This window comes from Mesorhizobium sp. WSM4847 (genome assembly GCF_055811335.1).
Genome location: NZ_JBVVPY010000024.1, coordinates 57,672 through 98,573, shown reverse-complemented (window position 1 = coordinate 98,573; position 40,902 = coordinate 57,672). Strand labels below are relative to the sequence as shown.

The following is a 40,902-nucleotide window of genomic DNA, read 5'->3' as shown; positions in this document are numbered from 1 at the left end:
GCGGCGGGGCCCGCCCCCCCCCCCCGCCCCCGCCCCGCCCCCCTTCCCCCCCCCCCCCGCCCCCCCCCCGCCCGCCCGCCCCGCCCCCCCCCCCCCCGGGGGGGGGCCCCCCCCCCCCCCCCCCCCCCCCCCCCCCCCCCCCCGCGCCGCGGCAAGCAGCGGCGCGCTAGCATTGTAGTCGAGATAGGCGCGTCTTCCGGCCATTTTCGTTTCGATCGGTCCCTTCAAGAGCCATTCCGCGAGGATAGCGCGTTATTTCCTTGAAATTGCAAGGCAAGCCGTCCTATTTACGCGACTTGCGGCGTGGATGGCCGAACCACGACGTTTTGGCCACCCAGTTTTGAACAATTCTAAACTAGCTTCTAAGAAGACGCTCGCCCTGCGTCAAGGCCTGGGAAGACTGGGGCCAGAGGAAGAGTTGTTCCAAGCACCGCGCATTCTTATGCCATGTGGAGTATTTTATGCCTGAGGTCATTTTCACCGGTCCGGCCGGCCGCCTGGAGGGTCGCTACCAGCCTTCCAAGGAAAAGAGCGCGCCGATCGCCATCATCCTGCACCCGCACCCACAGTTCGGCGGCACGATGAACAACAAGATCGTCTACGACCTCTTCTACATGTTCCAGAAGCGGGATTTCACCACGCTGCGCTTCAATTTCCGCGGCATCGGCCGCAGCCAGGGCGAATTCGACCACGGCACCGGCGAATTGTCGGATGCGGCCGCGGCACTTGACTGGGTGCAGTCGCTGCATCCGGATTCCAAGAGCTGCTGGGTCGCCGGCTATTCGTTCGGCTCGTGGATCGGCATGCAGCTTCTGATGCGCCGGCCGGAGATCGAAGGCTTCATCTCGATCGCGCCGCAGCCCAACACCTATGATTTCTCGTTCCTGGCGCCCTGCCCGTCGTCCGGCCTCATCATCCATGGCGACGCCGACAAGGTCGCGCCGCCAAAGGACGTGCAGGGGCTGGTCGACAAGCTGCACACCCAAAAGGGCATCACCATCACCCAGAAGACCTTGCCCGGCGCCAACCATTTCTTCTCCAACGATGCGGACCTCTTGCTCCAGGAATGCGCGGACTATCTCGATCGCCGTCTGGCAGGCGAGTTGTCCGACCCGCGGCCGAAACGGTTGAGATAGGCCGAACAGCGAAGATATCTCCGGCATCTCGCGTCGGGCTCTGTCGCAGGATATGGCATTCGATTCGAAGCCGTGCGGCGCCGTTACAGCGGTCAGGTGGAAAAACCGGATTCCCCTTTTGCTGACCGCGCTTGGATGCTAAACGCCCCCGTTCACGCATGCCACGCCCGATCCGCTTCGGTTGGGCGCTTTCGGGAAAGAAAAAATGTCCGCCTTCAAATCCGATTTCCTGCGCGTAATGAGCGAGCGTGGTTTCATCCACCAGATTTCGGATGATGCCGGCCTCGACCAGCTTTTCGCCAGGGAAACGGTGACCGCCTATGTCGGCTACGATGCCACCGCGACCAGCCTGCATATCGGTAATCTGATATCCGCGACCATGCTCTACTGGCTGCAGGAGACCGGCCACCGGCCGATCGCACTGATGGGCGGCGGCACTTCGATGATCGGCGATCCTTCCTTCCGCGACGACCAGCGCAAGCTTTTGACGCCTGAGGCCATCGCCACCAACATCGAGGGCATCAAGCGCATCTTCGGCCGCATCCTGCGTTTCGGCGACGGTCCAAACGACGCGATCATGGTCAACAATGCCGACTGGCTGATGAAGCTCAACTATGTCGAGTTCCTGCGCGATGTCGGCCGGCATTTTTCGGTCAACCGCATGCTGACCTTCGACAGCGTCAAGCTGAGGCTCGAGCGCGAGCAATCGCTCTCCTTCCTCGAATTCAACTACATGATCCTACAGGGCTATGATTTCGTCGAGCTCAGCCGGCGCTATGGATGCCGCCTGCAGATGGGCGGATCGGACCAGTGGGGCAATATCATCAACGGCGTCGATCTCGGACACCGCATGGGCACGCCGCAGCTTTATGCCCTGACCACACCGCTGCTGATGACGTCGTCAGGCGCCAAGATGGGCAAATCGGCGAAGGGCGCGGTGTGGCTGAACGGCGACCTCTGCTCGCCCTATGATTTCTGGCAGTACTGGCGCAACACCGAGGACGCCGACGTCACGCGCTTCCTCAAGATTTTCACCCGCCTGCCGCTCAGCGAGATCGCGCGGCTCGCCGCGCTTGGCGGCTCCGAGATCAACGAGGCCAAGAAGGTCCTGGCCACGGAAACGACGGCCATCGTGCACGGCCGCGAGGCGGCCGAGCAAGCCGAGGAAACCGCGCGCAAGACGTTTGAAGAAGGCGCGCTGGCCGAAACGCTGCCGACCGTAGAGGTCGGCAAGGCCGATCTGGAAAGCGGCGTCGGCATATTGTCGCTGTTCGTTGCCGCCGGGCTTGCCGCGTCCAACGGCGAAGCGCGGCGACACATCCAGGGCGGCGCGGTGCGCCTCAACGACCAGTCCGTGTCCGACGATCGCCGGTTGGTGACACTTGAGGATCTAGGTCCGGAACAGGTCGTAAAGCTGTCGCTCGGCAAGAAAAAACACGTTCTGGTGCGGCCGGTCTGACCGGCGCTTGATCGATCTCGATGGAATCGGGATGGGGCTTCATTAGTCCTTTCCCGAAACCGGTTTCACATCTTGCTGCGCTGACCTTCGGTTCGGGATCACGGCCCAGGTAAAACCTAATCAGGTAGGTACTGAGAAGGGCCGAGATGGGTGAATATTGCCATTCGTCTCATCTATCGGAGCGAGCAGGTAGCCCCATAAGCCGACACCTTGGATACCGTGATCCTCGAGCGACTTGTCTCACCTCGATAGCGGACGAGATCATTGTTGACGGCGGCGAGCCCGGATTACGCCCGCGAAGCGGTCAGAAATCCAAATCCATATCGTGATGATGATGCTCGTGACCGGGAAGCTCCGGCGGCGGCGGGCCAGGCACTTCGGCCACCATCGCCTCCGTCATGATGAGGAGGCCTGCCACCGAGGCTGCGCCCTGGAGCGCCGTTCGCACCACCTTGGCTGGGTCGATGATGCCCTTTGACACCAGATCCGCGTACACGCCCGATTGGGCATCGTAGCCATAGGCGTTGTCGTCGTTTTCGAGGATCCCGGCGATGACGACCGAGCCTTCCAGGCCGGCATTGATCGCGATTTGCCGAGCCGGCCAGGTGATCGCCTTCCTGACGATCGCGATGCCGACCTGCTGGTCCTCGTTGCTGCCCTTGAGCTTCTTGAGCGCCCTGCCGGCGCGCAGTAAGGCGACCCCACCGCCGGGGAGAATGCCCTCTGCAACCGCGGCTCTTGTCGCGTTCATCGCGTCATCGATGCGATCCTTCTTCTCCCTGACCTCGACTTCGGTTGCACCGCCGACCCGGATAACGGCGACGCCACCGGCGAGCCTGGCCAGCCGCTCCTGGAGGTTCTCGCGGTCGAAATCGGAGGTGGTTTCAGCAAGCTCGAGCTTGATCTCGGCGATGCGGGCCTCGATGCTTTCCCGCTCGCCGGCGCCGCCGACGATCGTGGTGTTTGCCTTGTCGATCATCACCTTCTTGGTGCGCCCGAGCATATCGAGGGAAGCATGTTCGAGCTTGATGCCCAAATCCTCGGAGATCACCGTTCCGCCGGTCATCAGCGCGAGATCCTGCAGCATCGCCTTGCGGCGGTTTCCGTAGGCCGGCGCCTTCACGGCTGCAACCTTGAGAGCGCCGCGCAACTTGTTGACCACCAGCGCCGCCATCACCTCACTCTCGACATCCTCGGCGATGATGAGCAGCGGCTTGCCGGCCTGCACCACCTTCTCCAGCAGCGGCAGTATTTCGTTCAGACTGGACAGTTTCTTCTCGCTGACGAGGACATAGGCATCCTGCATCTCGACCCGCATCTTTGCGCGATTGGTGATGAAATGGGGCGAGATATAGCCGCGGTCGAACTGCATGCCCTCGACGAATTCGAGTTCGGTTTCGAGCGACGTCCCGTCCTCGACAGTGATCACGCCGTCATTGCCGACCCTCTTCATGGCGTCGGCGAGGCAGCGGCCGATCTCCCTGTCGCCGTTGGCCGAGATGGTCCCGACTTGCGCAATCTCGACGTTCGAGGTGACCTTCGTGGCGTTGTTTTTGAGTTCCGCGACGACGGCTTCGACCGCGAGATCGATGCCGCGTTTCAGGTCCATGGGATTCATCCCGGCGGCCACCGCCTTGGCGCCCTCCCGGGCGATCGCATGCGCGAGCACGACGGCGGTGGTCGTGCCGTCGCCGGCCTGATGGGAGGTTTTTGTTGCTATCTCGCGCACCATCTGGGCGCCCATGTTCTCGAACTTGTTGTCGAGTTCGATTTCCCTGGCGACGGTCACGCCGTCCTTCGTGACCCTTGGCGCGCCGTGCTCCCTGCCGATCGCGACGTTGCGCCCCCGCGGGCCAAGCGTGACGCTCACCGCATTCGCCAGGATGTCAATGCCGCGCAGCATTCTGTCGCGAGCTTCGAACGAGAACATGATTTCCTTGGCAGCCATTTCCTTGATCCTTAAGACCAAATCTTCGGGGAACGGCGACGTCTCATTCGGCCGCTCAGGCGAGATTGTCCCGTGGCAGCCCGAGCCGATTCCAGACATCGAACAAAGCTGCCGCGAGCCGATCAATCATGATGTCCTCATGACAGGGTGTCGGCGTGATGCGCAGCCGCTCAGTTCCCTTCGCCACAGTCGGATAATTGATCGGCTGGATATAGATGTCGTGATCGCTCAGCAGCAGGTCGCTCGCCGCTTTGCAATGCGCCGGATCGCCGACTGCCACCGGAACGATATGGGTGTCGCTCAGGATGACCGGCAGCGCAGCGGCACCCAGCGCCGCCTTGACCCGCCGGACGCGATCCTGCTGGCGCTTGCGCTCCCAGTGCGAGGTTTTCAGATGCCGGATCGCCGCTGTGGCCGCGGCGCAGATCGCCGGCGGCAACGCGGTGGTGAAGATGAAACCCGGAGCATAGGAACGAACCGCATCGATCAGCACAGCACTTCCCGTGATATAGCCGCCGAGGCAGCCGAAGGCCTTGGCGAGCGTGCCTTCGATCACATCGATCCGGTTCATGGCGCCGTCGCGCGCGGCGATGCCGGCGCCGCGAGGGCCGTACATGCCCACAGCATGGACCTCGTCGAGATAGGTCATTGCGCCGTAACGATCGGCGATTTCGCAAATGCGATTGATTGGCGCGACGTCGCCGTCCATGGAATAGAGACTTTCGAAGACGATGAGTTTTGGCCGATCCGGACCCGCTGCCTTCAACAATTCCTCGAGATGATCGACGTCGTTGTGGCGGAAGATGCTCTTCTGCGTACCGGACTGACGGATGCCTTCGATCATCGAATTGTGGTTGAGCGCATCGGACAGGATCAGACAATCGGGGATCAGCTTGGCGATGGTCGAGATGCCAGTCTGGTTCGAAACATAGCCGGACGTAAAGACCAGTGCCGCCTCCTTGCCGTGGAGATCGGCAAGCTCGCTCTCCAGCTCTAGGAGCGGATGGCTGGTGCCGGAGATATTGCGCGTCCCGCCGGCCCCCGTTCCCAGGCGGGTAGCAGTCTCCACCATGGCGGCGACCACTTTTGGGTGTTGTCCCATCCCGAGATAGTCGTTGGAGCACCAGATCACGACGTCCTTCGGTCCATGCGGGGAATGCCACACGGCATTGGGGAAGCGTCCGGCGACGCGCTCAAGGTCCGCGAACACACGGTAGCGCCGTTCCTCCCGCAGACGCGCGATCGCATCTGCAAAGAAACCGTCATAACTCGTATTGCCTGGCACCAAGATACGGCCTTGCCCATCGGCCATATCGCCCGCATCTCCGGTCATCGGAGGTCCAAATCGCCGCGGCGCAAGGACGTTCTTTACGCCGCCAGGTTTGCCGGTGTGCAACGCTGTGGGTTCCGCCATCGCCCGATTCCCCTGCTTGCATACGAATTATGTCGAAGCGCGATGCGCGCCGATCCCGCTCGCATAGTTCCTCACGACCCGCGTTCAGGAAGGTCGAAATTGAGCTGCAACATTCGCGCGATGTTTATCAGAATTGTCTCGCAGACCTTATCTTGATTAGGATCCAGATATTTGACAGTCCAGTTTGCCCCGTTCTCCTTGGTTTCGAGCCGCTGAATCACAAAATCAGTGACGTGCTCGCATCCCGGCTCCTTATGAAGATCCGCGAGGATCAATGCCTTAAGCTCCGAAGCCTCCTTTGTATGTCTTTGCATGGTCGCTCTCCTTCCGGATGACAACTTTCTATGGATCGCTCAACTGCTTAATCGTGATGTCCGTCATCCCAGGGCTGGTGTCATCGCACCAGTTCACCCAACCTAGCGGCAATGCCGCTGCTTGGTGTGTCAGAGTCTAGCCCCTCCACGAATTGCCCCTGTGGGTTCATGATGTAGATGTGGGTGCCGTGATCCATTAGGTAGTCGTCACCGCCCGCCTCGCCCCGGCGCGCCACACCATAAGCGCCATATGCCTCCGAAACCGTAGCGATCTGTTGCGGGCTGCCGGTCAGTCCCACGATGCGCGGATCGAACGCTGCGGTAAAGCTTCCCATCACCTCAGGCGTGTCGCGTTCGGGATCGACAGTGATGAAGAGCGGTTGCAGTTTTGCGGCGTCGGGTCCGAGTTCCTCAATCGCCGCGGCGATTGATGACAGCGTCGTCGGACAGATGTCGGGACAAGAAGTATAGCCGAAGAAAACCAGCAGCCATTTGCCGCGATAAGTCTCATCGGTGACCGTCGTTCCGTCCGGCGCCGTAAGCGTGAATGGGCCACCGACCGTCACAGGCGCCGTGTCGGCCCGCATGAGCGGTTGGCAGATCGACAGGGCCGCTGCGAATATTATGCAGAAGAGGGTATGCGAACCGTAGGCCCAGGGGCTGAGGAGTCCATGCCGCCGCTTCATCAAGTACCTCCGGCACTTCGAGAATGACGCACCAACCCCCGCGTGTGTTTGTGATTAACAAACTCGCCTAAACTATCTCACTTTATCATGTTTTGTTGCTGAATGGCTAGACATGGTTCTGATTTAGCTCTATTTTTAAAAGTTGCCCCTCATCTCGCTAGAAGGAGGAGGCTTTTATGACCATTCGCGAATTGATGAGCGGGCTGGCGGCGATCGCTTTCGTTGCGATGGTGTCCGCGCCTGCGCAAGCCTACGAAGTGGGTCCGGTCACGGGAGGCGGAACGATCGAGGGTACGATCGTCTACCGCGGCGACGTGCCGACAACAAAGATCATCCCCACCAAGGATATCGAGGTGTGCGGCGATCCCCGCGAGGAGCCGCTGATCGAAGTCGGCAGCGATCAGGCCGTGCTGAACGCGGCGGTGCAGCTGGTCGACGTGGCACAGGGAAAGGCCTGGCCGGAGCCCGGAAAGCCGCCTGAGCTCAACAACCTCAAATGTCGCTTTGAGCCCGCGGTTCAGATGATACCCGCCGGTTCGCTGGAGGTGGTCAACAGCGACCCAATGCTCCACAACACCCACGGGTATTATGGCAAGCGCACCGCCTTCAACCTGGCGCTGCCCAATAAGGGCCAGCGGATACCCGTCGAACTGAAGCGGGCCGGCACTGTCCGCGTCGACTGCGACGCGCATGGCTGGATGGAAGGCTGGGTCTATGTGGTAGACAATCCCTACTACGCTGTCACCGGCGCCGACGGCAAGTTCAGCATAACCGATGTTCCGCCTGGGGACTACAAGCTCGTGGCGATCCACCCCTTCACCGGGCCGATCGAGCAGACCGTAAAGGTAGAGGAGAATAAGGCCACCAGTCTGACGATTGAACTGAAAAAATAAGAAAATGGGCGACCCACTGATTCAATAGGGTCGCGCTCCTGCGAGAAGGCCGACGCTTTAAGAAACGGTCTGCACTGAGGAGGAACCCTGATGTCTGACGAGCTTGACCGCATTCGGCGCGAAATGCATGCGGTGCTGCAGCCGCCTGGAGTACGGCCCGACGACTCGCTCCAAATCACCCGCCGCACATTCATTCATAGATCGCTGCTGTTCGGCGCTGCTTCCGTCGGCCAGACGTTCGCGTGGTGGCCGCTGCTCAACACCATCGACGTCGCTCACGCCGCCGAAGCGCCGTTCAAGTTTGCCTGGATTTCGGACACCCATCTCTACGAGAGGTCCCTCAACACGCGCTTCGTCGACAAGGTGGTGCGCGCCGTACAAGAGGTCCAGGCCATGGATCCGCCGGCCGACTTCCTGATCTTCGGCGGCGACCTAGCCCAGCTCGGAAAGATCGAGGAACTTGAGCTTGGCGTTGAGCTCCTCAAGGATCTGAAGATCAAGAAGTACTACATCCCGGGCGAGCATGACTGGTATCTGGATATGGGCAAGAAGTGGGGCGAGTTGTTCGGCCAACCCAACTGGACCTTCGATCACAAAGGCGTGCGCTTCATCGGGCTCGATACGGTCAGCCGGGGACCGGACTACTGGACAGCGAAGAAGATGACGCCAGAGGAGCGCATGGGCCACATGGCTACCCTCGACGGCACGGTTGCCGGCGCGTGGGCCGGCGTCGGCCGCGAGCAACTCGACTGGATGCAGAAGACACTCGCCGACTGGGATAAGTCCAAACCGATCGTCATCTTCAGCCATAATCCGCTGTACGAGTACTACCCGCCCTGGAATTTCTGGGTGCGCGACTGGCGCGAAGTGAATGACGTGCTGAAGCCTTATAAAAAGGTCACCAACATCCATGGTCACGTGCACCAGGTGCTCTACAACGAGATCGGCAGCATGCGCTCGATCGGCATGCTGGCGACCTCCTGGCCATGGCCGTATGCCCCGGAAGGCGTCCCCAAGCTGACCAAGCCGATGATCCGGGTCGACCCCGGCGATCACTTCGATGGAGTCGGTTGGGAAACCGTCAACGTCAACGCCGACGACAAGGTCGACGTCGAGTACATCATGTGGGGCCGCAAGGAGGTGCTCGTCCAGTCGCCGGAGGACCACGACAAGAGCATTGAGGAGGTCTTACAGCCACGCATCGCCGACAGACAGTACCCGTGGGAAAATCCATAAAGGGGATGGCTATGATAAACACATCGACATTCCTCTGCATTCTGAGGCGTTCCACCGTCGCCGGAGCGGTCGTCGCAGCTGCCGTCGTCGTCGGCCCGGCCAGTGCCAACAAGGACCCGGTGACGCCAAAGCAGCTGAAGCTCTATCAAGAGGCGTTCATGGAGGAGGTCAGGAAGGGAGACCTCCTGTTCCACGGTGATGCGGCGATGGCGGAGCAGTTGGGCGTCAAGCTGTCGACCACCGGGTGGGCCTGCGCCATGTGCCATCCGATGGCCTCCGATACCCACCCGCATGCGTTCCCGAAGTTCCAGCAGTCGATGGCCAAATTCGCGACACTGCGCGACATGATCAACTGGTGCATCGAGAAACCGAACCAGGGCGAGAAGATCGATCCCGAATCGGAGGCGATGAAGGCGCTCGAGGCGTACATCACCTGGTCGAACACTGGTTCGGTGTTGGTGCCAGGCAAGTACTAGTCTCGTCGATAGCCGGGGCTCGGCTTCACGGGAGCGCGTCCGCCATCGGGGTGACACCTCGATGGGTGGGTTGAAGCAGTCGTGCGGCCCGGGAACCGCGCGGGGAGGTCTATGCGTTGGCAGAGACTGGGATGGAGCTGCGCGGCAAGTTCGCGAATGTGGACCTGGATGCGCTGGTCGACAACCGGGTCGTGCGGACCTGGCTTTATTTCGGCATGTTCTGGCTGATGGTAACGCCATCCGTCGGCGTCCTGATATCGAGCACCTTCAACTACCCCGACTATCTCGGATCGGGGAATCTCGAACTCACCTTCGGCCGGCTGCGCCCGGTCCACGTCAACGGTGTCATCTTCGGCGCTTTCTCGACGCTTTTCATCGGCCTTTGCTACTATCTCGTGCCGCGTCTGTCGGGGGTGCGGGTAATATGGTCGGAGTGGTCGGTTCTTCTCGCATGGGTCTGGAACGTCGCAACGCTTGCCGGTTTGGTCGGCTTGCTGTTCGGCGACAGTGACGGTTTGGAAGCCGGAGAGTTTCCGCTCTATGCGAAGGTCGCATTCTTCATCGTAGTGGCCGTTGCTACCGCGCAATTCCTGATCACGATCAGTCGAAGGCTCGAGCCGGCGATCTATGTCGCGCTATGGTACTTGATCGCCACTTTCGTGTGGACGACGATGAACTTCGTGCTTGGAAGCTTCATCCTGCCGTACACGATCTCGGGCATCAACAGCGCCGCCTTCCATGGCCTCTATCTCCACTACATCGTCGGGCTGTGGCTAACGCCCGCGGGCTACGTGATCATCTACTATTTCCTGCCGATCAGCGCGCGAAATCCGCTCTATGCCCATAAGCTCTCGCTGGTAGGCTTCTGGTCCCTGGCATTGTTTTACCCGTTCGTCGGCATCCACCATTACCTCTACAGCCCGATCGCGGACTGGGCCGAGACCTTGGCCGTCGTCACGTCGATGCTGCTGATCATTCCGGTGTGGACGGTACTGGTGAACTTCTTTGGCACCATGATGGGCAAGTGGCATGAGTTCGGCAGGAACTTGCCGGCGAAGTTCCTGATCATGGGCTCGCTCATGTATCTCGTCGGCTGCTTCCAGGGCTCGACCGAGGCGCTGCGGCAGCTGCAGCAGCCGACCCATTTCACCGATTTCGTGATCTCGCATTCGCATCTCACCGTGTTCGGCACCTTCGTCGTCTGGGCGATGGGGGGCCTCGTCTATACCTGGCCGCGGCTGTTCGGGCGCGAACTCTGGTCCTTCAAGCTCGGCAACTGGTCGTTCTGGCTGATCACCGTCGGCATCACGACCATGGGCCTGGTCCTCACAGCGGGCGGGCTGCAGCAGGGTTATCAATGGATGAATGGGGTCGAATGGCTCGACTCGCTCGTCTGGGTGAAGCCCTACTGGCTGGCGCGGACCCTGGCAGGGATCAGCATGGATATCGGTATGTCGCTGCTGGTGGTGAATCTGATGCTGACTGCACTGACCAGCCCGGCGGCTGAGGCGCGACGCGTCCGCGGGCCGGTGGAGGCGCCTATCCCGGCCCCGGCGGGAGGGCCCGCGCAGTGAACGTTCGCTTCTTCGCGCTGTTCGCCGGCGTCTTTTGCATCACCCTCGCGGTGATCACGCAGGGCGTGCTGCCCTTCGTGGAGCCGTCCTCGCGAACTACGCGCGTGACCTCGGTGGTGCGGACGGATTTCGGCCAGCTGAAATGGACGGTTTCAGAGGCGACTGACTACACCGAACAGCAGCGTCGCGGCCGCAACATTTACCTGCGCGAAGGCTGCTGGTACTGCCATTCGCAATTCGTGCGGCCGGTGACCGGCGAGATCCGCCGCTGGGGACCGGTCAGCGAGGCGGGCGAATACGCCTATGACGTGCCGCACCTGTTAGGCACACGCCGGATCGGGCCGGACCTGACGCGCGTCGGCCTGAAATACAGCGACGAATGGCACCTGGCGCACTTCTACAATCCGCGGATGCTGGTGCCGGACTCGATAATGGCGCCGTATCGCGGCCTCTTCCACGAGCCCGATGCAGCCGTCCGTATCGTTGACGACGGCGCTGGAAATCGGACCCTGGAAAGGACAGGGGTCACCGAAGGCCTGTTCGACTTCGACAGCCAGCAAGCCATCCAGCTGACGCCGAATGCGTACGGGTTGCTGTTCGTGCCGCTGAAGGCGCGCGAAAGAAAGCCGATCATCCTGACGCCGAATGACGAATACACAGGAGAAACCGTCAGCATCGCGGCGGAGACGGAATCGGTGGCGGCGCTCGTTTCCTACGTCCAGAAGCTCGGCACGAACCGGGGTAAATGGCGCGATCTTTTCGAGCCGCAAAGCCTGGAGGTCATGGATGCGACGATGCCGCGCTCCGAGGAATGGATTGCTTATGGGAAGGAAGTCTATGAGCGCCGCTGCATCGGTTGCCACGGTGCCAAAGGCGACGGCAACGGGCCGGCCGCCACCTTTATGTTTAACCAGCGGCCCAGGGACTTCACGTCCGCAGTCTTCAAGTTCAGGTTGACAAAGGAGCCCCTGCCCACGGACGGCGACATGCTGCGCACCATTACTCGCGGCATCCGCGGCACGGCAATGCCCCCTTGGTACGAACTGCCGCTCAACGATCGGCTGGCGGTGATCCAATACATCAAATATGAGCTAGCGGTTGACCGTTCCGATCCCGCCAGTCCTTACGCTTTCTTCGTCGAGGAACCGCCTGGCCCACCGTTGTATATCGGGCGCCCGCCGACCCCGTCCCAGACGATGCTGGACCGAGGTAAGGAGATTTGGCAGGTGGCGAAGTGCTGGGAGTGCCACGGCCAAGGCGGCAAGGGCGACGGCGAGAAGGCTGCCGGCCTCAAGGATGATCTCGGGTTCGCCGCCGTGCCGGCCGACCTCACCAGCGGCCAGTTCAAGTCTGGCCCGGCCGTCGAAGACATCTTCCGGACGATAACTACCGGCCTCAGCGGCACGCCGATGCCGTCCTATCGGGACTCTTTTCCGGACGAGGACCGGTGGGCGCTTTCCTATTTCGTGGTGGCGCTTTCCGCCTATAAAGACCCGCTCTCGCTGCAGCCGCTGTCGATCAAGCAGGAGGCCCGCGCGGCGCTGAACGATCTGGAACTGGTCGCTGACAAGCCTGAGCGAGCCTATGTGCCCGATCCGTCGGTGCCGGCGTCCGGCCCGCCAGCGCCGCCTGGCGAGGAACAGGCACCCGCCGGAGGTTAGTGCATGCTCGGTTTTGAAGTCACCGGACCCTATGTCGGCGCCATGATGATGAGCCTGGCGGCCCTGTTCTTGTTCATCTGGGGCGTCCTATCCGGCGCGTTGAGCGGCACCGACAAAGCCGCCAACGGCTTTTTTGAAAGGGAGATGGAGAATGAGCGATCTGCAGAGCAGCGATCCGGAGAGCCCGAGGCACCCGGAACTGGATGTACGTCAAAGCTCGCACCCTGAACTAGAGGACTATGCCGGCGGCCTGATACAGGCGCGTGTGGGCTTCATTCCGCTATGGCTTCTCGTCGTCTACGTGCTGCTGTTCGCCTGGGGGCTGTATTACATGTATGTTTACTGGGGCGGGCTCGGCCCCGGCCGTCTGTTCTAAGAAGACTGTCGCAAGAGCTGGTAAGGCAGGAGTGATGGAGATGTTGGTAGCCAAAATTCTCCTTGGGGTCGCCACATTGAACCTCCTTTTCCTGGCCTTCGAGGTGGCGGTAAACGTGCTTCGTCTTTATTTCGGCTGACATAGGAGCAGCGGATGCTACAGGACACGGTTTTCAAGCTCGCTGACGCCGGCTTGCCACAGATGCTCGGCTTCCTCATCTATGGCGGCTGCACCGTCGGCTTTATCATCTTTCTTGTCTATCTTGTGCGGCAATAGCGACGCGGACGCGGCGCTGCGAAAACGCCAATGATCTACTACCTCGTGATCTTCGCCGCTGGATTTGCAGGCAGCTTTCATTGCATCGGCATGTGCGGCGGCTTTGCCTGCGCGCTGGGCCGCGATCAGCGAGGCGGAGGCGCAACCGTCCTTCGCCACCTGCTCTATAATACCGGCCGATTGACAACCTATTGCTTTCTGGGCGGGCTCGCGGGTGCGATCGGTCAGGTCATCTGCACCACGCAAGGTCTAACGGCGGCGCCGCTCTTGAACGGCTCCCTCGACACCGCCCAACGAATTCTCGCGATCGTCGCTGGCCTGCTCATGATTGCCATGGCGTTGCAGTTCTTCGGCTTGCTGCAGGTCTTCCATCGTCTTGCGATCGGATTTGGCGGCAGCACATTTGCATTGTCTCTGCGCGGTTTGTTGACCGCCCGGAGCAGCGCAGCACCGCTTGCCTTTGGCGTTTTCAACGGCTTCCTGCCATGTCCCCTGGTCTATGCCTTCGCCGCCCAGGCGGCGAGCACCGCCGGAGCGCTTCCCGGGCTTCTCGTCATGGCATGGTTCGGACTGGGAACCTTCCCTGCGATGTTGATGATGGGCGGCGTTGGCCGGATACTAGGGCCAGCCTGGCGGCGGCGCGGCGTGCGGCTGGCTGGCGGCTTTATTCTTTTGCTCGGTCTCATCACGCTCGGCCGTGGTCTCCTGCCTTCCGACGCGCATATCGGCCTTGCCTGGCTGGGCGGACATCCTGCATGACTGCGCATGGCGATATCCTCTGTAGCCATTGTTCGCTGCCCCTCGGCCTGCGCCCGATGGAGCGCAGGCTCAACGGTGAGGCTTGCGCATTCTGCTGCTACGGCTGTTGCATCGCCTTTCAGGTGAAGAGCGGCAGACACGAAGAGTGGGAAGCCGCCTGGCTTCTGATCCAGCTCGGCGTGGGAGGCTTTCTCTCCATGAATATCATGATGTTCAGCCTCCTCCTCTATTCGGACGCGTTCACCGGCGTCGATGCGGGCGTGCTGCCGTGGATCCACGTTTTGCTCTGGATCTTCGCGACGCCGGCGGTGGTGATTCTCGGCGGACCCTATCTGCGCGAAATGTGGCTCAATGGTATTCAGGGACGAGTGACGTCGTCGGCACTCATCGTGCTTGGCGTCGCTGCCGCTTACCTCTATTCGGCATTTGCCGTGTTCGAGGGCAGCACGCATGTCTATTTCGACACCGCCGTGATGGTGCTGATGCTGTTCACCGTTGGCCGCTATCTCGAGGCTGTTGGCCGCGCCAGGGCGGCGCGCGACCTCGAACCTCTTCTGGCCGCAGAAGCCGAGAGCGCGACCGTGATCGATGGCGCGGCAGAGATCCGCCGTCCGGTGCGGGAGGTGTCGGCCGGCATGCTGGTGCGGGTCCGGCCAGGCGAGCGCATTCCGGTCGACGGCGTGGTTGTCGAAGGGGAATCGAACACCGATGAAGCCGTGATTACCGGAGAAAGTCGGCAAGTGACCAAGGGCGCCGGCTCCAAGGTGATTGCCGGCAGTATCAATATCGACGGCCCGCTCCTGATCCAAAGCAGCGGTGACGGAACTGCAACCCGCTGGGCGCGGATTTGCCGGTCGGTGCGCGAAGCGCTGGGCCGTCGCAGTCCAACCCAGCGTCTTGCCGATCGCGTCGTTGGCGTGTCCGTGCCGCTCGTCCTCGCCCTCGGCGGGCTGACGATCGTTTACTGGGCGCAGTCATTGCCGTTCGATCGGGCGTTGCTGATTGGCCTCTCGGTACTGGTGGTTGCCTGTCCTTGTGCCGTCGGCCTCGCTGCTCCGATGGCGACATCACTCGGCATCGGCCGGTTGGCACGGCACGGCTGCCTTGTCCGCGACCCCGGCGTGCTTGAGACCCTCGCGCGTGTCCGGTTGCTCGCCTTCGACAAGACCGGCACTCTGACGGCGGGCAAAGCGCGTCTCGTCGGCGTCGACTGCCAGGAGGTCGGCATCGACGAAGTGCTGGCGCGCGCCGCCGGTCTGGAGCGACTTTCCGAGCATGGTCTGGCGCGGGCCATCGCGGCAGCCGCCGCTCAGCGCGGCATCACGCCGCTCGTCACCCGCGATGTCCGGACGGTTCCCGGCCGTGGCGTCCGCGGCAGCGCCGAAGGCCGGCCCGTAGCGGCAGGGAACGGCAGATTGATGAATGATCTGGGCTGGCCGCTTCCCCCGTCGCTGACTGAGCGTGCGCGGTCGCTGGAGGCGAGCGGTTATTCGGTGGTCTATGTCGGTTGGGGCGAGCAGGTTCACGCCGTGCTGTCGCTCGATGATTCACCGCTTCCCGAGGCGCATGCCGCGATCGCGGCCCTGCGTGAGCGCGGGCTCGACGCCACGCTGTTGACCGGCGACTTGGCGCAAGCGGCGGAGCGGATCGCGGCTCTGGTCGGGATCAAGGACGTCCAAGCGGGCCTTTCGCCGGAGGCCAAACGGCTGGCCCTGGATCGGCTCCGCCATGACCACGGTTCGGTGGCGATGGTCGGCGATGGACTGAATGACGGGCCGGTCCTGGCCGCCGCAGATGTCGGTATTGCCGTCGGCTCCGCCACCGATCTCGCCCGCGAGACTGCAGCGCTCGTGCTGCCTGCGGACGGATTGTGGATGCTGCCCTGGATCGTCGACGTGGCCCGTGCGGTCCGCAGGACCATCTTGACCAACCTTATGTGGGCGTTCGGCTACAACCTCGTCGCCCTGACGTTCGCAACATTCGGACTTCTGCAGCCAATCCTTGCGGCGGCGGTCATGGCCGGCTCGAGCATTCTCGTGGTGGTGAATTCGCTGCGGCTGGAGCGGCTGCCCGATCCTGTTCCAGCGCTGATCCCGGAGCAACGATCCGGCACCAAGTCGCAGCGTACCCACGATGGCGCCGGCATTTCCGCAATGGCCGGCCCGGCCGTCGAGCGGAGTTGAGTTTCGTTTCAGCCAAACACGTCGTGCGTGAAGGCGTCATACCAGCCTTCCGCCGCGCGCGCAGCCTGCCGGCGGACCTCGGAGCTTTCCTCGACCTTGCTGACGAAGCTGATGACGCTCTTGAGCTTCCCGTCGACGGGCTTGAAGCTGATGGCGTTGCTGAACGCATCGTCGGGGGCGAGATAGGTGTAGCAGGTGTTGAACAAATGCGCCGGGAAACGCGCTGATCCAGTGAGATCGGCCGCGATGGCAAAGGCGCAGGCTTTGGCCTGGCTGTTGGCGCAGAAGGCGGATTTCGGCATATCCCCGCCGATGATCGCGTCACCGACCAGATGGACGCCGGGCTGCAGCGCCGATTCGAAGGTGACCGGATCGACCGGACACCAGCCCGACCGATTGGCGAGCCCCGCCTGCTGCGCCAAGCGCCCGGCCATTTGCGCCGGGATGACATTGGCCACCGCGGCCTTGAATGTAGCTCCCGCGGTGATCACCGACCGGGTCTTCGCGTCGATTGCCGTGACCCCGCCGGTGAACTGAGCCGGTAGCCATTCGATCATTCCCGGATAGTGGCGGTTCCAAGCGTCCTGGAACAGGTCCTGCGCGTTGAAGCTGTCTTTCGTATCGAGGATCAGAATTTTGGCCTTGGGTTTGCGGCGCTGGAAATAGGATGCGACGAGGGAAGCGCGCTCGTAGGGGGCGGGCGGGCAGCGAAACGGATTCGGCGGAGCAACGAGCACGAACAGCCCGCCGTCCTCCATGCTTTCCAGTTGCCGGCGCAGCAGCTTGCTTTGCGGTCCTGCATTCCAGGCGTGCGGCATGATCTCCATCGCCGCTTCGTCATAGCCCTTAAGCGCCCGATCCCTGAATGCGATGCCTGGCGCAACAACGAGACGGTCGTAGCTGAGCTTTGAACCGTTGTTGAGCGCAACGGTTTTCGCCGCCGGGTGAATCGCCGCGGCGGACTCATGAATGACGATGATACCATTTTGTTTTGCCAGCGCTTCATAACCATGACTGAGCGATTCGAACGGGCGCAGCCCGGCGAGATAGAGATTGCTGAAGAAACAGGTCGCGTAGCTCTGCCGCGGTTCAACCAGGGTCACCTCGATAGCCGTGGCGCTGGCGGCGAGATATCTGGCGACCGTTGCGCCGCCGATGCCGCCGCCGATCACGACGACACGCGCCTTGGCCTGGCCCCGCGCCTTCGGCTGGTTGAGCGCCGTTAACAACGCTGCTCCGGTGAGGCGGCCGAACTCGCGACGAGTCCAGGATTTCATCGCGGGTTACTTCCCTGCGCTGCGACATAGCGCGCGACGCTCGCGATCTCCTCGTCGCTGAGCGACAGCGCGATAACGTGCATGATGTGATTTGGACTCTCGCTCGCCCGGTAGGCAAGCAGGGCGTTGGTAAGCCTCTCCTCACCAAGCCCGATGATGCTGGGAATGCCTGTGCCGCCGCCATCGAGACGATGGCAGGACGCACAGATTGCGGCGAGTTGAGCGCCTTGATCGGGCCCCGCCGCCGCGCCGGATTGGCTGAAGAGCAGCACGAGGCCCGTGGCAATCGCAGGTCTCGCGACGGGGCGCATGCTGAATACCCGTCTGTTTCGCAGTTTTCCGGTCACGCTCCCACTCAACTTGTCACGCTATAATTCGCGCAGCTCGATTGCGTCGACACCTCAACCGACCGTGAACTGGTGCGACAACATATAGACGGCACCCCCGTCTTCTTCCCAGACAAAATCGAGCCGGCCGCTCTCCGTCGCGCGCAAGGAAAATTCGAAGAACGGGTTGGCCGAAATCGCCTCGTGAAGATCGACACTGAACACCACAGTTTCGTTGTAGCGACAGACAAACTTGTTGATGATCTTGCGCGGGATTACAATGCCTTGATCATCATGGCGTAGCCCCGTTTCCATCTCATGGCTGATAATGGTCTTGACCTGAAAAATCTCCCCCTTCGCCGCAGCGTTTGGCACGATCACGCGTGGTGTCGGGGTGATCACAGTCTCTCTCCGATCCTCAGGCACAGCCATCCGTGGCGACACGGACCCACGTCGTGGTCATCAGCAAAATGCCGTCATTCATTTCAGCGACAGCGACGACGTGTTGCGGTTTGGCAAGCCGGATGCGCGTCGACACGCGGGGCAGACTGCGTTGCGGGACGAAGTGGAAACTGGCCACTTCGATGAGCGGGTTCCGCGGCGCGAACACGCGCATCTGCCTTACATGGTCGGCCTCGGTCATGGGGCTGTCGATGTAAAGACTCATGGGCACGGTGTAGCCGGTCGGGAAGTCCGTCGGCATTATCAGGTGAAGGCGATCCGACACCGTGGCCGTCCGTCCGGTGAGCTGCTCGATGAGATCCAACGCTTCATCGTTCGCACGCGCGCTCCGCGGCGAGAAGAGCGCGACCCCGGCAAACCCCACACTCCCGGCGATCAACACATCGCGGCGCGTCAAGCTCATCGTCCCGGTCTCCAAACCCTGCCACCTCTTTAGGCCACTCCAAGAACACATCGGCGGCGGCAGGCGGCGCACTCGGACAAATCAGTGCGGCAGCTTCTACCAAATTTAGCACCGACAACCGCTGGGAGCAATCTCGCGGAAGTGCCCATGGCCGCCCTTTAAACCAATGCATTCTGTTTTACCGGCCGTTGGGAGCACGCCGGCGGATTCTGCGACTACCCAACTTCGGTCGCTGGCCTGATCGCTGGAGGCGTTATTGCGGCACCGCTGTCGGGATAGATGGTCAAGGCATTGCGGGAAAGGACGCTCTTGGGTTGTCGGATCTCTGATCACACTCTGGCCGGCTATCAGATGCTCGAATTAACTGGAGCGCTCGAACCGCGCCAGCGCAATGTCTGATCTACAAGCCTGCGCGACATTCATGATAAGGCTGAAAAAGGACGGGTTAGGGTGGGAAGCGGTCGTTGGTCTCGTCCCAACGAGCAAGTAGCGCCCCTGAGCTGACCCATCCGGGCCGGACCCCGGGGCAGTCTCGCGTGCCGCCCGAGATAACTCGCGAGGCTAAGCCCAGAACGCATCCCAGGCGTAGAGGTCGTAGAAGTGCTCCCGGCCGTCAATCACCTTGCCATTCTTGACGTCGAAGACAATGCAACAGAGCACATCCAGCCGTTTGCCGTTGCGCTCCCCGGTATTGCGATGGACGCCGACCACGCGTCCGTCCTCGCTCGCCATCACATGCAAAAGATCGGCCCTGAAGGTCCCGTTGGTTTCGCCGCCATAGCGGCCGAACTGGCCAAAGGTCGCCTCGCGGCCTTCGTAGTCTCCGGCGATCGGACTTTTCCCCGGAGTATGCCACGTGCAGGATTCGTCGATGATTTGCGTCAGCGTGTCCATCTCTCCCGAGTTGAACGCGGCATAACCGCGCCGAACGAGCTCGGAGTTCTGATTCCTTAGCGTCACGTCTGTCATAACTTCCTCCCGTTGCTGACCCGACCCCGCTAGGTCGCGTGAGAGCCTAATGGGCGTCGGCCAAACCCATATCAGCAACATACACCCGGCACGGTGCGCGCGCACGAGGAAGCTTGCCTACGCTCTTCTCCGCAGGAAGTCAGCTACGGGTCGACTCGAGTCCTTGCGCGAAGGTCGGCTCTGGAGAAGCGCCAGGAAAGTAGGCAATTGGCGCGACCGAGCTGGCCGGCGCATGGGCTCGGATTATACCGCGATGGAGCGTTCTAAGTCTCAAGAGGGTGGAAAGTTGCCGTCTGGGTCGCTACCATCCTGACTTCACCATACGAAGATGGGCTTCGACCCAAATCCGATGCGAACCCACGCAACTTGAGGTCGAGGAGGCCGCCCTTCGTTCCAGTGGCCTGCCGCCCGGGGACTAGACAGCTCATGAGGCGACTTCGGCCCGAACGTGAGCGCATCGCGCAGTCCGTCCCACGGCACGACGGGCCGCAGCGGTGCAATCGGTTCGCGCCGAACGGCGACGCGGCGGAGGGCACGCCCTTAAAACGCGGTCATGCCATTGCTGAGGCGACCTCGCAGCTTTCCGTGACAGGTGTGGACAATCGAGTATATCGGCAAGTCTTCGCTTCGTCGCGCTGGGGGCTCTTACTGACCTGATGGTGACTGGCCGCCTCAGGCGCTTTGCGCTCGATCAACCGCGGCGCAGCTAGGCAAGATCAGAACGCTCGATCCCCAATTCGACCTCGATGAGGAATCAGACATCAGTGTCGAACGAGATAGGTCTCCATCTTGCCGACGCCTCTCAGTTCCACAGTGCAGCGCGGTTCTAGCTCCCAAGAGGAGTGCAGAGCGCGCCTGGTTGCCTCCGAGATTTGCATGCGGTCGGCTACGCCCTGGGACTCGAGTCGGCTTGCGATGTTCACGGTTTCGCCCCAGACATCATAGACGAACCGATGTCGGCCGATCAGACCGGCGATCACCGGTCCGGTGTGTACGCCGATTCGGACACGAAAACTGTCGCTGCCCGCCGCCAAGAGCCTCAACGAGTCCAGCATGGATTTTCCCAGCGCCACGGTCCTGTCGGCGTGATCGGCCGCCGGTTCCGGAAGACCACAAGCGGCCATATACGCGTCTCCGATTGTCTTGATCTTCTCCACGGAATGCTTCTCCGCCAGCGCGTCGAACATGCTGAACATCCGGTCGAGGCGCTTGATAAGGTCGGATGCCGGCAATTTCGCTGCGATAGGCGAGAATCCGATAATATCGGCAAAAAGGATGGTCACTTCCTCGAACCGGTCCGCAATGATCTCCTCGCCCCCTTGCAGCCGCGCAACGATTTGACCGGGCAGGACGGCATGTAGAAGCGAGTCGGCCCGCCGCTTTTCCGCCTCGATCCGCTGAAGATACTGGTGCTCGCGGTCGCGCCAACGCTTCTTCTCCAGACTGGAGTTGATCCGGGCGCGCAGCAGGACCGGATTGAACGGTTTAAGCAAGTAGTCGTCGGCTCCCGCCTCGATGCAGCGGACCACGGCGTCGACTTCGTTCAGCCCCGATATCATAATGACCGGGATGTGCCGCCACCGGCGCTCAGCTTTCAATCGCGAGAGCACCTCGATGCCGTTCATGTCCGGCATCAGTATGTCCAACAGAACAAGGTCAAATTCATATTCCGCAAGGCGGGTCAGCGCGGACAGGCCTGACTCGGCAGTGACTACCTGATGACCGTCGTGCAGCAAGCGGCGCGAGAGAAGATCGCGGTTACTGCCGATGTCGTCGACGACAAGTATTCTACCGTTGCGTCCTGAGAATGCATCGCGCTCGGTCTTGCCCAGCGCCCTTTCGAGCCCTGCTGCATCGATCTCTGCCTGATCCGTCGTCCACAGCCCTTCGTTGTCGCTGGCGCGCGATAGGCCGGCAATTGCATCGACATGCGCCAACAGCTCGGCCGCAGCCGCGAGCATCACTCTGACATCTTCGTCCAATGCGTGTTCGTGCAATTCTTCGGCTTCTTCAAGGATCATTTCGGAGTAGCCGATAATCGCGTTGAGTGGTGTTCGCAAATCGTGGCGCAGTTTCGCCTCGATCTCGCGCCCTGCATGGTCCGGATAGTCGGCTTTGCCATGGATCAAGCTGTCGATGAGGCTGTTCAATTGCCGGGCAGCGGCGCCGACCCTCTCAAGATCTGGAGTGATGTGCACGAGACTGTGGTTCTGCACCTGTTCTAGCAGCAGTTCCTGAAATCCCGAGATTGCCCGTGCTGGTCCAGCAAGCGTCTGCGCCAGATGGGCGGCTATTGCGTGGCGTTGGAACTCATTCTTGGCAGTCATGTCTCCAATCCGCCGATTCGGCGGCTCACGGATTTGCGGCAAGCAATTGTTCGATTTTCTGGACGAGCCTCGGCAGGTCCACCGGCTTGCTGTCGTAGTCATCGCAGCCGGCCTCAAGCGCCAATTCCCGATCGCTGGTCATAGCATGTGCAGAAAGCGCGATTATAGGGATCCCGGAGGTGGCCGGATCAGCCTTGATCCGCCGTGTCGCCTCCCATCCGTCCATCACGGGCAGGCTCATATCCATAAGGATCAGATCCGGTCTTTCCGAAATGGTTAGTTCCACGCCGGATTGTCCGTTTTCTGCAATAAGCACTTCGAACCCACGCCGCGACAACCGCCGCGAGAGCATGTCGCGATTCATTTCGTTGTCTTCCACCAGAAGGATTCTCGTCATCTTCGGCCCCTTCTAACGATGGGTCAACGAACTGAGATGCCGGGCCAGCCTACTCGGCCGCGGAAATCTGGCGTTCGAGCGCCTTGACCAATTGAGACCTGCTGTTCGCGCCCTTGGTCACAACGGCAACCGCCCTATCGCGGAGCCATTCGAGCTCGTTCATCGACAGATCTTTCGAGGTAACTACGACCACCGGAATGTTCTGCAGTTCGGGCGTCTGCTGCATCTCACTCAATGTCTGAAATCCGTCCATTTCGGGCATCAGCAGATCAAGCACCACCAGGCGCGGCAATAACCGTTTCATCAGGCCAAGGCCGCGCACGCCGTCGCTTGCCTCGTGAACCCGCCAATCCTTCTTGATCAGGATACGCCGAAGGAAATCGCGGGAGGCTTGGTCGTCATCAATTACAAGCACATCGCGGTTGCCACCGCCGCAAGCCTCAATTGTTTGAATCAGCTTCTCGGTGTCGATCGGCTTCGTCAGGTATTCAACCGCCCCGAGTGAGAGGCCGAGTTCGCGATCTGCAAGTATCGTCGCAAGGATCACAGGAATCTCGCAAAGCTCCCTATCGTTCTTCAGAGATCGCAGCACTGACCAGCCGTCCTGATGCGGCATGATGATGTCGAGAATGATCGCCGCGGGGCGATGCGCTCGAGCAGCGGCTATTCCTTCCTCGCCGCTTGCTGCTTCGAACGATGCCAGTCCCGCCTCCGCCAAGGCGCTGGCGATGACGGTTCGGGCGGCTGGTTCATCATCTATGATCAGAACCGCCGTGTCTCGTGGCGGCAACGGCACAGCTTCGGAGGGGTGTTGCTCGCTAGATTCTTTTTTGAACTCGGCTGGAATCTCCATTGTGAAGGTCGAGCCTTTTCCGAGTTCGCTCTCGACCTTTACAACGCCTCCGATCATTCGGCTAAAACTCCGGGTTATGCTGAGGCCAAGCCCCGTTCCGCCATAGTTGCGAGTGGTGGATGCGTCCGCCTGCGTAAAAGCGTCGAAGAGCCGTTCCTGCTGCTCCGACGTCATTCCGATCCCGGTGTCGGACACTTTGAATATCAGCCAATCGCCGTTTGGTCGCCTGTCGCGACGCACCGCGAGTGTTACTCGACCCCCTTCGGTAAACTTGGCGGCGTTGCTGAGCAGGTTAAACAGGTTCTGACGCAACTTCGTCTGGTCCGAATGCATTTTCCCGAGGTCGTCCTCGAGGTCCAGTACGAAACCGTTTCGGTTTTTCGCCATCAGAGGCGCGACTGTGGCCTGGACGTCGCGCATCAAATCGGCGACGTCGAACGTTTCCAAGAAAATTTCCATCTTGTTCGCCTCGATCTTCGACAAGTCGAGGATGTCGTTGATGAGCCCCAGGAGATGGCGACCAGCCGCGGCGATCTTCTTCAGTTCCGGAACGAATTCCACCATGTGCTGGTCGCTCGCATCTTCGATCAGCATCTCGCTGTAGCCAATAATCGCGTTCAGCGGCGTACGCAGTTCGTGGCTGACGGATGCGACGAAGCGGCTCTTGGCTTCATTCGTCGATTCAGCACGGCTCTTGGCGCGCTCGAGTTCGTCTTGTCTCAGTTTCAATTCCGTGATGTCGGTGTAAACGGCGACCGCGCCGCCGTCAGGCGTTTTTCGCCTGCTTACGCGAACCCATCTGTCGCCAAAGCGATCCTCGCCGACGAAGCCCGCTGGGGCCTTGTGGATGTGTAACCGCTGGGCAATCCACTCCTCCGGCGACGCGCCCGCAAGGTCGACTTGCCCGCCTGCCAGGCGTTGCTCCAAGATTTCTTGGAAGCTTTGCCCAGGAAGAGAAGCTCGCGCATGGTCAGGGAAGAATTCGCAAAATTTGCTGTTGGCCAGGATGACCCTGTCCTGCGGATCGAATAGGACAAATCCGTCAGAAATTGCCTCAAGCGCCGCTGCGATCGTCCGTCGTTGCTGCTCCGCCTCGTCTTCCAGTCGTTTCTTTTCAATCGCGCCCGCGCGAAAAAGTCGAAGCGTCCGCGACATTGCGCCGAGTTCGTCGCCTCCCTCAATCGGTATTTCAATATTGTAGCGTCCTTGCGTCAGTTCGCCGATGACCCGGTTCAGCCGCCGTAACGGGCCAATGATCGAGCGAAGGACAAGGATTGTAAGAAGCGACCCAATCAACAGCACGATGACCACCAGAATGGCAGCGGTAGTCGCGGTTTTCTGGGCTAGCCTTACAGCCTCGTTGCGAGCGGCTTCTGCCTCGGCGCTCACTTGCTCGACAAGTTTGTTAAGGGCGGCATCGACATTTGTGCTGTGGGTTCGCGCCTCGGCCAGGAGGGCGTTTCCAATGATGCGGTTATCCTGAGTATAGCTGTCCGCCGCCTCTAGTGCCCTTTTGATGTAGTCATCGATCTCGACACGGATTTCCCTCACTGCATCGGGGGATAATTTCGAAAGGCCGTCCAGTTGGTCCAGCAGTCGCTCACGCGCCTGCTCGGCATTCCGCTGGGAGTTCATTAGCAAGCTGACCGACAAATCGGTGAGCCAGTATCGCAATTCGCCAAAGGTCACGTGCGCCGCAGCCGCAGTCGCCGCGAGATCGAACAATGCCTTAGTGTCTGCGGTGCGGTCGGCACTGCGATAAAGCGCCTGCGTGAGAAGGATGGAAGATACGATGAGACTGATAAGGCCGGCCGCTGTCAGTGCAGCTACGCGGGCCGCGATCGGCAGACTGGCAAGGCGACGTCCCAGGGATTTCGACGGCACCGGTATGGCTTCCACCTCGTGGGGTGTCTGTTCCAGGACGCTCATTTGAACAAGACGATGCTGATTGCGCCCCCCAGATCGCCGGCTTTTCCGCCCTCCTTGGGATATCCAGTTATGTCGATCTCGCCCTTCGGCTCGCCGTGGCAGGAAAGACACGACTCCGTATAGTATTCGGGCAGGAGCATTCGAAATGCCGGGCGTCCCTCCACCTCGGTCACGTCCGTGTAGGCTTCGCCTTTTGCTCTCCTCGGATCTGAAAAGACGCTTACGATGACGCTGGCTTCCCAAGCGTCCGGAAGAGATTTGCGGTTGCGCACGAGTTGCTCGGGCGCAGTCACGCGCACCAGAGCTTCGTTGCCAACCTTGGCGGCGAATTTCTCATTCAACAGACGCGCGAAAACGGCCGGCACGAAGCCCTTGAACCCGATCCCAGCGCGGTTGATGTCATCTTGCTGCTCGTCCACCACCTCCCGCATAGCCCCAATCTGCGCCTCAAGCAGACGCCGGTCGCGTTTGGTCAATTCGCCGGAAAACGGGTCCTGGCCGGTGTTTTTTGAGTAAACGGCGATGGCCTCGCTCGCAAACCGCTCGCTGTCGAGGTGCTTGTCGCCAAGTGCGGGATCGTTGATTAGTGTCTGATAGTTGGAGACAACGCTTCGCCCCGCGCGAAGCAATTCCGCAAGGCGGATTCCCATCGCGACATCTTCAGTAACCGCTCCCATGGCAGCCGGCGCGAGGAACGCGCAACCGACAAGAGCAACGCCAATGCTTCTCCGCGTCAAGGTTGACAGGTCGAACATCTCCGTTCCCGTCGAAGGAAGCCAAACAAAAAGTATAGCACGACGCAGGCCGATAGCGTAGCGACAAACGCCCATGCGCAAGCGGTGAGAGAAGGAACGAAGCATCCGCCGCCCGCTCCGAAGCGGCCCTGGCCCGCAAACCCGTTTTTGCCGAACGTCTCTTGACCACCTGGGTGGAGCACCGGGAGGTTAGCGGTGGATTTGTCAAGCTTGCCGTTAAAATATAGCTTGCTAAAGCTAGAAAAGTAGCTTTGAAATATATATTCGTTGTGTTCGAGCGCAACCTCACGCACCGTAAACTTAGCATAGCAATTGTTTGTAGAAGAAGATGATGGTTCTGGCCTTATGTTGTCGGCCGGCACAACCTATGCATGTCATCTTGATCGCTTGATGAACCATCATCGCTGAAAGGAAACAGAACTATGTTACGAAAAACAATCAGCATTTCAACCCTCGCCGGCGCGGTTGCAGTCGCTGCCGCCGCGATGCGCCCAGCCGGACGAGACCGATAAGTTCGGAATTGAGACGAGTCAGATGCGACGTAACCGGTCCTTCTCGCGGTGAATACCGCCAGTGCCGTTCCGTGCCGTGTGTTCGAGCAGATGATTAAGATGACTTCGATGTGGACAAGTTTTCATAATGGCACCATTGGCTACATTCGCGGATGGTTCCGCCTTCGCGCCGAGCGAAAAGCTATGTGGATGATAACGGACGGGTTGAGCCGGTCACCGGATGACATTCTTAACGACATTGGTATCTCACGCGACGAAATCACGTGCGCTTTGTCAAAGCGTCCCGATCCGAGTTCCGGGTCGGGGCGGAATGCGGCCGGCCCATGATTTGTCCAGCCCACAGTATCTGCCATGTCGCATGCCAAGGTCTCATTGTCCCCGCGGCGGCGAGTCGAACTGATCCCGAGTGTTCACGGCGCTGGCCGATCGTTACCTGCTCGCAGATCGTGATTCAGTGGCTCGTCGCTCCACGACTGCGCAACAATGACAGCATTCACCCCCTGTGCGGACGTTGAAGCGCGATGTCAGGAAGGTCGTTAACGGGTCAATCCTTCCGGTTTCTCGAACAGGAAGGTAGCGCCATTTGCAGACGTCAGCGAGTGCGGCCACTATGGTCCCAACTCGTGTTCTTGTCGGACGTTTCCGGTCTGACGCCGCGCGGATCGGGGCGTCTCCCGCCATCGATGCGATCGAGTTCGCAGCCACCTGGCGGAAAGCGGAAGGTTCTGATCCGCCTTTTCCTGTTGCTGCAGTAGGAAGACTTCTTCATTCAGCCAAGCCCAAATTGCTGGATTTGGCAGCCCAGGAAGGATAGGCTTGGTTTTTGGTTCAGGCGATGGAACAGAGACTAGCCGCAATTCTGGCTGCCGATATGGCGGGCTACAGTCGGCTAATGGAGGCCGACGAATCCGGCACGCTCGCACGCCTTCGGACCCATCGCATAGAACTGGTCGATCCCGCCATCGCGAAGAACAAGGGCCGGATCATCAAGACCACCGGAGACGGCATGCTCGTTGAGTTCCAGAGCGTGACCGATGCCGTGAAATGCGCCGTGGAAATCCAACAGCGCATGAAACGGCGCAATTCGGATGTGCCGCAAGAACGGCGTATCGAATTCAGGATCGGCATAAATCTCGGCGATATCATTTTCGACGATGAGGACATTTTTGGCGACGGCGTCAATATTGCCTCGCGCATCGAGCAACTCGCCGACGTCGGCGGTATCTGCGTGACCGCAGCGGTGGCGACCCAAATTGCCGACCGTCTCGAAATTGCCATGGAGGATTTGGGCGAGAAGACGTTAAAGAACATCAGCCGCCCGGTTCGCCTCTATCGCGTTGGGTTTGACAGTCATGTCCTGCCAGAAGTCGAGGCAAAGCGATCCATCTCGAAACCTTCGATAGTGGTGCTGCCATTCAACAACATGAGCGGCGACCCCGAGCAGGAATTTTTCGCCGACGGACTGACCGAGGACATCATCACCGAACTGTCCCGCCATCATGAACTGTTCGTCATCTCGCGCAATTCCAGCTTCGTCTACAAGAACCGCGCCGTGAATGTGCGCGAGGTGGCCGAGAAACTCGACGTCCAATACCTGGTGGAGGGAAGCGTTCGCAAGATCGGCAACAGGGTGCGCGTGACGGTTCAGCTCATCGACACGGCGAATGACGCTCATATTTGGGCAGACAAATATGACCGGAAGCTGGACGATATATTCGCGATTCAGGATGAGGTAACCGCGGCGATCGCAGCCACGCTGCCCGGTCGTGTCGAGGCGGCTCAGCGGGACCAGCTCGCGCGGGCGAAACCTGCAAACATGGCCGCGTATGAATGTGTTCTTGCTGCCAAGGTGCTGCATCACCGAGGCACGATTGAGGATAATGAACGCGCGCAAACCTTGATAGGCAGGGCCGTCGCGCTCGACCCCGATTATGCCCATGCCCATGCCTGGCGGGCCTGCATTCTTGGCCAGGCCTGGGTCCATAACTGGTGCAAAGACAGGGATGCCGTCTGGAACGACATCATGGCAGCGCTGGACAGGGCGCTGGCGCTGGACGACAACGATGCCGATGTCCACCGCATCCTCGCCGCAGTGAACGTGAACAACAATGAGCTGACCACAGCGCGCTACCATCAAGAGCGCGCCCTCGCCCTCAATCCCAATTACGACCTCGTGGTGGTGCAGCAAGGCGAGTTGTTGACGTGGCTGGGGAGGCCGGAAGAGGGAATTGAATGGATCCGCAAGGCAATGCAGTTGAACCCGCACCACCCGGAGAGGTTCTGGAGCCATCTGGGAAAGGCGCATTTCGCCGCGCGCCAGTATGGCGAGGCGATCGAAGCTTTCATGCATCTGTCAACCATGGACTCGGTTCAGCACGCTTTCGCCGCTGCCTGCTACGGCTGGCTCGGCGACGAAATCGCGGCCGCGGCGCATCTAGGCAAGATCAAAACGATCGATCCCCAATTCGACCTCGATTCATTTATCGCCACCCTGCACTATGCCCAGAAGTCTGATGTGCAGCACGTCCGCGAGGGACTGCTGAAAGCCGGTATTGCCCACCTGTAGCCAGCCGGCAACTACGAACCGGATCCAATCGGGGACAGGCAAAAAAGACCGGCCCCCACCCAAGGACGAGGCCGCTCGCGCGGCACTGGCGCGCGAGCGGCTTCGTCCAGGGGTCATGGGCGTGAATTCGGCCGGGGCGATCCACTTAGGGTCAAGTCTCGGTCGCTCGAAGTGATTGGGTTTTGACCTTACCGGTACTCGAAGATCGACCTGAAAATTCCGGGCGCGATCACCGACAGCGGATTGACGTCCAGCTTCGGCTTGTTGGCATCGCCCCTGAGCCGGTAGGTCACGCCGATCAGGCCGCGATCGCGGCCATTGCCGAGCAGCGCGCCGAACAGCGGCAGTTCGCCAAAAATGCGGTTGAGGCCGTAGACCGGCATGAAGGTGCCGGTCATGTCCATGTTGTTGTTCCGGTCGTAGAGCGTGCCCTGGAAGGTGGTGCCGATCCGCGGGCCGCGCAGCACGCCATTGGCCAGCTTCAGATAGCCGGCGCCCTTTTCGATTTCGGAAAAGCCGCGCTCGAACTTCACTCTCGACGTGTCGATATTGGCTTTGACGGCTTCGTTGAGGCTGCGGCTGTCACCGGCCGGCGTCGTCGATACGAGCGAGGCGAGTTTCGGCTCGTTGACCACGAAGAAATCATGCGAGTCGACCTGGCCCTTCATCGGCCCATCGCTTGCCCCGGCGAGCGCCAGGGTGATCGAACCGCCCTCCATATGCTCGTAGATGTTGAGGAACCGCAGGATTGCGCCGGCGTCGGCCGACCGCACGTTGAGGGCGCGCCTGCCGGCGCCGGTCGTGTTGCTGATGCTGATGGCAGCACCCGAACTTGCCGTGGCGCTCACCTTGAGCCCATTCACCCTCGAGCCGGCGGCGCTGTAGTCGAGCTTCAGGTTCGACAGCGTCTCGTTGTGGAAGCCGGTCAGCGAATTGACGTCGGCGCTGACCGAAATCGCATCGGAGCCGGTGGCCTTGGTGGCGGTGTCGACATCGGACGTGAATTGCTTGATCAGCGAGCGCGCGTCCAGCGCGCTGCCGCTGATGTCGATCGCGTAGCCCATGCCCGATCGTTTCACCGAAACGGCAACGTTGTCTCCCCGGTTCAGCTTGACGTTGCTGAACCGCGCCGAGGACAGGGCGCCTTTGACCAGCACCACGCCGCCATCGATCGAAAAGGTCTTTCCATTCAGGTCGAAGTCGGACAGCGTCGTGGTGTCGCCGGATTTGGCCATGGTAAATGTGACATTGGCTGGAATGCCGGGGCCCTTGCTCCAGCCTGCCCAGGGAATGTCCAGCCTGGCATTGGTCAGGTCCGCTGAAACAGTCTGGTTGCCCGTGCCGCTCTTGTCGATCTCAACCTTGACGGTTCCGGAAAGCAGCTCCGACAGGCCAGGCATGGCGGCGGCACGTATCTTGTCGTCGAGCATCAGCGCCACTTTCCGGCTGCGTGGCGGTCCGCCATCCCTGAGCGGTTCGATCAGGTCGAGTTCGGCTGGAATGCCGTTGAGCAGCGCCTTGGCTGATATCACCGCCTTCTCGCGTTCGACCGTGATCGACCCATCCGCGTCGGTCACCGTCTGGTCTTCGAACGGCTTGCCCAGCGACAGGTCTTTGTAATCGAGCGTCACCAGCCAATCGAGTTTCGAGCTGTCGACGCCTGACTGCAGCGGAATATCCGCCTTGACGTGGCCGGTCACCGTGCCGGACAGGTCGTCCGGCAGCAGGCCGACATGGCGCATGGCATTGATCGGCTCGTAGGAGGCGAGCTCGGCGATTGCGGACGCCTCCCCGGCAACATCGATATCGAGCGCGCCGATCACCGGCGGGCGGTTCGCCGCCTTGATCGTCATCGTGCCGTTGCTTGCCGCCACCGTGCGGCCGCTGGCCATATAGACGTTGCCCGAGGACAAGGCGATGTCGACGTCATTGCCGTGGAATTCGACGACGCCGACGGCATCGCGTATCGGCGGAATGCGACCGGCTGTATCGAAGCGCGATCCTTCGACCTGGAACCGGCCGAATATCTCGTCTGATGAAAGCGGGATCCCGTTGCCAAGGCGCCCGGGCACGACCTGGAACTGCAGGCTGGCGTCGACGACGCGGCCGCCGAACAGGTTTTTCAGCACCCAAAGGCGAGCGTTTCGCGCCGAAAACCAGGGCCACAACTGCTTGACATGCGAGACCGGCATGTCGTGGACGTTGAAGGCTACAGATATGCCCGGCACCTTTCCCCTGGCGAACTCGACAGAAGCCGTGCCCAGCGCCTCGCTGGCGGACCCGGATCTGATCCCGATCTGCTCGGCCACGAGCTTGCGGCTGCGGGTCTGGTAGACGCCGGCCACCCGGGCGATGAAATCGAGCGCAGGTTCGGAGGATTCCGAAGGCGCCAGCGTCGAGCCGTCGCTGGTCAGGTCGTAGCGATAGGACGGCTCCTCGCCCGCTGTTCCAGTCGCCGGCTTCGGCCCGATCGAACCGGCGAACTCGAATGTCGAGCGACCGGTCCTCACTTGCAGCCGGTCCACCTGGACCTTGTTGGCGCCGGCGACAAGCGTCGCAGCGAGATCGACGTCTGCTGGAAGCGAGCCACGCGTGCCAAGATCGAGCACGGCACCGGCGAACGACAACGAGGCCGTCAGCCGCGACGCGTTCTCGCCGGATCCTTCCGATCCCGCCAGCTTCAAGGCAATCGCGCCAAGCGTCCCGCCCGGCGCTGCCGCAGCGTGGTCAAGCTGCGCTATCTCGACGCTGGCATCCAACGCCGTCACGCGCCGCGTCGTCGTATCACGGCTGGCTGAGGCGGCGATGGTGAGTGCCCTGCCGTCGACAGTCGCGTCGGATGAAAACTCCATGCCACCCGGCCCCGACTGCGCAACGGTAGCATCCGCGATCCTGATCAGTTTGACCAACCCGGCCTCGGGCGGAACGAGGTCGACATTGCGCAGCTCGATCCGGCGCATCTGCTCCTCGCGCACCGCATCGAGCGCGTGACCGATGCTGGCAAAGACCGTGCCGGCCAGCCTGTCCGGATCGATGAGGCCGTCGTCATTGCGCAGCGCCGCCGTCCAGTCGCCGCCCGACGGCAGCGCCGACATCACGATGCGCGCGTCGGAAATCCTGGCGCTGGTAAGCCGCACCTCGCCCGAAAGCAGCGGTATCAGCCTTACGCCGAAGCGGACACGCCCGGCATCGGCCAGCGGCTTGCCGTCGGCGGTCTTGAGGCTGACGTCGCTGACCTGCAGCGCAATGAAGCTCGATCCGTCGAGCGTGAGACGGGTCGGCCCGACCGCAACGTCGAGGTCGACGCCGGCCAATTTCTCGATGGCCGTTTCCGCTTCGGCCCGCAGCCGCTCGGCGCCGAAGCCGGACATCCCGATCGCATAGACAGCGGCGGTGGCCAGCAGCACAAGGGCCAAAAAGCCGGCAAACAGCCGCGCAAGAATACCAACGCCGCGGCCCTGGCCGAGCGGCGGTATGCGGCACGCGGACGGGAAGGCCCCCAGGTCGGTGATTTCATCACGCCTGAATCTGATCTTCTCGTGCTGCGGCTGCTCCTGATCCACACAATTTTCCGTTGAACGAACTCGACCGTGGACGACTCCCGGTGCGACAATATATCGATGAGGCTTCGCGCGTAACCACAAACAAGGGCATCGATATGGCTGATCTCGACGTCGGCGACCTTGCGCCGCAGTTCGACCTTCCCCGCGACGGCGGCGGGTCGCTCAGCCTCGCGTCATTGCTGGGAAAGCCGGTCGTGCTTTACTTCTATCCGCAGGACGACACCACCGGCTGCACCAACGAGGCGATCGGCTTTTCGCAGTTGAAGCCGGAATTCGAAAAGCTCGGCGCTGTCGTGATCGGCCTGTCGCCGGACAGTGTCCGAAAACACGACAAATTCAAGTCGAAATACGATCTGACCGTCGACCTCGTCGCCGACGAGGAGCGCAAGGTGATCGAAGCCTATCATCTGTGGGTCGAGAAGCAGCTCTATGGCCGCCGCTATATGGGCGTCGAGCGCGCAACGTTCCTGATCGGCCGCGACGGACGGATCGCCCGGATCTGGCGAAACGTTCGCGTCAAAGGCCATGCCGAGGCGGTGCTGGAGGCGGTGCGCGCGCTTTGACGTCGATTTCGGGACGTCAATTTCGGCTGTGGCCTGAACCCGTGTGAAGCACGGGCGCCGAAGCAATCCGGCTGCAACCCATGGGCTGCAAGCTGGGCGCCAGCAACCGACCGTTAACCTTAATGATGTGTAATCGGGCTTGTCGTTGGTGTCGTAACGAAAGCTTGGTCCTGTGAATGTAGCCAGTCAGTCAACGGTCTTTGGCAGGCGCAATGAGCCCCACACGGTCATTATCGCCCGGGGCAACGAGATCAGGCATTTCACCATACGGCCATGGGTCGCCGCATTTTGCGGCTCGGCGCTGGCGGCGATGGCGATAGGCTATCTACTGGCGACCTCCTATCTCGTGCTGCGCGACGACCTGATCGGCGCGACCACGGCACGGCAGGCGCGCATGCAGCAGGCCTATGAGGACCGCATCTCCGCACTGCGCGCCCAGGTCGACCGGATCACCAGCCGTCAGCTTCTCGACCAGCAGCTCATGGAAACCAAAGTTGGCGAGTTGCTGGAACGACAGACCCAGCTCAGCCTGCGCCACGGCCGCATCGGCCCGCTCCTCGAACGCGCCGAGAGCGACGTCGGAACGCCGCCCGCCGCAGGCACGGCTGCGTCCGCCATGCCGGATAAACGCGCCGAGGTGACCGACGCCCAGCCGCCGGCCTATGCGGTTGCCAGCGTCGGCGCCAACCTTGGCGCTGGCGACACCAGGCCGTTCTCGCTGTGGTCGACCCGCTCCGAGCCGCTGCCGAGTGACACGGCGGCCGATCGTGCCGACAGGCTGTTCGTGTCGATCAACGCCGCGCTCAAGGCCATAGAGAGCCAGCAGCTCACCCGCATCGCCACGCTTGCTGACAACGCCTACAAAAACGCCGATGCGATTTCTCAGGCGCTCGAGGCGGCGGGCCTGCCGGTCGACGGCGATTTCGGCAAGAGCGATGCCGGCGGTCCGCTGATACCACTCGACAGTTCGATGACGTTCGACAGCAAGGTAAGGGAACTCGACGAGGCGCTGGACGCGCTCGACCGGCTGAAGACGGAGGCGCGACGGCTGCCGCTCGCCAACCCCGCGCCCGGCCGCTCGGTCACCAGCCCGTTCGGCGTGCGCCCCGATCCGCTGCTCGGCACCGCCGCGCTGCATTCGGGGATGGATTTCAGGGCGCCGACCGGAATGCCTGCCAAGGTCACGGCGCCCGGTGTCGTCGTCAAGGCCGGCTGGAACGGCGGCTACGGCCGCATGGTCGAGGTCGACCATGGCAATGGCTTTGCGACGCGCTATGGGCATCTCAGCAAAATCGACGTGACCGTCGGCAAGAGGCTCAATGCCGGCGACGTCATCGGCAAGACCGGCAGCAGCGGCCGCTCGACCGGCCCACATCTGCATTACGAGATCCGCCACCATGGCGAGGCCATCGACCCGCTGCGCTTCCTGAGGGTCGGCAAGAAGGTCGCGCGGTATCTTTAGTCCCTGGCAGGGATGCCTCTGACAGGTCGAAGGCTTTTCGGCTGCGAGCGTCGGTGCGGGACCTTTTTGATGCTGGCGGGACAGCGGCCCCCTCTGTCCTGCCGGACATCTCCCCCACTTGGGGGGAGATCGTGCTCACGGCGGCTTTCGCCAATCTCCAACGCAAGAGGAGCGCCACCGGCGAAGCTGCCAATCTCCCACCTGTCGGAGGAGATGTCCGGCAGGACAGAGGGGCGCGAAGGATCTCGGCATAACCGTGAACACGCGCGACATTCTTTTTGAATTCCATTTGACTGAATAAATATTCGGTGCGAACCTCTTGTCTCCCAGGGATGCGAGACATGGCACTGCGGGGGACCAATCAGGAGTTTGGGCGGCCTTACAACAGGCGTATCGTCCTTGAGTCCATTCGCCTTCACGGTCCGATCGCCCGCGGCGACATTGCCAAGCGGGTCGGGCTCACCGTTCAAACGGTCTCGACCATCGTTCGCGAGCTGGAAGAACACGGCTACGTTCTGTCGATGCGCGAAGAGCCGCGAGGGCGCGGGCTGCCTCCGGCGACCCTGCGGATCAACCCGGAGGGCGGCTATGCCGTCGGCATCCACGTCACTCCGCTGGGTATCAATGCCGCGCTGATCAATTTGAGCGGGGACGTGATCGAGAGCGCCTACCGCGAGGCCCCCAACGCAACGCCCGACCATGCCTTCGATCTGATCGGCGCGATGGTGCTTGAATTGACCGGACTGCGGCCGGGCGGTCGCGTTCTCGGCATCGGCATGGCGCTGCCCGGCCCTTTCGGCGTGGAGTCGATGAGCTTTGTCGGCCCGACGACGATGACCGGCTGGAAGGACGTGGCGCTTCGGGAACGGCTGGAGGCCTCGACCGGGCTGCCCGCGTTTTTCGAGACCGACATGGCGGCCGCGGCAATGGGCGAGCGCCTCTATGGCCTCGGGATCGGGTATTCCGAATACTACTATCTTTATTTCGGTGTCGGTCTTGGCGGCGTCATGGTCCATGACGGAAGCGCGCTACGCGGCGCCTGGGGAAATGCCGGCGAAATCGGGCACATCCCTGTCGTGCCGGGCGGCGAGCCGTGCCCCTGCGGCAATCGCGGCTGTCTCGAAAGATACCTCTCGCTCGAGGCGCTGCAGCGCCGGAACATCAGCGACGCCGATTGGGTTGACGAAGTCGGGCCGATCTTCCGCAACGCCATCACCATCGTCGAGAACCTGTTCGATCCCGAAACCATCATCCTCGGCGGACTGGCGTCCACCGATCTGCTTGAACGGCTGGCCGGTTCGGCTGCCAGGCTTGCCAACTCGATCTCGGCGCGAAGCGACCGCACGGCGCCGCGTGTCACCGTCGCACGCGGCGGCCAGCATGCGGTGCTGCGCGGGGCCGCCGCACTTGCCGTCTCAGGCGTGCTTTCGCCGCGCTTCGGCCAGATATTCACCGCCGAGCGCGAACGCGGGCGAGATATACTGCAAGGCAGGGGGATCGCGGCATGAGTGGAGCTCAGCCTGGCATGAGCCAACCCCTGCTGGTGCTCGACAATGTCACCAAGAATTTTGGCGCGATCGAAGCGCTCAAGGGCATCAGCTTCTCGATCGGCAAGGGTGAGGTGGTGGCGCTTCTGGGCGACAATGGCGCCGGCAAATCGACGCTGGTCAAGATCATCGCCGGCGGCCTGGAGCCGACCTCCGGCCGCATGCTGTTCGAGGGCAAGGAATTCCTCGCCAAATCTCCCGCCGAGGCCAAGGCGGCTGGGATCGAGACCGTCTACCAGGACCTCTCGCTTTGCACCAATGTCGACGTGGTGGCCAATTTCTTCATGGGCCGCGAGATCACCAGGAAATTCCTTGGCGTTCCCGTGCTCGACGAACCGGCCATGGAGCAGGTGGTCGAAAAGGCCTTGGCCAGCGCCGGCACCCGCATCCCTTCGCTCAGAACCAATGTCGAGCATCTCTCGGGCGGCCAGCGGCAGGCCATCGAACTCAATCGATTCGTGCATTTTGGCGGCAAGCTCGTGCTTCTCGACGAGCCGTTCGCAGCACTCGGTGTCGAGCAGACGCGGCGCGGCCTCGACATGATCCGCCAGGTGGCGAGGCAAGGCATCGGCGTCGTCATCATCACCCATATCATGCAGCAGGCCTTCCAGGTCGCCGACCGGATCGTGGTGATCCGGCAAGGCGTCGTGGCCGGCGATGTCGCGCGCAACAAGACAAGTCCCGACGCGGTGATCGACATGATCACCGGAGAGACGCTCGCCGGTGCCGGACCGGCAGGCTGAGGGACAAAATGAGGGGTCCGGCGCAAGAGGAGCGAACGACATGAAGAAAATACTTCTTTCCGTCTTCGGTATCCTGGCACTGGCCTTTGCCACGCTCACGCCGGCATTCGCCCAGTCCAAGGGCACCGTCTACTACCTGGTGCCGACATTGCTCGACGAATTCCAGACCGGCTCGGTGAGCGCTCTGGAGATGTTCCTGAAGCAGGTCGGCTACGAGATGAAGACGCTGAACGCCGACAACAAGACCGACGCTCAGCAATCGCAGATGAACGACGTCATTGCGCTCAAGCCGTCGGCGATCATTCTTGCCGCCGTCGATTTCAATGCGTTGAAGCCGTCGATCGAGGCCGCCCGCGCCGCCGGCATCCCGGTTGTCGAGTTCGATCGCCAGATCACCTCGACGCCATCCGATTTCACCTCGGTGGCGGGAACGGTCGAGATCGGCCAGATTGCCGCCGATCAGGCCGAGAAGCTTTTGAAGGCGAAGCATGGATCGGTGAAAGGCAAGATCCTCCAGGTGCTTGGCGATCCTGGCGACCCCTACACGCTCGACATCCAGAAGGGTTTCGAGGAGAAGATGAAGGCGTTCCCGGACGTCAAGATCATCTCGGTTCCGGCCATGCAATGGGCGGCGGATGCAGCCGGAACCATCGTCAACGACCAGATGCTCGCCAACCCGGATATCGACCTGATCTTCAGTCACGCCGCGCATCTCTCGGTCGCTGCCGTCGCCTCGCTCGAGGCCGCCGGCAAGAAACCGGGCGACGTCATGCTGATGAGCTCGAACGGCGCGCCGGTCGGCCTCGACCTGATCCGCAAGGGCTGGCTCAACGTCGAAGTCGAGCAACCGCTCTACGCTCAGGCCGCCGCCGTCGCCATGTTCATGGACAAGGTCGTCAACAAGCAGGAGATCAAGCCGGGCGAGTACGATGTGCTCGGCCTGAAGTCGGCCGTGACGATTGAAGCCTGGGGACCGAACATCAAGATCCCCGGCGCTGCGATCACCAAGGAAAACGTCGACAACCCGGCCTTCTGGGGCAACATGAAGCCGCCCTCGGGCACCGTGAAGCCGGTCGAATAGCCAAAGTCGCCCAAGGCTTCGGGCCGCGCTGGCCCGGAGCCCTGGGCGTTCGAACGGACGCGCAGAGCAAGCTGCAGCAATTTTCCAATCCGCGCGTGATCCTTTCCGAGAATCGATGCGCCAGCCGGATCAGCACATGTCACCCCGCACGCGCCACGCCCTCGAATTCGTCCTCGACAACCTCGTCTGGTTCATGCTGGTCGTCGTGCTGGTGGTCTTCTCCATCTCCATTCCGAACTATTTCCAGCTCGGCATCTTCGCCAACGTCATCGAGGCGTCGAGCGTGCTTGGCGTCATGTCGATCGGCCTGGCGCTGGTCATCATCACCGGTCACATGGACCTGTCGGTCGAATCCGTGGCGGCGCTCAGTGCAATGGCGGTCGGCATCCTGTTCTGCTCGGCGGGTATCGGCCTTGGCGTTCAGTTGCACCCGGAATGGCTGATGGTTCCGGTTTCGCTGCTGATTGGGCTTGTCGTCGGCGGCATCATCGGCGCCATCAACGGCTACCTGGTCGTCAAGGTGAAGATGAGTGCCTTCATCATCACACTGGCGTCCTACATCTGGGTGCGCGGCCTCGTGCTGGTCATTTCCGGCGGCCGCTCGGCACAGGACCTCGCGCCGGCAATCCGCTGGTTCGGCATTCAGCGCCTGCTTGGCCTGCCGCTCACCGCCTGGATCGCGATTGCGTGTTTCGTGGTCTTCTCGCTGATCATGGCCAAGACCCCCTTCGGCAGGCACCTGATCATGATCGGCGGCAACGAGACCGCAACCTTCCGCGCCGGCATCCGCGTCAACCGCAACCTCGTCATCGCCTTCGTTCTCGCCGGCGCCATCGCCGGCCTTGCCGGCTGGCTGCTGGCGATCCGCACCTCCGGCGCCACCGCCAACCTCGGCGTCGGCCTGCTGTTCAACGCCTTCGCCGCCGTCGTCATCGGCGGCGTCAGCCTCAAGGGTGGCGTCGGCACCCTGCCCGGCGTCTATGCCGGCGTGCTGTTGCTGTCGGCCATCAACACGGCGATCAACCTCATGGGCCTGCCGGCCAACTTCACCCAGGTGATCCACGGCCTGCTGGTGCTTGCCGCCGTGCTGCTCGACGCGTTCAAGCAAACCATCCGCCAAAGACTGGCATGAGGGGGGGGCTGGCATGACCGGGCGTCCACAGATCGGAAGACTTTCGGACAAGGTCGCGCTGATCGTCGGCGGCGCCCGCGGCATCGGCAAGGGCATCGCACAGCGCTTTGCCGAAGAAGGCGCCAAGCTGGTGATGGCGGATACCGAGGTCGAGGCCGGGCAAGCGGCCGCGGACGAAGTCGGCGCTGCCTTCATCCGCACCGACATCTCGCAGATGGCCGATGCCGAGGCCGCCGTAGCACTGGCGCTCGACCATCACGGCCGTCTCGACATCATGGTCCAGAATGCCGGCATCTATCCCTGGCAATTGCTGGAAAACACCAGCCCGGAGGATTGGGACCGTGTCATGGCGGTCAATTTGCGCGGCAGCTTCAATGCCGCCCGGGCCGCGCTCGTTCCGATGAAGGCGCAGCACTTTGGCCGCATGCTGTTCACTTCCTCGATCACCGGCCCGCACGTCACCAGCCCCGGTCACGGCCACTATTCGGCGACCAAGGCTGGCATCAACGGCCTGATCCGTTCGGCCGCTCTCGAATTCTCCGGCTACGGCATCACCGTCAACGGCGTCGAGCCCGGCAACATCCTCACCGAAGCCATCCAGCTGCATCGCGGCGCCGCCTATATCAAGAACATGGAGGACTCCATCCCGCTCGGCCGCCTCGGCAGCCCGCGCGACGTGGCCAATGCCTTCCTGTTCCTGGCTTCGGACGACGCCAGCTACATTACCGGCACGACCATCATCGTCGATGGCGGGCAGTTGCTGCCCGAAGGCAAGGATTTCCGGCTGCTTCCGCCATGATCCGCGCCCGATCAACTCGATTCGCCGCCCAATACTTCAACATCGGTTTACCCGAAGCTGGTAACAGCAGCTACGCTGGTTTTTCATGATCAAGCAAAGGGCCTGCCTTGCCGCTGCGTTACAGCTCTCCTTTCGACCACCACTGGAGCGAGTGCAATTGTAGATTGCATAGCTGCGGGCAATTGCCGTTCGCCGCGATGGCCAATGGGGAGCCGGGCCTTGCCATGGTCTGGAAACGCGGGGACTCTGGTGCCGGGAGCCGGGCTTGAGCGTCATTCGCGCCCTGGAAGGTGCCGATCTTCCGGCAGTCGCAGGCATGTTCCAACGCGTGCTGCGCAAGGAGCGGACCGAAGCACCGGCCGCGCTCATCGACTATATGAGACGGTTTTATCTGGAGGCGCCGGGTTGCGGAGGCGATCTGCGGTCGCTTGTCCATGTCAACGACGCCGGCCGCGTCTCCGGGTTCGTCGGCGTTCACGTGTTGCCGATGCAGTTCAACGGCAGGCAATTACGCGCCGCCATCTGCAGTTCGCTCATGGTCGAGGATCATGAACGCGACCCGATGGCCGGCGCCCGCTTGTTGAAGGCTTATCTGGATGGTCCGCAGGATATCTCGTTCAGCGAGACCGCCAACGACATTTCCACAAAATTGTGGACCCGGCTGCGCGGCGTTGTCCTGCCGCAATACAGTCTCGACTGGGTGCGCGTGATGCGGCCGGCGAGCTTTGTGCTCGGCCTTTCCGCCAGTCGCATGAAGCTTGCCCGAATGCTCAGTCCGTTTGCCAATACCCTCGACCGGTTTTATTGCAGGCGAATGAAGTCCAGCGAACGACGCTGGTCCGGCG

Annotated in this window: 34 protein-coding genes (1 of these 34 cut by a window edge); 20 read left to right on the top strand and 14 right to left on the bottom strand. The window is 61.6% G+C overall.

The annotated features are described in order from the left end of the window. The first annotated feature begins 461 nt into the window (after nt 1-461). Nucleotides 462-1,136, top strand: a complete 675-nt coding sequence (locus AC0L28_RS27955) for an alpha/beta hydrolase (protein ID WP_027154148.1) — start codon at nt 462-464, stop codon at nt 1,134-1,136. Between the two features lie 205 nt (nt 1,137-1,341). Continuing rightward, entirely contained in the window at nt 1,342-2,595 is a 1,254-nt protein-coding gene (tyrS, locus tag AC0L28_RS27950; protein ID WP_473481479.1) for a tyrosine--tRNA ligase, read from the top strand. Between the two features lie 304 nt (nt 2,596-2,899). Here the strand turns inward: tyrS and groL are convergent, their stop codons facing one another. The 4 genes from groL to AC0L28_RS27930 all read right to left on the bottom strand — a co-directional run bounded on the left by groL (nt 2,900) and on the right by AC0L28_RS27930 (nt 6,957). Continuing rightward, the gene (gene groL, locus AC0L28_RS27945; protein ID WP_027154146.1) at nt 2,900-4,543 is read right to left on the bottom strand and encodes a chaperonin GroEL; all 1,644 of its coding nucleotides are present in this window, start codon (nt 4,541-4,543) and stop codon (nt 2,900-2,902) included. 55 nt (nt 4,544-4,598) lie between these two features. Next, the gene (hemA, locus tag AC0L28_RS27940; RefSeq protein WP_287259737.1) at nt 4,599-5,855 is read right to left on the bottom strand and encodes a 5-aminolevulinate synthase; all 1,257 of its coding nucleotides are present in this window, start codon (nt 5,853-5,855) and stop codon (nt 4,599-4,601) included. 173 nt (nt 5,856-6,028) lie between these two features. Then, on the bottom strand, nt 6,029-6,271 hold the full coding sequence (locus AC0L28_RS27935) for a hypothetical protein (RefSeq protein ID WP_027154144.1): 243 nt from the start codon (nt 6,269-6,271) through the stop codon (nt 6,029-6,031). An 80-nt stretch (nt 6,272-6,351) separates the two neighbouring features. Further along, nucleotides 6,352-6,957 carry an SCO family protein gene (locus AC0L28_RS27930; RefSeq protein WP_287259630.1) on the bottom strand — a complete coding sequence of 202 codons (606 nt, stop codon included), beginning with the start codon at nt 6,955-6,957 and terminating at the stop codon, nt 6,352-6,354. Between the two features lie 194 nt (nt 6,958-7,151). Here AC0L28_RS27930 and AC0L28_RS27925 point away from each other — a divergent pair, with 194 nt between their 5' ends. From AC0L28_RS27925 to AC0L28_RS27885, 9 genes are all read left to right on the top strand, one after another. Further along, complete coding sequence (locus AC0L28_RS27925) at nt 7,152-7,850, top strand: carboxypeptidase regulatory-like domain-containing protein (protein ID WP_413468442.1); 699 nt, start codon at nt 7,152-7,154, stop codon at nt 7,848-7,850. 90 nt (nt 7,851-7,940) lie between these two features. Continuing rightward, the gene (locus AC0L28_RS27920; RefSeq protein WP_023798297.1) at nt 7,941-9,086 is read left to right on the top strand and encodes a metallophosphoesterase family protein; all 1,146 of its coding nucleotides are present in this window, start codon (nt 7,941-7,943) and stop codon (nt 9,084-9,086) included. Between the two features lie 11 nt (nt 9,087-9,097). Beyond that, on the top strand, nt 9,098-9,562 hold the full coding sequence (locus AC0L28_RS27915) for a c-type cytochrome (RefSeq protein WP_023798298.1): 465 nt from the start codon (nt 9,098-9,100) through the stop codon (nt 9,560-9,562). A 131-nt stretch (nt 9,563-9,693) separates the two neighbouring features. Further along, nucleotides 9,694-11,136 (top strand): cbb3-type cytochrome c oxidase subunit I, encoded by a 1,443-nt coding sequence (locus AC0L28_RS27910; protein WP_128168550.1) that lies wholly within the window; start codon nt 9,694-9,696, stop codon nt 11,134-11,136. Beyond that, a complete protein-coding gene (locus tag AC0L28_RS27905; protein WP_128173156.1) occupies nt 11,133-12,797 on the top strand; it encodes a cbb3-type cytochrome c oxidase subunit II in 1,665 nt (554 codons plus the stop codon). Before AC0L28_RS27910 ends, AC0L28_RS27905 begins: the two co-directional genes overlap by 4 nt. Before the next feature lie 151 nt (nt 12,798-12,948). Then, nucleotides 12,949-13,173 (top strand): hypothetical protein, encoded by a 225-nt coding sequence (locus AC0L28_RS27900; RefSeq protein WP_014766281.1) that lies wholly within the window; start codon nt 12,949-12,951, stop codon nt 13,171-13,173. Between the two features lie 153 nt (nt 13,174-13,326). After that, nucleotides 13,327-13,449 (top strand): hypothetical protein, encoded by a 123-nt coding sequence (locus tag AC0L28_RS27895; protein WP_023798301.1) that lies wholly within the window; start codon nt 13,327-13,329, stop codon nt 13,447-13,449. A 30-nt stretch (nt 13,450-13,479) separates the two neighbouring features. Beyond that, the gene (locus AC0L28_RS27890) at nt 13,480-14,208 is read left to right on the top strand and encodes a sulfite exporter TauE/SafE family protein (protein ID WP_128182112.1); all 729 of its coding nucleotides are present in this window, start codon (nt 13,480-13,482) and stop codon (nt 14,206-14,208) included. Nucleotides 14,209-14,264: 56 nt separating this feature from the next. Then, nucleotides 14,265-16,391 (top strand): heavy metal translocating P-type ATPase, encoded by a 2,127-nt coding sequence (locus tag AC0L28_RS27885; RefSeq protein WP_473481483.1) that lies wholly within the window; start codon nt 14,265-14,267, stop codon nt 16,389-16,391. An 8-nt stretch (nt 16,392-16,399) separates the two neighbouring features. On the opposite strand, the gene AC0L28_RS27880 is transcribed toward AC0L28_RS27885, so the two are convergent. The 9 genes from AC0L28_RS27880 to AC0L28_RS27840 all read right to left on the bottom strand — a co-directional run bounded on the left by AC0L28_RS27880 (nt 16,400) and on the right by AC0L28_RS27840 (nt 26,089). Continuing rightward, nucleotides 16,400-17,668, bottom strand: coding sequence for an NAD(P)/FAD-dependent oxidoreductase (locus AC0L28_RS27880; RefSeq protein ID WP_128173154.1), 1,269 nt, complete (start codon nt 17,666-17,668; stop codon nt 16,400-16,402). Then, on the bottom strand, nt 17,665-18,015 hold the full coding sequence (locus tag AC0L28_RS27875; protein ID WP_473481478.1) for a c-type cytochrome: 351 nt from the start codon (nt 18,013-18,015) through the stop codon (nt 17,665-17,667). The genes AC0L28_RS27880 and AC0L28_RS27875 overlap by 4 nt, the downstream gene beginning before the upstream one ends. 54 nt (nt 18,016-18,069) lie before the next feature. Further along, nucleotides 18,070-18,396: a thiosulfate oxidation carrier complex protein SoxZ gene (gene soxZ, locus AC0L28_RS27870; RefSeq protein WP_473481477.1), complete on the bottom strand. Its 327-nt coding sequence runs from the start codon at nt 18,394-18,396 to the stop codon at nt 18,070-18,072. A 16-nt stretch (nt 18,397-18,412) separates the two neighbouring features. Then, nucleotides 18,413-18,859 (bottom strand): thiosulfate oxidation carrier protein SoxY, encoded by a 447-nt coding sequence (locus AC0L28_RS27865; RefSeq protein ID WP_128173153.1) that lies wholly within the window; start codon nt 18,857-18,859, stop codon nt 18,413-18,415. Between the two features lie 561 nt (nt 18,860-19,420). After that, complete coding sequence (locus tag AC0L28_RS27860; protein WP_287221074.1) at nt 19,421-19,828, bottom strand: nuclear transport factor 2 family protein; 408 nt, start codon at nt 19,826-19,828, stop codon at nt 19,421-19,423. Nucleotides 19,829-20,589: 761 nt separating this feature from the next. Then, nucleotides 20,590-22,155 carry an adenylate/guanylate cyclase domain-containing protein gene (locus AC0L28_RS27855; RefSeq protein WP_473481476.1) on the bottom strand — a complete coding sequence of 522 codons (1,566 nt, stop codon included), beginning with the start codon at nt 22,153-22,155 and terminating at the stop codon, nt 20,590-20,592. A 25-nt stretch (nt 22,156-22,180) separates the two neighbouring features. Beyond that, nucleotides 22,181-22,552 carry a response regulator gene (locus AC0L28_RS27850; protein WP_031255744.1) on the bottom strand — a complete coding sequence of 124 codons (372 nt, stop codon included), beginning with the start codon at nt 22,550-22,552 and terminating at the stop codon, nt 22,181-22,183. 49 nt (nt 22,553-22,601) lie between these two features. Then, nucleotides 22,602-25,334 (bottom strand): hybrid sensor histidine kinase/response regulator, encoded by a 2,733-nt coding sequence (locus AC0L28_RS27845; RefSeq protein ID WP_287259624.1) that lies wholly within the window; start codon nt 25,332-25,334, stop codon nt 22,602-22,604. Continuing rightward, complete coding sequence (locus AC0L28_RS27840; RefSeq protein WP_128168424.1) at nt 25,331-26,089, bottom strand: Tll0287-like domain-containing protein; 759 nt, start codon at nt 26,087-26,089, stop codon at nt 25,331-25,333. Before AC0L28_RS27840 ends, AC0L28_RS27845 begins: the two co-directional genes overlap by 4 nt. Before the next feature lie 1,347 nt (nt 26,090-27,436). Between AC0L28_RS27840 and AC0L28_RS27835 the strand changes: the two genes are divergently transcribed. Then, nucleotides 27,437-29,167, top strand: coding sequence for an adenylate/guanylate cyclase domain-containing protein (locus AC0L28_RS27835; protein ID WP_287259736.1), 1,731 nt, complete (start codon nt 27,437-27,439; stop codon nt 29,165-29,167). 188 nt (nt 29,168-29,355) lie between these two features. Here the strand turns inward: AC0L28_RS27835 and AC0L28_RS27830 are convergent, their stop codons facing one another. After that, complete coding sequence (locus tag AC0L28_RS27830; RefSeq protein ID WP_473481475.1) at nt 29,356-32,730, bottom strand: hypothetical protein; 3,375 nt, start codon at nt 32,728-32,730, stop codon at nt 29,356-29,358. A gap of 95 nt (nt 32,731-32,825) precedes the next feature. Between AC0L28_RS27830 and AC0L28_RS27825 the strand changes: the two genes are divergently transcribed. The 8 genes from AC0L28_RS27825 to AC0L28_RS27790 all read left to right on the top strand — a co-directional run. Then, the gene (locus AC0L28_RS27825) at nt 32,826-33,293 is read left to right on the top strand and encodes a peroxiredoxin (protein WP_128246660.1); all 468 of its coding nucleotides are present in this window, start codon (nt 32,826-32,828) and stop codon (nt 33,291-33,293) included. Nucleotides 33,294-33,465: 172 nt separating this feature from the next. Continuing rightward, nucleotides 33,466-34,755, top strand: coding sequence for a M23 family metallopeptidase (locus AC0L28_RS27820; RefSeq protein ID WP_128246661.1), 1,290 nt, complete (start codon nt 33,466-33,468; stop codon nt 34,753-34,755). 341 nt (nt 34,756-35,096) lie between these two features. Further along, nucleotides 35,097-36,263 carry an ROK family transcriptional regulator gene (locus AC0L28_RS27815; protein WP_473481474.1) on the top strand — a complete coding sequence of 389 codons (1,167 nt, stop codon included), beginning with the start codon at nt 35,097-35,099 and terminating at the stop codon, nt 36,261-36,263. Nucleotides 36,264-36,280: 17 nt separating this feature from the next. After that, nucleotides 36,281-37,045, top strand: coding sequence for an ATP-binding cassette domain-containing protein (locus tag AC0L28_RS27810; RefSeq protein WP_091591840.1), 765 nt, complete (start codon nt 36,281-36,283; stop codon nt 37,043-37,045). A 40-nt stretch (nt 37,046-37,085) separates the two neighbouring features. Continuing rightward, entirely contained in the window at nt 37,086-38,126 is a 1,041-nt protein-coding gene (locus AC0L28_RS27805; protein ID WP_023798316.1) for a sugar ABC transporter substrate-binding protein, read from the top strand. A gap of 136 nt (nt 38,127-38,262) precedes the next feature. Next, nucleotides 38,263-39,258, top strand: a complete 996-nt coding sequence (locus AC0L28_RS27800) for an ABC transporter permease (protein WP_473481473.1) — start codon at nt 38,263-38,265, stop codon at nt 39,256-39,258. Between the two features lie 13 nt (nt 39,259-39,271). After that, entirely contained in the window at nt 39,272-40,057 is a 786-nt protein-coding gene (locus AC0L28_RS27795) for an SDR family oxidoreductase (RefSeq protein WP_473481472.1), read from the top strand. A 265-nt stretch (nt 40,058-40,322) separates the two neighbouring features. Continuing rightward, a protein-coding gene (locus AC0L28_RS27790) for a hypothetical protein (RefSeq protein WP_473481471.1) crosses the window boundary here: on the top strand, nt 40,323-40,902 show its 5' portion. It continues 530 nt past the right edge of the window; 580 of the gene's 1,110 nt are visible here — the first part of the coding sequence; its start codon is at nt 40,323-40,325; the stop codon falls past the right edge of the window.

Excerpts from the sequence above, each read along its gene's own strand:
- AC0L28_RS27815 (WP_473481474.1), top strand. The coding sequence starts at position 35,097 with ATGGCACTGCGGGGGACCAATCAGGAGTTTGGGCGGCCTTACAACAGG.
- AC0L28_RS27810 (WP_091591840.1), top strand. The coding sequence starts at position 36,281 with ATGAGCCAACCCCTGCTGGTGCTCGACAATGTCACCAAGAATTTTGGC.
- AC0L28_RS27890 (WP_128182112.1), top strand. The coding sequence starts at position 13,480 with ATGATCTACTACCTCGTGATCTTCGCCGCTGGATTTGCAGGCAGCTTT.
- AC0L28_RS27925 (WP_413468442.1), top strand. The coding sequence starts at position 7,152 with ATGAGCGGGCTGGCGGCGATCGCTTTCGTTGCGATGGTGTCCGCGCCT.
- AC0L28_RS27835 (WP_287259736.1), top strand. The coding sequence starts at position 27,437 with ATGGAACAGAGACTAGCCGCAATTCTGGCTGCCGATATGGCGGGCTAC.
- AC0L28_RS27900 (WP_014766281.1), top strand. The coding sequence starts at position 12,949 with ATGAGCGATCTGCAGAGCAGCGATCCGGAGAGCCCGAGGCACCCGGAA.
- AC0L28_RS27850 (WP_031255744.1), bottom strand. The coding sequence starts at position 22,552 with ATGACGAGAATCCTTCTGGTGGAAGACAACGAAATGAATCGCGACATG.
- AC0L28_RS27915 (WP_023798298.1), top strand. The coding sequence starts at position 9,098 with ATGATAAACACATCGACATTCCTCTGCATTCTGAGGCGTTCCACCGTC.
- AC0L28_RS27930 (WP_287259630.1), bottom strand. The coding sequence starts at position 6,957 with ATGAAGCGGCGGCATGGACTCCTCAGCCCCTGGGCCTACGGTTCGCAT.
- AC0L28_RS27825 (WP_128246660.1), top strand. The coding sequence starts at position 32,826 with ATGGCTGATCTCGACGTCGGCGACCTTGCGCCGCAGTTCGACCTTCCC.
- AC0L28_RS27920 (WP_023798297.1), top strand. The coding sequence starts at position 7,941 with ATGTCTGACGAGCTTGACCGCATTCGGCGCGAAATGCATGCGGTGCTG.
- AC0L28_RS27955 (WP_027154148.1), top strand. The coding sequence starts at position 462 with ATGCCTGAGGTCATTTTCACCGGTCCGGCCGGCCGCCTGGAGGGTCGC.
- hemA (WP_287259737.1), bottom strand. The coding sequence starts at position 5,855 with ATGGCCGATGGGCAAGGCCGTATCTTGGTGCCAGGCAATACGAGTTAT.
- AC0L28_RS27880 (WP_128173154.1), bottom strand. The coding sequence starts at position 17,668 with ATGAAATCCTGGACTCGTCGCGAGTTCGGCCGCCTCACCGGAGCAGCG.
- AC0L28_RS27805 (WP_023798316.1), top strand. The coding sequence starts at position 37,086 with ATGAAGAAAATACTTCTTTCCGTCTTCGGTATCCTGGCACTGGCCTTT.
- AC0L28_RS27935 (WP_027154144.1), bottom strand. The coding sequence starts at position 6,271 with ATGCAAAGACATACAAAGGAGGCTTCGGAGCTTAAGGCATTGATCCTC.
- AC0L28_RS27855 (WP_473481476.1), bottom strand. The coding sequence starts at position 22,155 with ATGACTGCCAAGAATGAGTTCCAACGCCACGCAATAGCCGCCCATCTG.
- tyrS (WP_473481479.1), top strand. The coding sequence starts at position 1,342 with ATGTCCGCCTTCAAATCCGATTTCCTGCGCGTAATGAGCGAGCGTGGT.
- AC0L28_RS27795 (WP_473481472.1), top strand. The coding sequence starts at position 39,272 with ATGACCGGGCGTCCACAGATCGGAAGACTTTCGGACAAGGTCGCGCTG.
- AC0L28_RS27865 (WP_128173153.1), bottom strand. The coding sequence starts at position 18,859 with ATGAGCTTGACGCGCCGCGATGTGTTGATCGCCGGGAGTGTGGGGTTT.
- AC0L28_RS27800 (WP_473481473.1), top strand. The coding sequence starts at position 38,263 with ATGTCACCCCGCACGCGCCACGCCCTCGAATTCGTCCTCGACAACCTC.
- AC0L28_RS27845 (WP_287259624.1), bottom strand. The coding sequence starts at position 25,334 with ATGAGCGTCCTGGAACAGACACCCCACGAGGTGGAAGCCATACCGGTG.
- AC0L28_RS27910 (WP_128168550.1), top strand. The coding sequence starts at position 9,694 with ATGGAGCTGCGCGGCAAGTTCGCGAATGTGGACCTGGATGCGCTGGTC.
- AC0L28_RS27885 (WP_473481483.1), top strand. The coding sequence starts at position 14,265 with ATGGAGCGCAGGCTCAACGGTGAGGCTTGCGCATTCTGCTGCTACGGC.
- groL (WP_027154146.1), bottom strand. The coding sequence starts at position 4,543 with ATGGCTGCCAAGGAAATCATGTTCTCGTTCGAAGCTCGCGACAGAATG.
- AC0L28_RS27860 (WP_287221074.1), bottom strand. The coding sequence starts at position 19,828 with ATGACAGACGTGACGCTAAGGAATCAGAACTCCGAGCTCGTTCGGCGC.
- AC0L28_RS27895 (WP_023798301.1), top strand. The coding sequence starts at position 13,327 with ATGCTACAGGACACGGTTTTCAAGCTCGCTGACGCCGGCTTGCCACAG.
- AC0L28_RS27840 (WP_128168424.1), bottom strand. The coding sequence starts at position 26,089 with ATGTTCGACCTGTCAACCTTGACGCGGAGAAGCATTGGCGTTGCTCTT.